Here is a 47930-nt window from a genome sequence, read left to right as displayed (position 1 = left end):
CGGGGGCGGTGGGGGTGGCGGGTTCGGCGGGGCGCTCCGTCGGGGTCTCGGGGGTGACGCTCCCGGGCGCGTCGGGGTCCGGGGTGACGGGGTCGCTGAGGGCGCAGGTGTCGGGGTCGCAGTCGGGGACGGTGTCCGGCTTGCGGTCCTCGTCGCCGTCGCTGCCGGCCTTGCGCTCGATCCAGCTGTCGTCGGCGACGTTCACGATGACCAGGCTGGTGACGACGGCGGTGGTGGGCTTGACGATGATCACGCGGTCGGGGTCGAAGCCGGTCCAGGGGTCGCCGTGGTGGACGGCCCCGGAGACGCTGACGGGCGTGCGGAGCGGGTTGCCGCAGGCGCAGCGGACGCGGGGGGCGCCGTAGGGGTCGACGAGGACGGCGGTGCCGGCCTGGAGGACGGACTGGAAGGGGGCGGCGCGGCCGTCCCGGAAGCCGTGGTTGGTGACGCGGGTGTCGGCGCGCAGCAGCACGGGCGTGAGGTCGCGCAGCCAGTCGGCGACGCCGCCCTCGGGGATGCCGGCGGCCTCGGCGAAGGCCGTGAGCTTGGCGGGTTCGGCGGCGAGGTAGGCGACCTGCTGTTCGATGTCGCAGCTGGCCTCGGCGCGGGTGCCGCCGTAGAGGCCGGGGGTGGAGCCGGTGACCTCGCGGATGCCGGGGGCGCTGACGGGCTGGGCCGCGGGGTCGGGTTCCTGGAGGGCGCGCAGTCCGGCGCCGCGGGCGGTGGAGGCGGTGAAGGGGTCGGGGCCCTGGGCGGCGACCGGCTGGAGGTGCACCTCGTGGGCGGCGCCGAGGGCGGCCCGTCCGGCGGCGCCGCCGGTGTCGGCGGAGGAGCAGCCGGCGAGGAGGAGGGCGGCGGCGCCGAGCGTCGCGGCGAGGGCGGGGCGGCCCTGGTGGCGGGCGGCTCCGGTGGCGGGGCGGACGGCGGCGGGGTTGCTCCGCGTCCGGCGCTGCGTGGGGCGCACGTTGCTTCTCCCGGTCGGCTCGGGTGGGTTCCTCCTGTTCTGTCGCAGCCGGTGACGGGGTGCAAGCGGAGAGCGGCCGACCGGGCGGCGACAGGCCCGGAACCCTCGGACTTGAACACGTTCAAGGGAGGACCTAGGCTCGGTCGCGTCACCGTTGAACGTGTTCAAGTCGGGGGGAGTGGTACGTCGTGTCCGCACTGTCGGCCTTCGTGGTCCCGGTCGTGACGCTCGGGATGCTCTGGGTGGTGCCGACCGGGCTCGGTCTCGTCGAGGGACCCCGGCCGCCCGGCTGGGACCTCCTGCGCCGGGCCTGGCCGCTGCTGGCCCTGCCCGGGGCGGTCTCCCTCTGGCTGCCCCGCTCGGGCACCGCCACGGCGCTCGCGGCCTGCTACGCGCTCGCCACTCTGGCCCTCGCGCTCCAGGCCCCGGCCCGGACCGCCCTGACCCTCCCCCGGCCCGCGACCTGGCGGGCCCTCCTGTCGCTCCCCCCGGGCGAGATCGCCGTCCTCACGGCCCTCGTCTCCCCGTCCGTCGCCGGACTGGCGCTCGTCGCCGAGCGGGCCGCGTACCCGCTCTTCGGCTTCGAGCTCGACCTCCTCGCGCTGACCGTGCCGCACTTCCACTTCGCGGGCTTCGCCGCCGCCCTGGTCGCCGGGCTGCTGTCCCGTACGCCCGACGAGGGCGCCCTGGCCCGGACCGCCGCGCTCAGCGTGCCCGCCGGCACCCTGCTGGTCCTGATCGGCTACTTCGTCGACGACTGGGCGGAACTGGCCGGCGCGGTCGTCCTCACCGCCGGCATGGCCGCCGTCGCGGTCCTCACCCTGCGCGAGCGGCGCGGACTCGCCGCCGACCCCGCCACCCGGGCCCTGCTCGCGGTCTCCGCCCTGGTCCTGGCCGCCACCATGGCGCTCGCGCTCTGGTGGGCGCTGGGCGAGGCGACCGGACTCCCCCACCCCACCCTGACCTGGATGGCCGCCACCCACGGACTCGGCAACGCCCTCGGCTTCGCCGTCTGCTCCCTGCTCGCCCACCGCCGGCTCCAGGCCGCCGGCCACCCCCGCCCCACCCCCCTCCCGCGAACGGAGCTCCCGGCATGACCCGCGTCCTCGGTGACCTGCCCCCGCGCCGCACCCTCACCTACCGCGAGGTCGGCGCCACCCGCACCCCCGGCGCCCTCCCCGCCGGCTACCACCACCTGCGCCACAGCACGCCCGTCGGCCACGGCCCCGCCGCCTTCCGGGCCGCCGCCGAGGCCGTCACCACCTGGCGGATGCACCGGGCCACCGGCGCCCGGGTCCGCTCCTCGGCCGGCCGCGCCGCCCCGGGCGTCACCCTGGAGGTGGCCCTCGGCATCGGCCCGCTCGCCTTCGGCGTCCCCTGCCGGGTGATCTGGGTCCCCGAGGAGGAGCACCGGGCCGGCTTCGCGTACGGCACGCTCACCGGCCACCCCGAGTGCGGCGAGGAGTCCTTCCTGGTGGAGCTGGAGCCCGACGGCACGGTCCGCTTCACCGTCACCGCCTTCAGCCGCCCCGCCGCCTGGTACACCCGGCTCGCCGACCCCGTCGTCCCCCGCCTCCAGCTCGCCTACGCCCGCCGGCTCGGCCGCGTCCTCGCCCGGATCGCCGCCGGGTAGGACGCCGGACCGGCCCCGCCGGGCCGATACTGGAGACGATGGAGTGGTTCACCGCGCCCGAGCTGTGGCTGGGCCGGACCGTCTTCCAGCGCGGCCTGGCCGTGCTGTACTGCGTGGCCTTCCTGTCGGCCGCCCTCCAGTTCCGGGCACTCATCGGCGAGCGCGGCATGCTCCCCGTACCGGAGTTCCTGCGCCGCACCACCCCGCTCCGCTCGCCCTCGCTCTTCCACTGGCGCTACTCGGACCGACTCTTCGCGGCGGTCGCCTGGACCGGCTTCGCCGGGGCCGCGGCGCTGGCCGCCGGGGCCGGCGACGCGGTGCCGCTCGCCGTCTCCATGCTGCTGTGGCTGCTGCTGTGGGGCCTCTACCTGTCGATCGTGAACGTGGGCCAGACCTGGTACGCCTTCGGCTGGGAGTCGCTGCTCCTGGAGACCGGCTTCCTCGCGGTCTTCCTCGGCAACGACGACGTCGCCCCGCCCCTCCTGGTCCTGCTGCTGCTCCGCTGGCTGCTCTTCCGCGTCGAGTTCGGCGCCGGACTCATCAAGATCCGCGGCGACGCGTGCTGGCGGAAGCTCACCTGCCTCTGCCACCACCACGAGACCCAGCCGATGCCGGGCCCGCTGAGCTGGTTCTTCCACCGGCTCCCCCGCCCCCTGCACCGCGTCGAGGCGGCCGCCAACCACGTCGTCCAGCTCGGCGTGCCGTTCCTGCTCTTCGCCCCGCAGCCGGTGGCCACGGTAGCGGCCGCCCTGATGATCGTCACCCAGCTGTGGCTGGTGCTCTCCGGCAACTTCGCCTGGCTCAACTGGCTCACGATCGTCCTCGCGGCCGCCGCCCTCGACCTCTCCTCCCTCACCGGCGACCACCCCCGCCCCGACCCGCCGCTCTGGTACGTGGCCCTGGTCCTCGCCGTCACCGCCCTGGTCCTCGTCCGCAGCGACCGCCCCGTGCGCAACCTGCTCTCCCGCCACCAGTCGATGAACCGCTCCTACGACCCGTTCCACCTGGTCAACACCTACGGCGCCTTCGGCACGGTCGGCCGCGTCCGCGACGAGATCGTCGTCGAGGGGACCAGCGACCCGGAGCCCGGCCCGGACACGGAGTGGCGCGCGTACGCCTTCAAGGGCAAGCCCGGCGACCCCCGCCGCATCCCCCGCCAGTTCGCCCCGTACCACCTGCGTCTCGACTGGCTGATGTGGTTCGCGGCGCTCTCCCCCGGCTACGCGCGCGAGTGGTTCGGGCCCTTCGTGGAGCGGCTGCTCGCCGGGGACCGGGACACCCTGCGGCTGCTCGGGCGCAATCCGTTCCCGGACGCTCCGCCGGTCCACGTCCGCGCCCGGCTCTACCGCTACCGCTTCTCCACCTGGCGCGAGCTGCGCACGACCGGGGCCTGGTGGCAGCGGCGGCTGCTGCGCGAGTACCTGCCGCCGGTCCGGCTGCGGGGCTGAGCCGGACACGGCGGTGCCCCCGGTCCGGGAGGGACCGGGGGCACCGGGGCCGTACGGGCCGCGACGGGGCAGCCGGCGGACGACGCCTCGCGTCGGGCGGCGATCAGTCGATGCCCGGCAGGATGTGGGGCTCGGCGAGGTCGTCCTCGTAGCCCGCGAGGCGGATCGGGGCCGAGCGGGCCCACACTTCGAGGCTGCCCAGCTCGCCGTTGCGCCGCTGCCGTTCGGAGGGTTCCGACGGTCCGGATTCCTGCTTCGTCAGTTCGGGTGTCACCGCGCACTCCTTTGTGTCGCGTCAGAGGGGGAACGTAGGGCCGTTCGGTCGCGGTGGCGCCGGTGTTCGGGCGGGGCCGCGGCCGAGGTGGGTGGCCAGTCCCCTGGCCGGCTGTGGAGCGGGTGTCGCTCCGGTGGCCGACCGTGGGCATCAGAGTAACCAAATGAGCGCACTTGCGCTCTACCGGGCTCCAAAGTGTGACGCGTTCGAGTGACGAAGGCCGAAAGAGCGCCCTTTCCGACGGGAAAGGGCGCTCTTTCGGGGACGAGCCGGGGGGCGAGCCCGCGGAAGCGGGGCTACCACTTGCCGGGGAAGTAGTCCTTCATGAAGACGCCGTACAGGTCCTCGCCGGCCTCGCCGCGCACGACCGGGTCGTAGACGCGGGCGGCGCCGTCGACCAGGTCCAGCGGGGCGTGGAAGCCCGCCTCGGCGAGCCGCAGCTTCTCGAAGTGCGGGCGCTCGTCGGTGATCCAGCCGGTGTCGACCGAGGTCATCAGGATCTTGTCGGTCTCGAACATCTCCTGGGCGCTGGTCCGCGTCACCATGTTCATGGCCGCCTTGGCGGCGTTGGTGTTCGGGTGCCCGGCGCCCTTGTAGCCGCGGGAGAAGACGCCCTCCATGGCGGAGACGTTCACGACGTACGCGCGCCCGCTCGCGGCCTTGGCGGCGGCCTCGGCCATCGACGGGCGCAGGGCGCTGATCAGGATGAACGGCGAGGTGTAGTTGCAGAGCTGGGTCTCCAGGAGCTCCACCGGGGAGATCTGGTCGATGGTCTGCACCCAGGTGTTGGACTCCACCACGTCCGGCAGCAGGCCGCCCGCGTCGATCGCGGTGCCCGCCCGGTACTGCTCCAGGCCGGCGTTGCCCGCGACGAGCGCGAGGTCGGCGACCTTCTGGGCGTCGAGGCCGCTGGTCCCCACGGGCAGCGCGGCGAGGCCGTCGACCGCGCCGGAGTTGAAGGCGCCGATGACGTGGTGGGCGGGCAGCTCGCCGGCCGGGAGCGGCGCGGTCTCGCCGTCGACCAGGGCCGCGTACGCGGAGGGCAGCCGGCGCACGGTCTGCGTGGCGTTGTTGATCAGGATGTCCAGCGGACCGGCGGCGGCGACCTGCTCGGCGAGGGCCACGGCCTGGGCCGGGTCGCGCAGGTCGATGCCGACGACCTCCAGGCGGTGGATCCACTCCGCCGAGTCCTCCATCGCCTTGAACCGGCGGATGGCGTCCTTGGGGAAGCGGGTGGTGATCGTGGTGTGCGCGCCGTCGCGGAGCAGCCGCAGCGCGATGTACATGCCGATCTTGGCCCGGCCGCCGGTGAGCAGGGCGCGCTTGCCGGTGAGGTCGGCGCGGATGTCCCGCTTGGACCGGTTCAGGGCCGCGCAGTCCTGGCAGAGCTGGTGGTAGAAGTAGTCGACCTCGACGTACCGGGTCTTGCAGGTGTAGCAGGACCGGGGGCGCTGGAGTATGCCCGCGATCTTCCCGGCCTCGGTGACCGAGGAGGGCAGGATGCCCTCGGTCTCGTCGTCGATGCGCTGGGCGGAGCCGGTCGCGGTGGCCTCGGTGACCGCGCGGTCGTGCGCGGTCTTGGCGGCCCGGCGCTCCTGGCGGCGACGCTGCTTGACCGTGCGGTAGATGCCGGCGGTGGCGCGGCGGACGGCGATCGCGTCGGGGTGGTCGACCTCGATCTTCTCCAGCTCGTCGAGGACGCTCAGGCAGACGGCCAGGCGCTCGGGGTCGATGCCCGGGCCGTACTCCTGGGGTTCTTCAGTCACCGTCATGGCCGTGGTCGTTCCTCGATCGCTCGCGGGCGGGGTGCCGCCGGGGGGTTTGAAGTGTCAACTTTACGGAGCGGGGGGCCGCCGCTCCAAACCCGTTCCCGGGGCGTGGTCGAACACACAGTCGCCGCACAGGCCGCCGGAGGACGAGCGGTAGTAGAGGCAGCAGGTGGTGCGGCGCAGCGCCGGGCCGCGGACGGTCCGGGCGAGGTCCGGGTGGTCGAGGAGGCCCTGGACGAGGGCGGCGGCCCGGTCGGCCACCCCGGGGCGGCCGTGGGCGCGGGACCAGCGGACGAGCTCGCGCAGGGCGCCGGCGAGCGCCGACCCGGCGTTGCCCCAGAGCAGCCGCGGAGAGATCCGCCCGTCGCGGGCGAAGGCGGCGTGCAGCGGGACGAGATGGGTCTCCTGGACGGCCTCGCGGAGCGCGGCCACGGTGCCGGGGCGGGTGTCGGCGCCGGACCACCACAGGTCGTCCGGGGCGCCGAGGGCCGGGTCCCAGTACAGCTCCGCCGGGTCGAGGGCGGGGAAGCGGCCGTGCAGGGCGGCCGGCCCGAGCGCCGTGGACCAGAGGCGGGCGACGAGCCCGAGCTGGGCGACGGAGGCGCCGACGCGCCGCTCGGGCGCGCCGAGCGCGGCGGCGACCCGGTCCACGCGCGCGTGCAGGGGTGCGTCGCCGGCGGGTTCCTCGTCGCCCGCGTAGAGCCGGGCGAGCGGGCGGTGGTCGCCGCCGGCGGACGGCGGGGCGGTCCGGAGGGCGAAGAAGCCGCCGAGGGCGGGCGTGCTGGCGTCCGGTTCCATCGCTCCCCCGTGGTGGTTCCGCCGGTACGGCTCCGGCGGCGCGGCGCCACCGTATCCCGGTCCGCCCCGCCCCCTGACCGGACCTTCCACGCCTTCCGGATCTTCGGGTCCAAAGTGGACCGGTCGGCGCGGCGACTGGCTCGGGATGTGGATCCCGCGGGCACGGCGGGACGCGGCCGGTACCGCTTCCCGGTCCCGGCCTGAGCCGCTTTCGGCCACGGTGACCTGCGATGACGTACACCTTCCGGTGTACGGGCCCGCCGCGTACTGCGTCGGCGGTACCGAGAAGGCGTTCCCTGGTCTGACGACGGGAACGGTCCGCGGGGGCGATCGTGGAAGGTATGAGTCCCTTACTGCTGTCCGTCGTCCTGTCACTGGTCTCCGCGGTCGCGTACGCCGGTGCGGCGATCGTCCAGGAACGGGTCGCGGCGGACGCCCCCGAGCTGACGTACGCGCCGCTGCGCAACCCGGTCTGGTGGGGCGCCGTGCTGCTCAACGGGCTCGGCGCGGCGCTGCACGTCGTGGCCCTCGCCTACGGCCCGCTCAGCGTGGTGCAGCCGCTCGGTGCCCTCACCATCGTGTTCGCGCTGCCGATGGCCGCCCTGTTCGTCCGGCGGCGGGCGGGGCGGCGGGCCTGGCACGGGGCGCTGATGGCGACGGCCGGTCTGGCCGGTCTGCTGAGCGTGACGGACGGCGGCGAGGGGCGCACGCCGGACGGCCCGGAGCGCTGGCTGCTGGCCGGGGCCACCTTCGCCGGGGTGGCGGCGCTGTTCGTGCTGGCGCGGCTCGCCGGCCGCTCCGCGCTGCGCGGGGTCGCGCTGGCGGCGGCCGCGGGCGTGGCCTTCGGGGTGGCGTCGGTCTTCACCAAGGCGGTCGCGGAGGAGTGGTCGGCGGACGCCCCGCTCGCCGAGTGGGGCTCCGCGCTGGTCCTGTCGGCGCTCGCCGTCACCGGGCTGCTGCTGTCCCAGGCGTCCTACCGGGGCGCCGGGCTCGCCGCCCCTCTCGCCACGGTGACCGTGGTGAACCCGGTGGTGGCGGCCACGGTGGGTCTCACGCTCTTCGGCGAGGGCTTCCGGTACGGGGCGGCGGGCACGGTGGCGGCCCTGGTGTGCGGCGCGGTCGCGGCGGGCGGTCTGGTCGAGCTGACCCTGGACCGGCTGGCCCGCCCCGGCGGGGACGGGCCCTCCGCGTCAGACGCGTCCGACGCGTCCGCTGCGTCAGATGGAGACCCCGCGGGCCCTGAGGTAGGCGAGGGGGTCGATGTCGGAGCCGTACCCGGGACCCGTCCGCACCTCGAAGTGCAGGTGCGGTCCCGAGCTGTTGCCGGTCGACCCTGAGCGCCCGATGCGCTGACCGCCGGTGACCCGCTGTCCCTCGCGGACGGAGACGGCGGAGAGGTGGGCGTACTGGCTGTAGCGGCCGTCGTCGTGGCGGACGACGATCTGGTAGCCGTACGCGCCGCCCCAGCCCGCGGTGACGATCCGGCCGTCGGAGACGGCCCTGACGGTGGTCCCGGTGGGCACGGGGAAGTCGACGCCGGTGTGGTACCCGCTGGACCAGGACGAGCCGGGCTTGCCGTACCGGGTGCCGATGTCGGCGGAGACGGGCGCGGAGTAGCGGTCCTCGCGGGGCTCGCTCCGCGGCTTCGGCTTCGGTTTCGACTGGGGCTGGGACTGGGTCTTCGGCTTGCTCTCGGGCTTCGGCTGCGGCTTGTTCTCCGGCTTCGGGCGGGGCTTGGTCTGCGGCTTCGCGGCCGGCTTGGCCGCCGGTGCCTGGGCCGTCTTCGCCGGGGGCTTCGGCTGCGGTTTCGCGGTGTGCCGGTCGGCGGCGGGCTTGACGGCCGGCGGCTTCGCGGCGGGCGCGGACGTGGCGGGCGGCTTCGGCGCGGGCGTGGCGGGGGCCGGGAGCCTCGGGGGCGTGACGGGCTTGGCGGTGGGGAGCCGCGGGGCCGTCGGGCGGGCGCTCGGCGCGGCCGGTGGACGGGCCGGGGCGGCGATCCTCAGGGTGAGGCGCTGGCCGGGGTGGATGAGGTCGGGGTCGTCCCCGACGACCTTGCGGTTGATCTCGTACAGGCGCTGCCAGCCACCGCGGACCCGTTCGTCGCGGGCGATCTCGGAGAGCGAGTCGCCGGGGGTGACGGTGTACATCTCGCGGACGGTGGGGACGGTCGTCGGACCGGGCTTCTCGGGCGTGGCCTGCGGTAAGGCGCGCTGCGCGGGCAGCGACGCGGTCCGTACGTCGTTCCCGCGGCCCCCGCCGCCGCCGGCGTCCGGCGCGGGCCCGCCGCGGGCGAGTCCGGCGCGGCTGCCGCAGGCGGGCCAGGCGCCGGGCCCCTGGCCCTTGAGGACCCGCTCGGCGACGGCGATCTGCTGGTCCTTGGAGGCCAGGTCGGCGCGGGGCGCGAACTCGCGGCCGCCGTACGCCTCCCAGGTGGACTGGCTGAACTGGAGTCCGCCGAAGTAGCCGTTGCCGGTGTTGATGCGCCAGTTGGAGGAGGACTCGCAGGAGGCGACCTTCTCCCAGACGTCGAGCGAGGCCGCCTCGGCGGCGCCGGCTCCGATGAGCGGCAGCGCGATGCCGGCCCCTCCGACGGTGGCGGTGAGCGAGGCGCGGTTGATCCGGCTCGGCTGGTGGCGGCGGTGACGTCCGCGTACGGCCATGGGCCCCCCTAGAACACAGCGACAGCGGTCCAAGTTACGGGGGTCGCACGCTGTGTGACAAGCCGGTCGCGGAAGTCCGCCGGGACAGTGGAGTCCCGTACGTCACCGGGGCGTTGACGCCCCGGGCGGAGCCGCGCCGGACCGGCCGAGCCCGGCGGGGCCCGGTTGCGGCTGGGGTTCCGGGGGCGGTACGGGCCCGCCGGGCTGCGGCGGCGCGGGCGGAGCCGGGTCGGGCGGGACGGGCACCGGGTTGGGCGGCGGCACCGGCGGGGGCGCCGGCTCCGGCGGCGGGATCGGCGAGGGCGGCAGCGGGTCGGGATACGGATGGGTCATGACGTACCTCCCGGTCGACGGCCCCCCTCACCTCCAGGGTGGCACCGGCGACGCCGTCCCGACCCGCGCGCGCCTCCGTACGGGTCACGCGCGCGGCCGCGGGCGTGGTCCGCGTGGACGCGGAGCGCCCCCGGACTCAGACCCGGGCCGGCACCGCGTGCGGCGGACGCACGGTGTCACTGCCGGGCACGGGCGCCGAGGCGTCGGCACCCAGCTCCACAATGCGGTTCGCCCCGTCGACGTGCACGACACGGGGCACGTACGCCCGTGCCTCGGCGTCGTCCATCTGCGCGTAACTGATGAGGATCACCAGGTCCCCGGGATGCACCAGGTGAGCCGCGGCCCCGTTGATCCCGACGACCCCGGAACCCCGCTCCCCCTCGATGACGTAGGTCTCCAGCCGGGCACCGTTGGTGATGTCGACGATGTGCACCAGCTCACCGGGCAGCAGGTCGGCGGCGTCGAGCAGGTCGGCGTCCACGGTCACGGAACCGACGTAGTGCAGGTCGGCCTGGGTGACGGTGGCACGGTGGATCTTGGACTTGAACAGAGTGCGCAGCACTTGGGACTCCTCCGAGACGGCTCCCTGCCTGCTTTCTGCAGGTCAAGGGCGTCCTCGACTGTACACCGGCACACGCCGGACGATGCTTGTGAGGAACATCGCTCCCGTCGGGCTAGACGGCTTCCTGCCTGGTGTTTCCCTTAGCACCAACGCCTGTTGGGACGATCGCCACGGAACGCGCGGGGACTCATGCTGACCGAATGCTGACTTATCTGATGCGCCATCAGGCATGCAGAAGGTCCCTCCGTGCCCACTGACGTCGTGCGCCCATGCACAGCCGACCTGTCGGGGACTGTCCTCGACCCGGTATACGGAACACGGCCCCTTTGACCATCAGCCAGTCGACGGTCGACCGCTCCAGAAGTCGGCTCGCTGCCTGCCACGCTCGAGAGCCTCGACAGCGTAGAACTCGCGAGCAAGGCGGCGACACTGTGCCGAGACCGTCGGCCTCGACGATCGGAATCATTCCCTTCCTCGTACGGATGTCGCCGTGGCCACGATTGCGGACGCCGCCGCGAGGCCGGCAAGCACTCCGAACAACTCCGGGTAGCCGCCCAGGATTGAGGCGAGAGTGGCTGCAGCGAAGGGCGCGAGAGCGGAGGCTGTCATGGCGGGGGCGCTGAGGAGGGCGGAGAGCCGACCGTAGTGCTGTGTGCCCCAGCGGTCGGTGATGGCGGTGGCCTGGAGGAGGGTGAGGTTGCCGCGGACCATGCCGGCCGCGATCGACACCGCGATCACCAGGCTGCATGGGCCAGGGGTGACGGCGAGGACCGCCGTGGTCACGGCCCGAGTGCGATGTCGACCTGCTGCCCCACGGACTCCGCCGCGAGGGCGAGGTGCAGGTCCTCGGACGTCCCGTCCGGTACTGCAAGGGCGACGCCAGCCTGCGACCCCCCAATATCGAATGACAGTTTCAAACAAGAACATTCATTCGTAACGGATAGTGCATTGTCGGTGACGTGGTGTATATCGATCAGCTATGAGCATTACTCAGGAAGCCGCCAGGCCCGCTGACCGTGCACACCCTCAGTCCGTCGGATCGGAGTCGCCGGACGGCTGTCCACCAGCGAATGCGGTAGCGGAGTCACGGGATGCCGCGCCCGGCAGGGACCGGGATCCCCAGGGTGCAGCAGACGACTACATGACGGTGGAGTTGTTGTGTGCCGCCTTGGCGAGAATCCGGCTCGATCGGCAGTCGGCGGATGGCGGGCACTTCAGGGCTGCTGAAGTGTATGGTCCGTTGCCGCGCGCCTGGCGTGACGCACGGGGGCGGTTGTGGTGGAAGGCGCAGGCGCTGGGGTCGGACTGGCCGGGCAACGACCTCGAGCTGTTCGAGTGGTGCCGTCGCCCGCTGGGGTCCTGGCCCGTTCCGCTCTCCCTCGCCGACGGTGATCTAGAAGCCATCCTGCTGGACGGGGATGAGCTGTCGGAGTTCGCCGAGCAGGCAGCCGATCTGGTCCGTCACGCCGACGTCGAGGCGGAGTTGGTTCAAAACCAGGCCTTCGCGGCACTGATGTCGTGCGCTCGGATGAATGGTGATGGCGAGGAGGCTGTCCAGCGTATCTACTGCCGACTGCGGCGCTTGCTGATCGATCGTCCCGTGCTCAGCGACCGCGACATCCAGGCGTTGGCCCGAGAGTTGCCGAAGGCGGACGCCGACAGCGACTCGTACCTCGCGAAGTTCGTGCGTACCGCGTACGTCCTCCATCCGGTCGAGAGTCCGGGGAAGGTCCGGCTGGGTCGCTGTCGGGAGTGTCACAACCCGGTCGACGACGGGGCGAGCGGCTGCGGGACTCCGGGGTGCGGCGGGAGGCCCGAGCGGTTCGAGGTGGCCTGTCTGGCCGGGTACTGGACCCAGCACAGGGCGACCCGCCAGTTCTTCCACGACCCTGGACTACTCGAAGGGCGGCTGCTGGACCGGCTCGCCGAACTGCCGTCGGATCGGGTTCGGACTGAGCCGTGGCCGTGTCTGGATGCCTGGGACGCGGCGTTGATCTTCGAACCGGTGGACGCCGGCGGGGAACGGGAATGCTGGGCGATCGACGCGAAGGACTGCGCGAGCCCCACTCTCCTCGCCCGGGGGTTCCGCAGCGATCCCCGCGTGCCGGCGCGTCGGCGCATCATCGTCGTCCCCACGCACCGCCTCCAGACACCTGGCTACCTCGCGGATCTGGAGCGCGAGCTGCAAGGCCGGGCCGCCGGAGTCGAGGTCCTTGATGAGAAGGCGTTCTTGCGGCAAGCCGCCGTCCGCGCAAGCAGGGCGGGAGGTGCCCGATGAGGGACACCCGCTCCTGGAGCACCTCGCTGGTGAAGGAGCTGGACGACGAGTGCGTGCGGCCGATGCTCGGCCAGCTCAAGCCATGGGAACTGTGTGCCCTCGAGCTGGGGCTGTCGTTCCTGGTCGATCACATGCCGGGGCGGGGCATCGGCGCTCTGTGGCCCGTGCTCGCTGGATACATGCGGCTGGACTCGGCGCTCGACCCGCAGATCCGGACCCTGCGTGAACTGATGGGCCCGGTTGCCAAGACCGGGACGATGCGGGAGAAGCTCGATCACTACGTGAAGCTCCCTGCCCAGGTACGGGGGTTCGAGCCAGGTGACATGGCGGGGCACAAGGCTGAACTGTCGACGGTGTTCACCCGGCGCCGCTCCCCGTACGCTGCGGCACGCCATGACGTCTACCGGCAGAGGCTTCAGAAAGTCGCCCCTTACAAGGCGGGGAGCGGCTATCGGCCGGCGCCGCCTGGTTCGACGTGCTCTTTCGAGCGAACTGACGGCAGCTGGGAAAAGGTCCGTATCCCCGAGACTTTCGTCCCCGCGCCGGCCCCGCCCGAGCTGCTGGCGACGACCCTCCGAACACGGGAGCCGATTCCTCTCACCATCGAGGATTTCCAGCGGGCTGCCGCCGAGATGGACGAGCTCCTGATCGCTCACCCGGAGATCGAGAACCGGAACTTCGTCAAGCGGCTGGAGCAGATGGAGGCCCTGCTGGCCGACCATGTGGGAGGGCGCCTCCTGGAGCGGCCACAGGAGATGGTCATCGACGGTCTGTGGCACGTGGTGGGCCTGATGAACAGCGGAAAATCCACGTTGCTGGACATGATCGCCTACATCGTTGCCCAGCGCAGCGGCAAGGTGGGTCTCGTGCTCGCCTCCGGTAGCGACATGTACACCAAGGTCAGTTTCCTGCAGGCACTCGGCATCAACGCCGTCCCCATCTTCGGTCGGACCCGGGAGGGAGTCCACAAGGACCGCTATTGGCGCTCGCTCCTGCACGACGGCGCTACCACCTTCCCCACCGGTGCCGACGCCGCGGCGGCGTTCGCCGACGACCAGTGCTACGTGGAGGAGCTGCGCCTGACCAGCAGGAGCGACCGGGTTCCGCTCCCGAGGGAGGAGCGGCCGTGCAGAGGCAAGCTCTCCGTGGACGGCCAGCGCGGGCGCCGGGACTGCCCGATCCTTTCGCGATGCCCTGCCCACGCAGCGACTCGCAATGTGGCCGACGCCCAGGTGTGGGTGACCACTGCGGCCGGCCTGGCTTCCACGATGATGCCGCAGTCCCAGATCGAGGTTCGCGTCGCCGAAGCGGCCCAGCATCACCTGACCGTTCTCCTGATGGACGAGGCCGACACCGTCCAGCAGCAGTTCGACGACCGGTTCTTGCTGCACGAGATTCTCTCCCAACCTGGCAGGGGCTGGAGCCATCGCGTGGGGGACCGGATCGGACAGCGCTTGGAGCACTCGTGGTTCCTTGACCTCCGGGACCCCGAGGTGACGGCGGGCGACAAGCACTTCCGCCGCCACGACCAGGCGTTGACGGAGCTCCACCGGCTGATGATCGACCCGGGTGCCGACCACCTGAGCGCCCTCATCACCGAGGGACCGTTCACCGGGTACAGCCTCCTGCGGCGCCTGGCCCGAAGCCTCCACGGCCTCGGCGAGCGGAACGACTTCGCCCGCAAGGCGGAACTGGAGGAAGCCGCCGACCGGTACTTCGAAGAGCACTTCGAGCCGCTGGTCACCGCCCCCTTCCAGGCGCCCGCAGAGAACTGGGCGGCGCTGATCGAGGCAATGACAGCGTCCCACGACACGCTCATGTCGGCGCAGGAGGCCGCCGAGGCGTGGATCGAGGCCCATCAACCGGTACTCGACGGCATTACGGCCCGGGGCACGCCGGCGGAGCTCGCGCAGCTGTTGCAGGGCGGCTTGTGGGCCGCGCGCATCACGACATCGTTCTTCGAGGTCGCCCAGCGCCTGCCAGCCATCAGCCCGGCACAGATCGGAGACGGCGACGACTTCTGGAGCCGCCAGCCGCCCCGCGACCTGATGTCCTTCGTCCCAGAGCAGGCCGCGGGCAACCTGATGGCTCTCCAGTGGCAGCCCAACCCCGCTGGCGACAGCGGGTCCTTCAGCATCCTGTGGCTGCGCGGTGTGGGCCGGTGGCTGCTGTATCACCTCCATGACCTCCTGGAGGCCGAAGGAATCCAGGGGCCCAACGTCGTCCTCGCCTCCGCCACCAGCTGGATGCCCGCCTCCCCCCGCTTCCACCTCGACGTCACTCCGAACCTGGTCCTGCGCGAACCTGAGAAGGCCAGGGCGGCTCTGCTGGAAAGCAAGATGCTCTTCCGGCCGCCGCGCTACCGCGACGGCCGCCCGGTCTTCACCTCGGGCACCGGAGGTGACCCCACCCTCCACGCGCACGCCCTGTGTACGTCCGCTGACTGGATCTGCAATCCCGCCCCCGGTGCGCGGGAGTCGCTGCTCCAGCAGGCCCGTCAGCGTCTTGCCGATGACCGCCAGCAGGTCCTGTTCACCGTGCAGAGCACCCGGGACGCTCAAACCGTCGCCGATTACATCAACCAGAAGACCCCGTACACGGCCCTCCATGTCATCCGCGACGACGATCCGCCCACCCGCCACAGCATCCCCCGGCGGCGCCTTGCCACCTTCGCCGCCTCCGGTGCCGACATCCTCGTGGCAGCCGAAGGCGCCGTTCAACGCGGCCACAACATCCTCAACGCCCGCCGCGTCGCGGCCCTCGGCGCCGTGTTCTACCTGGCTCGGATCCACCCGCCCGCCGACGACGCCACCTTCCCGCTCTCGCTCCTCAGCCGTGAGGCGATGCGCCGTCTTCGAAATCCTGTCGACGTCACTCTTGACCACGTCGATCCAGTCGACCTCGCGCGCAAGCTCCGCGGCAGCGAGCGTCGCCGTTGGCAGCGACGGGTAGGCGAGCCCGTCCTGTTCACGCGGCTCACCGACCCGGTCGAGCACGCCGCGTTCGTCGGCAACTTCCTCGTTCCCCTCCACCAGACCCTCGGCCGTGGCATCCGCGGCAACGAGCCTGTGCTGGTCTACCTCTGCGACGCGGCCTTCGCCCCCCGTACCGCAAACCTCGACGACTCCGCCCCGGACACCCCCCGTACCAGCGTGATCGTCGCCGCGCAGCAGCTCCTGCACGGCTGGCTCTCCGACCCGGGTCCCGCGGCCACAGTCGCCGAGCGGCTCGACCACGAACTCGCGAAGGCCTGTTGGGGCCTGGCTTCCCATCTTCTCGACAACATCGACTGGGGTCACCGCTGATGCCCGCCTACCGCAGCACCCAAGCCACCGTGCTCACCTTCACGCCGGAAGCCACCTGGCCCGTCACCGGCTACCGCACGACCTGCCCGCCGGGAATGCTCGACCTCCTGGAGAAGGCGTGGGATACCCGGCCCGGCCGTCGTCCCCGCAGCGGGCCCGACTACCTGCCCACGCGCTCTCTGAGGGACCTGCTCACCCTCATCGACCCCGAAATCACCTCCGTACAGACGAATCCCCGCGATCCCGCATGGCTCCGGTCCCGGACCGAGGTCGACCCGGACCTCCTGCTGATCGCTCTGTCGGCATGGGCCTCGGCCCGTGTGGCACCCCACATGCCCGACACCGACTGGTACAGCCAACTCGAAGGCGCCGGCCAACTGGAGTGGATCCCCGAAGACCTCGACCTCACCCGCCACGACCTTCATGCCAACGGCACCGCCAACCCCCCGAACCACGTCTTCAACCTCCTGCCCAGCCTCGTCGCCGAACACCTCACCAGCAGCGGGCTCCATCTCCTGGGACACCACCGCGACCTGCGACTCGGACCCACCCGAGCAGACGGCCGCCGTGCCCTGCACCTCGGCGCACCCGAGACCCTCACCGACGAAGACGGCTCGGCCGGAGCCAGCGTGGACGTCCTGACCTTCCACCTCGAGACAGTGCCCGGTGTCCCCGAAGTCCACCTCCACGTCGACCTGAACATGACCCGCCTCGCGACGCGCCCAGTCGAGTACATCCCCCGCCGCGGATTCAGCGACCCGACCGCCAAGGTGCTCCTCTCCGCCAAGCAAGGATTCGTCCACCGCCGCGAGCGACCCATGCTCCTACAGAGCGGAGTCACCATCCGCCGGCGCGGAGAGAGCAGCACCTGGACCTGGGAGCCGGGCGTCGCCGAGATCCTCGCCCACCTCACCCACCACCAGCCACCCAGCCTCGACCAACTGCGCACCGCCCCCGGCGACGCGGCAGCCCAGCCCTTCGCCGCCCACCTCGTCCACAGCACCGGCATGACCTACCGCTTCCCCGAAAAGGACGGCACACCGCCGGCGCGCTCGGTCCACGATCACCCCGTCGGCCACGGCTATCAGCCCCGCGACCACATGGAGGTCCTCGCCCAGGTCGCCCGCCAGCTGGCGGAGAAGGGTCTGGCTCCGCTCGCGCCCACGCCCAAGGCCCGGACCCGCGCCAAGTCGCTCCTGCCCCTGGAGCTGCCCAACGCCCCTACCTACGAGATCGAGGTATGGGCGTCCTCCGACCGGACCTGGCAGGGCCTGCAGGTCGCTGCCGCCGCAAAGCTCGGCCTGACCCCCTTCCGGTCCACAGCGACTTCGGCCGGCTTCACCGGGCCGCTCAACCTCACGCTCAACCGCTGCAACCCGCAGGACCTGACCGCCGGCCTGCCCCGCTCCACCAACCCCGACAAGGCCGCACGCCGAGCCGAGTACGAAAGGAGTGAGGCCGAGCGCGCCGGGAGGATCGTCGAATCCTTCCCCCGCCTCGCCGCACCCATCGCCTGTATCGTGGAGATGGAAGGGCCCGCCTACTTCTCGCGCACGCGCCAACGCGATCCAAAGAAGCTCTTCAAGAAGACCCTTCCGGCTCTTCGCCGAAACGTTCAGTGCCTTCGCCCTATCACCCCTGCCAACCCCAACCCCAGCAAAGCCGCCCTCGCCAAACGCTTCGCCGACACCGACTTCGCCACGGCCGACATCGAACGCGCTGCCGCCGCCCTCAACGACGCCCTCCGCCAGGCTGGCCACCTGCCCAAGATCGCCGTACCCCAGGGCATCAGCGGCCCCTTCGAACTGACCACGGTCTGGCTCGCCCCCGCGGGCGAACGGATGATCGTGCCCATCCTCATCCGGCAGCACACGCACGAAGGGCCCACCGCACAGCTCATGCCCACACCCGGCAGCCCAAGTGAGCACCCCATGCCGCTGACCACACTTCCCGAGGCGCTGACCGCCGGCCGCGGACGCCTAGCCACCCGCACCTCGCGCGCGGCCCTCGCCGAGTTCATCACCGGCGCCCTGGCCCTCGACTCCACCGCCGACCGGCTCCTGCTCGTACGCCGCGCACGGATGAGCGATCGGGAGATCTGGCCATGGCTGCAGGACGGCCGGATCGCCTTCGACCAGCTAGTCCTGCCAGGTGTCGACATGACCGACCCCGCTGTGACTCCGGCGATCCGAAAGCCCGGCGACCAGCCCGGCCTGCGCATCATCCGGCTCCGGGAACGAAGCGACCGCGACGCGGTCCCCCGGTCCTTCGGAGTCACCGAGGAAATGGTCAGGGCCGGCGAAGAATCGGAAGAGCTGATTCCCGTGACGAAGTACGGGCGGTTCTCCGGGGTCGTCCAGATCGGGGAACGCGCGTTTTGGGGTATCAACCCCCGCTCGGCCCAGAACCAGACCGCGCTCGGCGTCACCAAGCTCGACCCGGCCGAACCGGGCAACCGAACCAAGACCTGCTCCAACCCGACTTCCCTGGAGATCGTCCCCGCGTTCCTCCAAGCCGGAGACAACCCCGCCGACTGGGCCATGTACACCCAGGCCCAACGACGTCTTCACGCCCACACGACGATCGCCACCACCTGGCCAGCCATCGCCCACCTAGCCGGATTGATGGAGGAGTACATCCTGTAATCAGCACGGATCTCATGACGGCGCTCGCGACAGCTCCCGAGCGCCTGAGTGAGCAAGGCCGCCGCAAACCGCATATCTCCGGTCACGATCGCCGCCGCGGCTTCACACCCTCCACTGGCAGTAACCGGGCAGCGGGATGGCGGTAGCGCAGCAGATATGCAGAGCCTTGACGAACTGGAAGAGGTACCCGAGCGCCGAAGCCGACGCCTCATACTGCTCACCGGTGTCTGTCATCGCCCACCCTCTTCGTCAGACCGACGCAGCGATCATTCCACGACGGTGATCGCCCACACATGGCTATGCGTAAAGCAGGCGGCTCCGTTCCACTGCGAACGCCGCGAAGCCGCCGGCGAGCTCGTAGCTGATGGCCCGGCGATGGCAACCGATGGAGGGCAGTTTGGCCTGGCCCGAACCGAGGATCGTGGTGTTGAGGTCGCCCAGCAGGGCGGGCAGCCCGGCGACCACGGGGAGGTTCGCGCCCCGGCGGTACCGGTTCGTCTCCGCGACCTGCTCCCGCACCCGCTCCGCGGCGGCGGTCGGCGCGGACGGAACAAGACCCGGGGTGGCCAGAGAGGATGAGGGAGGAACGGCGCGGCGCTGCCGGCAGCGCCGGCATGGAGCACCCACCATGGCACCTCGCGCAGGGAACTCACCAACAGCGGACGGTCGCCTGCCGCCTTGGCAAGATGGACGATCTTCTTCGGCTTGCCCGCCCACTAGTAGTACGAGGCGGCCCGCGAGGCTTCGCCACTTTCGGGATACAGGTCTCCGAGAAGGCCAGCTGCCTCGGTCTCGTGAGCCCAGCTACCGGTCACTGCACTGTCGGCGAGCCAGCATCGCGTGGAGAGGGCTGCCTCAATGAGGCACAAACAAGGAAAACATGGCCCGCTCCCGTGAAACCCGCACGCGGTCCAATGCGCGGCCACGGCTCGACCCTGTCGAGCGCAACGCCTGTGCCAGACGGTGCTCGTCATCCGATCTACGCAACCAAAGGACCGTCCCGAACGTGCACGGCACGAATGGCGTAGAGCCAGTCGGCTGCCTCTTTGCTGTACTCATCCTTGGCCTGCGGCTCGACGTGGGCGATGGCACCGTCGATGCGAGAGCTCTGCGGCTCCACCAGATCAGGATCCATGGCGATCTGACGCTTGGTAAAGAGGAGAACCAGCAGAGTGGTGGGGCACCGCATCGCCGCGCGCCGCGTTCAGGGCATCGACAAACGCGCCGGAGGCGGCGCCGAGAAGATAGATGACGGCTGGGCGAATGAGGCCTGCATGTCGCAGAATCGCCGTCGCAGGCTCCAGCCCACCGAAGCACCGGGATACGGCTCCATCGGCTCGAAGCCGTGCGCCCGCATCAGCGCGGTGGCCTCGGCCGGATCGGTACGGCGGGCAGCAGCCCGCTGCTCTACGTCATCACCCACCGGGAGTGGAACGCGGTCAAGGTCGGCATCGGCGCCTGCACCGGCTACACCTCCCGGCTCCTGCAGCATGAGCTCCAGGGGTGGGAGCTGTACCGAGCCAGTGACTTCACGACCGGCGCCGCCTACGACGTCGAGCAGGGCGTGTTGGACCGTCTGCGCGGCGCCAAGTTGTGTCCGTTCCTCACCAAGGACGTCATGCCGAACGGTTGGAGCGAGACCTGCTCCACCGACCGCGTCACCGCGGATGAGGTGTGGGCCATGGTCGAGGAGGAGACCCGCCGCGCACCGGACGACTACGCTCCCCGGGCCGGCGCCCGGCCTCGGGCCGCCTTCCTGTTCGACGCGGAAGCTGCTGCCGAGGAGATGCGCGCCCGCGGGTACGAGCCGCTCGTGCCCTACCCGGGCCGTACGAACGCGACCTGGCCCTCACGGTGCACCACGTGCGGGCACGAGGGCCGGCCCACCTTCAACGCCGTACGCAACGGAGGCCAGGGCTGCCGCATCTGCCGCACCAGAGCGGCGCAGGCCAAGCGCGCCACGGCGGCGACCGCCCCCAAGGCGGAGGGGGTGATGCGGGCGGCAGGGTTCGAACCGCTGGAGCCCTACTCCACCAGTCAGACTCCTTGGCGCCGCCGCTGCACCGCCTGCGGTCGCGAGAGCACCCCCACCTACTCCAACGTCCGCAACGGAGGAACCCGCTGCCGCTTCTGCTCCTCCAAGTCATCGAACGCCGAGCAAGCCGAGACCGAGATGCACGCGGCTGGTTTCGAACCGTTGGAACCCTATCCCGGCCGGACCACGGACCCATGGCACTGCCGCTGCTCCTGCGGGAACGAGGTCATGACGCGTCTGTCCTTCGTCCGGTCAGGAACGACGGGATGTAAGAAGTGCCCTCGGACCGGCGGCCGAACTGATCCGGCAAAGGCTGCTGCCGAGGTCCGCCAGGCCGGGTTCGATCCCCTGGAGACCTACCCTGGCAAAACCACCGACCGGTGGCGCTGCCGCTGTGCGTGCGGGACCAAAGTCACGGTGACCTTGACTGGCATCAGGCGAGGCCGAACCAGGTGCGGGACATGTTCCAAAGACCACACCGACTGATTGGCACGTACCGCAGCGTCCCCCTGAGGGTGCCCGCTCCCCGCCAGGCATACGAGTCACCGGTGTCTGGAGAAACCTGCCGCACTGCAAGAGGACACGTGTTCACCGCCTTGCTCGCCCAGGCCGACGCCGAAGGCGACCTCAACTGGATCGTCTCGGTCGACTCCACGATCGTCCGGGCTCATCAGCACGCCGCCGGGGCCCTTCAAAAGGGGCCCCTACCGGCTAGCCGGACGACCATGCCCTCGGCCGATCCCTCGGTGGACTGACCACCAGGTTCCACCTCGCCGCGCACAGCCTATGCCGGCCACTGGCGTTCGTCCGAACCCCAGGACAGGCCGGTGACGCGCCCGCGTTTCCCGAGGTCATGGTCCGTTTACGGGTGCCGCGGCCGATCCGCCGACCCAGGACCACCCCGGATGTGGTCCTGGCCGACAAGGCCTACTCGTCCCGCGCAATCCGAACCCCTCTGCGTCGGGCCGGGATTCTGGCGGTGATCCCACAGCCCTCCGACCAGGCCGCGAACTGCAAACGCCGCGGCAGCCGGGGCGGCCGCCCACCGGCCTTCGACCGCGACGCCTACAAACAGCGCAACACCGTCGAGCGGTGCATCAACAAGCTCAAGCAGTGGCGCGGCCTCCCCACCCGCTACGACAAGACCGCCACCATCTACATCGCCGGACCCCACATCGCCGCCATCTTCATCTGGTCGGCAAGATGATCCGAGAGAAACGCCCTAGCCCTGCTCCTCGCCGGAGCGCTGCCCCGTCGCCTTACCCGTGACAGGCCCGAGGAATGTGCTGCCTCGGAAGTCAATATGGTCACCACCGTAGGTGGCTTCGGTAGCACGGCCTCTAGATGGTCCCCCCTCAGGGTTGGAACTGCTTCCGCGGGGCTGCTGTCGGCGCAGGATGGCCATCGCCACCGCGGCCGCCTGGTCAGCGGCCCGCTGCTGGGATCCCGAAGCGTCCGCCTCGTGCTTGTCAGAGTTGGCTCGGTCACTGATCCCCCGGATGACGAGGGAGTCCTGGCCGTTGAGATGGGCAGCGTGGGCGGCGCCGGACCCTTCCATCTCGATGGCGTAAGCATCGTTGTAGTTCACTCGGATGTACTCGGCGAACTCGGACTTGTCGTCAGCTAGGACAACATCACCACATGCGATCGGCTTGAAATGGCAGCGGACGCCCTCCAGATCCCGCAGCGCCGCACGGGCCGTTTGCAGCAACCGGTGCGAACCATTCCACGCTTCGGGCCGGGCGAGGAATCCTTGTGGGGTCTGCTTGCCACCGTGAACGGCGTACACCTTCGTCCCGACCACAACGTCACCGATCGCAACGTCATCTTTGAGGCCGCCCGCGACCCCGATGAACAGGAGCACCTGCGGGCGAAGCCAGCCGACAACCTGTGTGGTGAGCGCGGCGGCGTTGAGGGCTCCCACGCCCAGCTCAGCGATCGCCACGCTCCAGGGCGCTCCCTCGAATCGGCCCTGCTCGACCCGGGTCCCGTCGCCGTGTACGAGCTCCTTGGCGTCCCTCAAATGTTCTCGAACGGCCTCGTACTCCACAGGAAGCGCGGTGAGGATCACGGCTGTGGGCTGGGTATCAAGCATGGACCTATGATATTGCCGCATCAGTGCCAGACACGTGGCGTTGGGCAGGAGGGGTGGGGCTGTGTCGGAACCGGCAGGGGGCATCAGTGTTGGGCAGCTGCTGCTAGTTGAGTACCAGAGCGTCAAGGACGAACAGAAGACGCGTATCGGGTTTCGCGACAACCTGCTCTACGTGACGCTCGCCGTGTCCGCCGCGATCATTGCGGCGGTGGCACAGGCCAAGCAGACGTCCATGCTGCTTGCACTGCCGCCTGTCTGCATCGTTCTGGGATGGACGTACCTGGTCAACGACGAAAAGATCTCGGCGATCGGACGCTACGTACGCAAGGAGCTGGGCCCTCGTCTGACGCAACTATCGGGGTCCAACGGTGAATTTGCCGCCTTCGGATGGGAGGAAGCCCATCGAGGCGATGCGCGCCGTCGTTCCCGGAAGGCGTTCCAGTGCCTGGTGGACCTGACAGCGTTCTGTGTGCTGCCGCTGGCAGGGCTGCTCGTGTTCTGGACCGACCAGCCGAGCGGCGTTCTGCTCATCGCCCTATCAGCGCTTGAGGCAGTGGCGGTGATAGGCCTCGGCATTCAGATCGTGTTGTACGCCAAGGCATCACGCCGCGCGATGTGAACCTCTACCGTTGACCTACCACTCCAAGTGGACGGTTGCGCAGGAGAGAGAAGCGGTAGATGAACGAGACGTTGCCGCCGGCATTGCTGGCGGCTCTGTCCGAAGGGGCCGCCGGGGAAGCCGGACGTCAACTGGTCGACGAACTGGCACGGGCGCTGACACAGGATCAGAACGCCAACCCAAGTGCGCTGGTTGAGGCAGCAGCACACCCCGCACGGCGGGAGGAAACCCGGGCCTGGGTCGGACGTGTGGTGGACCTGCTTTCCACCGACCTCGGCATCGCGCGAACCGTGGCGGAGGCCATGCAGCGGCATACTCCGGGCAGTGTGGGGGCCTGGTATCAAGGGGATCACATCGACTTCCGCGGTTCTGTCTTTCTAGGCGATGTGGTCGGCACCCAGGTCGTGCTCCAGCAGAATGGGAACGCGGGGCCAAGCCCGTGGATGAAACCCGACGACTACCTCCGCGAGGCGAACAAAGGCTCGGTGTACAGCCACCGCTGGCGGCTCGTCGGACGCACGGAGACGATGGACCGCCTCGTGCCGTTTGCCAGGAGTGCGCACGGAGCCATCGCGCTTCTCGTTGGCCGGGGCGGGGTCGGGAAGACCAAGATCGTGACGGCTCTGTGCCAGACGCTGAGCGAAGCTGAGCCCGCCGTCGAAGTACGGGTGCTCGGTGCCAACTCCGACATCAGCTCCGGGATGTTCGGGGACCTGCCGAACGAAGGCAGTCTGCTGGTCGTCATCGACGACGCGCACAACGACACCCTCCCCTTGGAGAAGATCGTCTCCGGCGTTCGGAGCGCCAACCCATCGGCCAATGTGCTGCTGTGTCTCCGCCCTTACGGCCTAGCCCACGCCCGGCGGGCTCTGTCCTGTGCAGGGACCCACATGAGCGACACCACTCAGGTTGAGATCGGTGACCTGGAGTTCGAAGACGCCGTCTCCCTAGCTGGCGAGATCCTGAAAGAAGAGGTACGACTCCACGCGCCCCGACTTGCTACATCGGCACGGGATTGTCCACTGTTGATCGTCACGGGCGCGGCGCTGATCAACAATGGAGAGCTGGATCCCCGAAGGTTCGAAGGCGACGAACAACTCCACCGAGAACTTACCGACCGGCTCGCCGAAGCGCTGACGACCGCTCCGTCAGCCGGACAGGTGCCACGAGAGCTGCTGTCCGCTCTCGCCGCGTTCCAGCCGGTCCGCCTCGCGGAACCAGAAGTCCAAGGTTCGCTGGAGGCGCTGACCGGGTTGCCGTACGACGTCTCAGCTCCGCACTTGGAGGCATTAGAAGAGGCGGGGGTGATCCTCCGGCATGGCACCACCATACGTCTGGTCCCCGACCTGTTGGGGGACGCCTTGCTAGTCAAGGCAGCCCTCCATCGCAGCACAGGGCTGCCCACAGGCTACCTCGCCAAAGCCATGGAAGCCGCTGAGGGCAGCGCCTTGGCCAACCTAGTGGTGAACACCGGTCGCGTGGACTGGCAACAAGGACAGGGCGCCGGCGCCGGCGTGCTGATCGAACCGCTGTGGCAGGGCATCACTGCGGCGTTCCATTCTGCAGACGCACGCGGTCGAGTGAGCTTGCTGGAGATGGTGAAGGAGGTTGCCTTCTATCAGCCCCAGCGGACTATCGACCTGGCTAATTGGGCGGTGGAGAATCCTAGCGACTCCGTCACCGGGGACGTCGGCTTCGGGATGATGCACACCTGGACCAACACAGCCGTACATCACGCCCTCGCCGACGTCCTCCAAGCCGCCGCGCGCTCGCTGGAGTCCCTGCCACAAGCAGCCACGCTTCTTTGGCGCCTAGGATGCGACGACCAGCGTCCCCTCAACCAGTACCCCTCGCATCCTTTGCGCATTCTGGAGAAACTGGCCGGCTATACCCGCTGGGGCCCCACCAAGTACCAACATGCCCTCGTCAGCCAGGTCGAACGGTGGCTCGCCCGCTCACCCGATACCGCCACTATTCATCAGCCGTTGAGCGTGCTGAGCCCTCTGCTGGAGACCGAGGGTTATGACGAATTGTGGACACCAGCTACCTGGTCTCTGACCTTCCGTCCCTACGTACTGGCCCCAACCAGCGGGGTCCTGAACCTGCGCGGCCTCGTGCTCGACCTGGCGTTCGAAGAATTGGGGCACCCGCAGCTCGTACGCGCCTCGGCAGCCAGCTCCCTGATCGGCAAGGCCTTCCGCCTGCCACATGGCACCTTCAACCTGTCGGTCACCGACGCGATGCGTCAGCCGTGGTTCCCACACCTCGGCAGCACCATCGAACGTCTACATCAGTTCATCCTCCAGCGCACCCTGCCACCATCAATTCTGGTCACCGTGCGCACAGAGGTCCATTGGCTCGCGAGATATGGGCCCGACGATCTGCGCCAGCATGCCCAGGACCTCCTGAGCTCGATCCCTACCTCACCGGACAACGAGCTCGCGCGGGCGTTGCATGGCGGACCGGCCGACCCAACTGTCCATCCAAACCGATCAGACTGGCACGCGGCGCAAGACTCGCTGTTCCAAGATGTGATGGCCACACTGTCCGACTGGACAGACGATCAGATCGCCACTCGTGTCAATGTCTTGCTGAGCGAGAACGAAGTGGTATTCGGTCCGGACACGGGCAAGTCCCGACGGTTCATCTGGATACTCGTCATCAATCGTCCGGCCGTCGGTGAAGCTATCTGTGAGCAGGCCATGGCTGCGCCCGATCATGTGCCGGCATCGCTTGTGGAAGTTGCTCTGGCTGCGATGGGGCGCGCCGCCGGCGACCGCGCGGTCCACTGGGGCCGCACACTCATGGGCTCAAAGAACACGGGACTAACACGGTCGGTGGCACTGGCCTTTGGTGTCCAGCGTGGTCGCGACGAACTGCTGGGTGGCGAGGGTGAGCTGCTCCGGGCACTCGCCGCCCACGAAGACACAGTTGTGCGCAGGGCGACCGTTGGCGCCGTGCACCTCATCGCTACGCAGCACAAGGACCTGGCCATCGAACTGCTCACCGCTTCACCCGTAGTCGAGACAGCGGACCTCGACGCGTTCGCTATGGCCATCTCGGGCCCTCCGTTCAGCGCGCTGTCCTGGTCCGATCTCTCTCAGGACCAGCAGAAGGCCTTTCTCACAGCGCTCGCCACGGCATCGTCCATCGACAGCCACGAAGTCGGTCGCTTCCTTGCAGAGCTCGTCAACACTGAGCCTCTCACCGTCATCGAACTACTCGAAGCCAGAATCGATTCCTCGCCATGCCAGGGCCGGGGCTACTCCCCCCTGCCCTTTCAGTGGAATGACACACCGCCGTTTCGCGGGCACGACGACTTCCCGGCCCTACTGCGACAGGTCCGCGACTGGATCGCAGCCGATCCGGACTCAACGTACCGACGCTGCCTGGGAGCTGACCTCTTTGAGCTTGTCGCCGGGCCTTACGACGCCCAGGTCACCGAGGTAATCGAGGAGTACTTCCACGACGGTGACCTGGTGAAGGTCACGATCGCTGCGGACATACTGTCTAAGGCTGACAGGACGATTGTCTGGGACATTGACTTCGTACGCCGCTGTCTGCGGGCTGCGGACCGACACGGAGACGCCAGCCTGGAGAGAGTGAGAGGCGCCTTGCACGCAGCCGCCATCACCGGAATGCGTTCCGGAACGCCTGGACAGCCCTACCCCGAGGATGTCGAGCAGCACGCGAAGGCCACGGAGCTGGCCGACAGCTCTGCTGGGGGTAGCGTCGAGGAGCAGTTCTATCGCGACCTCGCAGCCTCCGCCCTGCGCCTTATGCAGCGGGATACGGATGATCTACCTCCGGACGGCCGTGCCTGGTGAGGGCCAGGGCTATGCCGTCATTTCTCACACCGCAGCAAAGGTGAGACGAGAATGAAGGCTACGTCGTAGGACTGACGGTTACGACGTAGCGGTGTCCGCGCCACGCTACCGCTTGAGGCGGGTGAAACATTGTTCCATCCGCTCGGCTGCCACGCCGGACCAGCTTAGGCCGTGTATCGAAAGTGGATCTTGGCCTGTGAATGATCACGGGTCATGGGGCGGGGAGATCTCACGGACGAGCAGTGGGCGGTGCTGGAGCCGTTGTTGCCGAAGGGGGCCAGGGCGGGGCGACCGCCCGTCTGGCCTCGGCGTCAGCTGATCGATGGCATACGGTTCCGGGTCCGGACCGGTGTGCCGTGGCGGGACGTGCCCGTCGAGTACGGGCCGTGGGTCGGGTCTATGACCTGTTCCGCCGGTGGCAGCGGAACGGCACCTGGCAGAAGATCCTCACTCGGCTCCAGTCCCTGGCTGACGCGAAGGGTTCGATCGTTTGGGATCTGAGCGTGGACTCCACGGTGTGCCGAGCCCATCAGCATGCGGCCGGGGCCCGCAAGCAGGGTGACCTGCAGAAGGAACCACCGGGAGGTGTGTTCACCGAGCCCGGTGATCACGGGCTGGGACGCTCGCGCGGCGGGTTCACCACCAAGCTGCACCTGGCCGTCGAGCAGGGCCAGAAGCCCATGTCGATCGTGGTGACAGCCGGGCAGCGAGGGGACTCGCCGCAGTTCGAAGTCGTCCTGGAAAAGGTTCGAGTGCCCCGCATCGGGCCAGGCGGGCCACGCGTCCGTCCCGATCGAGTGCGCGCGGACAAGGCGTACGCCTCCCGTAAGAACCGTGCCTACCTGCGTCGACGCGGGATTCGCTGCACCATCCCCGACAAGGCCGACCAGGCGCGTAACCGCCAGAAGCTCGGCTCTCGCGGCGGCCGGCCGCCGCACTTCGACCCGGACGACTACCGCAAGCGACACGCGGTCGAGTGCGGGATCAACCACCTCAAGAGACACCGGGCCGTCGCCACCCGGTATGACAAACTCGCCGTCCGCTACGAAACGACCGTGCTGGTTGCAGCCATCAACGAATGGTTGCAACCAGCACGGGCGCGACAGGGCTAGAGCAGGGGCGCGTCAAACAGGTCGAGTTCGGCCTGCGTCGGCTCCTCGAACTGCCCCTGGCAGTTCCTGAGAAGTTCGGCCGTCAGCACGACCGCGCCAGGTGCATGGTTCCGCAGAGCGATACGCCTTTCCAGCTCTTCGAGCGGCACCCGGAGGTAGCGCAGTTCGACGGCAGTACCCATCGAGCGGGCCATGAGCCGCTTCTCGTCACGCTCCGCCCGCTCCCAGAAACCGTTCTCCAGAATCACGACGGCACCGGAGGCCAACAGCGCCTGGGCGTGCTGCCACAAACATCGCTTGACCCGCTCACGAGCCTCACTGTCGAAGACATCGAGGCCCAGGCACATGAGCCACTCGTCCGGGCAAAGCCGGACAGCGGACAGCTCGCGTTCCAGCTTCTTGGCCACCGTGGTCTTTCCAGCACCGGGCAGCCCACACAGGAGAACCAGCCTCGGTCGCCGGTTGATCATGACCACCTCCCTCGTTAAGCCCCGGTAGAGATCGTCGCGCATGGCAGCACAGAGAGGAAACGAGAATTTCCTGCAGAACAGGACAGCCGAAGATCGACTTCCGATACACGGCCTAGGGGCAGAGTCGGCCCTGAGGGATGGTATAGCAGCGAAAGCCTACTGACAGCATGGTCCTGCTCGCCAAATAGCGCCGCCTGCCCGGCGAGCCAAGCGAGACTTCCCTAACGGACCCGGGTACCGAGGAGACCTCGCCGTGCTAGGACGAGGTCGGTGCGCTGGTTCACCTCGTCGGCCGGGCCGACGAGGTGAACCAGTCGATCTGAACACGGGAGGCTGAACTCTCCTGCGGCCGCCATCAAGCGCCAGTCCGCCAGGACCGGTGCAGCCCCGCCCGCGCGGGGCTGCACCGGTCCTGGCCCTCGCCAGCCCCAGCCTGCCACCTCACCCGTCCGGTCCCGATCACGCTCACGCTCATTCTCTTCCACCACCGCCGAAGCATGACCCGATCCGGCACCTTCACACCAAGATCCGGAGCATTTCCGGATCAGACTCGGTCACAGGGTTCCGCGAACAACCATTTTACCTGGTCAGCATAGGTGTAGGTGCTGTACCACCAGCACTCGAAGAACCTGCTGTTCCCTGAAAACGGGAAAATCAGGCGGCTTCCCAGAGGCCTGCGTCCAGGATCCGGGCGGCTTTGGTGATGCTGCCCGGCATCAGGTGCCGGTAGGTGCGGTACGTCTCTTCGATGGACTTGTGGCCCATCCACTCCGCGACGTCGGTGATGGGGATGCCGTTCCCGAGTGCGTTCGATGCGAAGTAGTGCCGGAAGCCGTACATCCCGACGCCCTCCTCTGGCGGAAGGTCTGCGAAGAGCTTCCTCACCCGGCGTCGCTCCATGCCCTCGGTGAAGTAGCCACCCGGCCCACGCAGCAGATAGCCGCCCTTCACGGTGCCGTGCTTCTCCTCGTACCGCTCAATCGCCTCCCGTACCAACCGCGGTAGCGGAACCTCCCGGAACTCCCCCGCCTTGCGGTGCTTCAGCTTCGCCGGCCTCAGCGTGTTCGAGTGGATCTGCTCCCGTACCCGGTACACGTCCTGCGCCACGACATTGTGGACGTTCACCGCCCGCGCCTCGCCGTTTCGCAGGCCGCATCCCGCCATCATGACGATCTCCAGCGCCAAGTCCTCGTCGGCGACGGCCAGTGCCTTCGTCACGTAGGCGAGGGACGGGATGGCCACCTGCTCGCGCACGTACTCCGGCTCCTGGACACCCTTCACCGGGTCGTCTGCGATCGCCCCCTTGGCATACGCGTCCCGAAGGATCGTCTTCAGGACCCGGAAGATGTTCACCTGGTTCCCCCGGCCGACCCCGTCGCTCTCCATCTCGTCCAGGAACCGCTCGACCACCATCGGGGTGACCGAGTTCAGTTTCCGCGCTCCCAGCCGCGGGACGATGTGCACGTTGATCGAGCTGTCGACGTGCTCTCCCGTGGAGTAGTCCGTCATCCTGCGCTGCCGGGGCCTCCACTGCTTCGCGTAATCCTCGACCGTCAGCTGGCCCAGTTCTCGGCGGGCTGCCGCCACGGACGGTGCCGTGGTCTTCTTCTCCGCGTAGAGCTGCGTGAGGCGTTCGATCGCGTCGTCCTGCGTGTCGTATCCGGATTCCTCGCGCTGTTTGCCGAGCGCGTCGCGGAAGCGGATCGAGTACGGGTGGGGGCAGCGGGTGGGCTTGGCGCAGTCGCAGTCCTTGAAGAAGGACCCCATGCCGCGGGCGAGCTGTCGGGCCGTGTGTCGCACCATCCGTTCCAGCCCAAGAACCTGCTCAGGCGCCGCACTGTCGGTCGAAGGTCAGCAAGCGGGGACACGTCGGGGACGCATGCTGACCGTTTGCTGACCTGAGGGGGGGCACATGATGCCCCTGACCTGCGGCGACGCCAAATAGTCAGATCTTGGACTTGAACAGAGTGCGCAGCACTGTGGACTCCTCCGAGACGGCTCCCTGCCTGCTTTGTGCAGGTCAAGGGCGTCCTCGACTGTACACCGGCACACGCCGGACGATGCTTGTGAGGAACGTCGCTCCGCCCAGGTGATACGGCCCCCGCCCCGGCTTTCACGCGTCGCAGGCGGCCGTCGGCTGGTCCGGGGCCGACCCTTGGCGACCCGCTCGGCAGATGACGACCGCGGCCCCGTGCCTCGTGAGCTCAGCCCGGAGCGATCGTCACGATGTCAGGCGCGATGTCCAGTACCAGGAGCGCCGCCGCCACGTGGGTCGGGTTCTCCTCCACCTTGACGGCCGAGAGCTCGTTGGCCCGTGAGACGCGCCGTTCGACGGTGTTGCGGTGCGCGTAGAGGTCGGCGGCCGCCCGGGTGGTGCTGAAGCCGCACTGCACGTAGGTGAGCAGTGCCTGCCGCAGGGCCGTGTCGGCTTCGGCCAACGGCCCGAGGGTGTTGACGACGAACCGACGCGCGCCGGGCCGGTCCTTGGTGAGCGCGTCGATCAGCTCGACGTCGGCGTAGGCGGTGAACCGCCGGCCGGAACCCAGCCGGATCACGAGCGCCTGCGCCGCGAGGGCGTCCTGGTGGCTGGAGCGGAATCCTTCGAGTCCGCGTCCCGGCCTTCCCACCGCCGCGCGGACCGCGTCGGTCGCCGCGAGGGCCTTCTCCGCGTGGTGCAGGTCCGGGACGGTTTCCCCCGAAAGCCAGATCCACCGCGACGTGGCGCTGGCGCGCGCCACCAGGGCGCTCCGGCCTCCGGCGGAGGAGCGCACGGCGGCGATCGCCTCGTCCAAGGCACCGGCCTGCTGGGGATCGTCGACCCAGAGGACGAGGCCCACGTGCCACCGCGCCATCCGGTAGCGCAGGCGTCCTTCGGCGAGGTCCTCCGCCATCGGTGCCCCACTGGCGATCAGCTGGATCATCGCGATTCCCTCGGCGTCCGTGTTCCCCATCGCCGCGGCGAGGCCGGCCTGCCGCAGGGCCGCGACGGAGTCGAGGGCGTACTGCACCAGCGACTGCGCCGTCACGTCCAGGACCCCCACGAGGAGATCGGGGTCCGCGCAGTCCGCCACGCATTCCTCCAGCCATCGCCGCCAGCCGATCCCCAGGGCCACACGCCAGGCGACGGCGAAGTCGGGCGCGATGCCCCGGGAGACGAGGTCGTTGATGTACGCCGTGGTCCTCGGACTGACGTAGGGCTCCACCCTCCGCCCCGGTTGCTGAACGTTCGCGGTCAACCACTGGACCACCTCAGAGCGGTTGAGCGCGCGGTCCTCCTCGACCAGCGACGCGTCCGCGAGGAGAGCGGGATCGTTCTGGGCGACGAGAGAGGGCCTTGCGAAGGCGTCGATCAGGGCGTCCGTTTCCGTCAGCAGGCGCTGGCACAGGGACCTGATCGCATCGGCGACCTCACGCGAGGGCGGGGGCCACAGCTCTTCCATGTTCTCAGTGTCCCTCTGCTCTCGGGGAGCCGAGGCTCCCGACATGCCGTGTCCCAGCCCGGTGAAGGGCTTGTCGGCGGCCTGGCCGACGGCGAAGGCGTCGCCCTCCGCCGCTGTTTACTCCCACTAAACGGCGGCAGATTTACCACGCTCTCGTCGGCACCACAAGGGGTTCGGCACCATCGCCCTCTCCCCCTCCGCAGGGGCGCACCGGCCGCCCCTGGAACGCATGCCTTAGCCTCGTGCCACGGAGAGGACTCGTCCGGGTCGGCCTGTCACCTGACGGGCACACGACCTCGGCCTCGGGACGGGCGGTGAGCACACCATGTCCATCGGTGACGGCGGGACAGCAGACGGAGCGGAACGGGGCGCCGCCGCCCTCGAAGCGTCCACCGGCGCGCAGCTGCGGAGGATCAGGCTCGACCGCGGCCTGTCGTTGACGGAGGTCGCGCACCGGGCAGAGGTCACCAAGGGCTTTCTGAGCCAGTTGGAGCGTGGGCTCACCAGCGTGTCCGTCCCCACGTTGCTGCGCGTCTGCGAGGTGCTGCGGATCGGGGTCGGGGAGCTGTTCGCGTACCCCGACGAGCAGGTCGTGGACGGCGGAAGCCGGATCGGCATGGGCGGTGAGGGCGTGGCCGAGTACCTGCTCACGCCCGCCGGCGCCACGGCGTTCCAGGTCTTCCGTTCCGTGATCGAGCCGGGCGGGGGCACCGGAGGCCCCTATCGGCTCGACACTGCCACGATCTTCGCGATGGGGCTGAGCGGTTCGACCCGTCTGATCGTCGGGGGCGAGACCCGGATGCTGTCGGAAGGGGCGTCCACGTCGTTCTCCGGCCGGACGCTTCACCAGTTCGACAATCCGGGTACGACGGTGAGCGAGGTCCTCTGGGTCCTGTCGCCTCCCCTGCCGCGCGCCGCGCGAGGGCCCGCCTAGATCCTGTCGTCGCATGCCGGGCCCGCGTCAGGAGTGGTGCGGGGGCGGCGGCTGTCTCGCAGGACCCGGCGGTCTCGTCGTAGCGGGTGGCGCTCTCACCCCGCGTCGTCACGGAGCAGCCGTCGCCCGGCCCTCAGGAACCCCCGCGCCTGCCACGACGGAGCGCCCGCCGGGCCCGTGTCCTGCTGCCGTTGAAGAAGTCGTTGAACCGGTCCAGCCCCCAGACGGCCCGGAGGACGAACGGCTGCAGCAACAGCGACATCGACGGCGAGTACTTCGGGGCGTCCGACCAGATGCCGGCGAGGTCCTCCGGCATCTCGCCGTCGACGATGTAGTCGGCGAGCTGATGGGTCACGTACGGCACCTGGCAGAGGCCGTGGCCGTTGCAGGCCATCGCGTAGAAGACGTTGTCACCCACCTGCCCGGCGACCGACAGCCAGTCCGGGCTGATGCCGATCCAACCGCCCCAGGCCCGCTCGATGGCCACGTCGGACAGCGACGGGAACCGGTTGGCCAGATCCTTCCCCATGTCCCGCACGACAGCGGGGTCCGGGACCCGGTCCGGGAGCGGGTAGGTCTGGCCTCGCTGCGCTGTGCGGACCCCGCAGACGATGGTGTTGCGCTCGGTGAGCCGGTAGTGGGTCATCAACTGGTGCTGGGTGATGATGCCGGACCGGCTGGTCCAGTCCAGCGCGGCGAGCCGCTCCGGCGCGATGGGTTCCGACTCGATCTCGATGACGTACAGCGGCGTCGCGAGGTTCTTGGGCGTGATGTCCCACTCGCCGCCGTAGACGCTGGTCGCGAGCAGCACCTTGTCGGCCCGCACCGTGCCGTGCGGTGTCGTGATCTCGACGATGCCGCCCGTGCGCCGGACATCGCTCACCCGCGTCCGCTCGAAGACCCTGGCCGAGGAGGCGAGCAGTGCGCGGCGCACACCACGGGCGAGCTTGCCCGGGTTCAGCATCCCGCCGATGGATTCCCGCATCCCGCCCACGAAGCCGGCGGGGAGGCCGAGCTCCTCTCTGCTGCCGACGGTCCCGCCCCCACCGAAGGCGCGCAGGATGGCCGCCTGGGTACGCACCCTGAGCATCATGAGGGGTGAGACCGCACCCCACACCAGGCCGTTCGCCACGTAGTCGCAGTCGATGTCGTGCCTCTTGATGAGGTCTTCCACGTAGCGGCCCGCGTGCTCCGCCAGTCTGGCCATGACCGGCATCTTCTTCGGGGACTGGAGGCTGAGCATCCGCAGGTCGCCGCCCGGCGCCCCGGCGATCTGCCCGCCGTTGCGCGAGGCCGAGCCGTAGCCGCAGAACTCGGCCTCCAGCAGGACGACGTCCTGGTCGCGCTCCGCGAGGCGCAGCGCAGCCGCCATGCCACCCATGCCGCCGCCGATGACGGCGATGTCGCAGGTCAGGTCGCCGTCCAGCGCGGGCTGCACGTCGGCCGGCGGGTCGATCCAGCCGGTGAAGCTGCTGTACTTCGTGTTGTCGGTCCTCATGCTGTCCCGCTCTCCTTCCAGGTGGGGCGTCCGCCCCACGTCGTGCTCTCTCGGTCCCGAGAATGCGTGGCCCCGAGCGAGGCCCGGCCCGCTCGCCGCTCTCCCTTGGCCGCGACCGAGCGCGCGGGCAGGTCCCCCATCGACAGGAGACCGGGACGCGCCTCGACGACCGCGGCGGAGGCGTTGACCGCCGCCGCGACGGTGCTGAGGAAGGAGTCGAAGCCCACGGAGGAACGGAGGCCGACGACCTGCTCCTCTCCGACGATCCGGTAGTCGTCGCCCGCGGCCGTCTCGTCGGCCGGCTCGAAGAACCCGAACGTGATCTCCAGATCGATCACCACGTCGCCCTTGAGCACGCCCCGGGCGGCGTGCGTGACCGCCGCGATCTGTCCCGGTTCGATACGCATGTGGTCCCCGACGCGCGGCGAAGTCGTCACGACGGCGGGTTCGACCTCTCCCACGTCCACCGAGTCGAGATCCCATCCGAGCCCTGCCGCGAGCGCCCCGATGGCCTGCTCGAAGCCGTGGTGGCCGACGACCTCGCCACGGCTGCGAGCCGTCGCGAACTCGCGCGGGGTCAGACCGAGGCCGAACTTCGCCAGGATCGCGCCGTAGCGTGACATGTCGGTCCGCCGGCGGATCCGCACGCTCTCCACACGCTGGGTCAGTGCGGTCAGGAGGAGGGGAAGGGTGTCCATCAGGACGCCCGGGTTCGCCCCGCTGCCCAGGACGGTCACGCCGTGTGCCTTCGCCGTGTCGTCGAGCCGCCGGGCCAGATCGGGGTGGCTCCGCCATGGATGGGCCAGCTCTTCGCAGATGCTCAGGACGTTGTACGAACGCTCCAGCAGCGGCAGCAGGACGTCGGCCGCCCTGTGCAGATCCGAGACGGTCGCCACGATCGCGAGGTCGGCGGCGGGCAGCTCGGCCGGGTCGCTCACGACGACGACACCGTTCGCGACGCCGCCGAGGAGCACTCCGAGGTCCTGACCGACCACGCGGGGGTCCCGGTCCGCCGCTCCCACGATCTCCACGTCCGCGCGTCGCAGCAGGGAGGAGGCGATGGCCCGGCCGGTGGCGCCGAGCCCCACCACGACAGTCCGAATCTTCAACGTCACTCCCTCGGGCGCCTCGGTCGGCCCGCCCACGACACGGTGCTCGGCGAAACCTGACTTCGCCGGTGGCGGTTGCCTGGTACCCCACCGTCACAGGCCACGGCCGTGGTGAGAACGACACCGGGCACCGGCTTCCTCCGAGGGCGGTGCACGGTGCACAGACCGGCCGCGCCCTTGCGCTCATGAGCTGACCGGCACGTCGCTCAGAGTCGCTCGTAGACAGCCGGTCGGCGCGCGCGCAGGACGAGGGCCTGCACCGCGCCGGCCACGGCCGAGAGGGCGACGAGGCCGCCGATCACCCAGGCACCGGTGGTGGTGCCGACGAGGAGCGGGAAGTTGGCGACCATCAGGCAGACCACGCAGGCCAGGCCGAGGAAGGCGACGGCCGGGGCCGCGACCGTCCGCCACACCGACTGCCGCCCGTCGGCGCGACGGAAGAAGCCGATGACGGCGAGGCTGGTGGCCGCCATCAGCAGGACGATGCCGAGGGTGGCGGCACCGGAGAACCAGGCGTAGAGGTCCCCGATCGGGTCGAGGCCGAGCGAGGCGACGACGAGCGTGGTGACGAACGCGACCGCCGAGGCGACGGCCGAGGACGCCGACGGCGCGCGGTGCCGGGGGTGGACGACGCTCAGCGACGCCGGAAGCGCGCCGGCCCGGGCCAGCGCGAACTGGTAGCGCGTCACGACGTTGTGAAAGGCCAGTACGCAAGCGAACTGGCTGGTGATCAGCAGGAGTTGCATGGCGTCGGCCCAGACGGACCCCACGTAGCTCCGCGTCAGCGTGAGGACCAGGCCCTCGGGGTCGGCCTGCGCGGCTCCGACCACGGCGTCGACGCCGGAACCCACCACGATCGCCCACACGGTGAACGAGTAGAAGGCTCCGATCACCAGGATCGCGACGTACGTCGCCCGCGGGACCGTGACGTCGGGGTCCTTCGCCTCGTTGCGGAACACCGCCGTCGCCTCGAAGCCGATGAACCCGAAGAGGGCGAACATGACGCCGAGGCCCAGGGAGCCGGTGCCCACGATCGAGGGCGACACCGGCTCGGCCGTCAGGCCGTGGGCGCCGCCGTGGCCCACGATGCCGAGGTCCAGGACCAGGAGCAGCAGGGACTCCAGCACCAGCACGGCACCGAGCACCTTGGCGCTCAACTCGATGTCGCGGTAGCCGAGGAAGGCGATGACGCCGAGCGAGACGAGCGCCCAGGCCCACCACGGGGAGCCGACGTCGGCGTACCGCTCGATGACGTTGCTCGTCGCGACCCCAACATAGGCGTTCACCCCGACGAGAAGCAGCGTGTAGGAGAAGAGCGCGAGGGTCGCCGCCGAGAGACCGGGGATCCGGCCCAGCCCCGCCTGGACGTAGGCGTAGAAGGCCCCCGCGTCGCGTACCCGTCCGGCCATCAGCGTGAAGCCGACCGCGAAGACCAGCAGCAGCACGGTGGACAGCGCGAAGTACAGCGGCATTCCCGGGCTGCCGCTCACGGCGAAGGCGAGCGGCACCCCGCCGGCCACGAGGCCGAGCGGTGCCGCCGCCGCGACGACCATGAACACGATCTGCGACACGCCGAGCCCGCGGTGGAGCGGGTTGCCCGATCCCGCTGCACCGCCGGGTGCTTCGGCGTGCCCTGTCTTGGAGAGGTCGGTCATCGCGATCACCTTTCGGCTCACGGGCCGGTACCGGCTCGTCATGGGTGGGTGAAGGAGTGCGTGGAGCGGTGCGCCTGCGCGCACGAACGGGTGCGGCTTCCTCACGGTGGCTGGGCCGGAGCGGCGGGAGGCGGCTCCTGCCGCCCGAGAAGACGTGGCCCCGTGCGGGTTCCGGGTCGTCGGCCGCTTCCGCTCGGCCGCGATCACGGGAGCGACGGCGGCGATTCCCCTGCGGCTCGACACAACCGGGGGGGGCGCGACGCGCAGCGAGGTCGTGACGACAGCGGGTACGTCCTCTGCGCACGACCACGACGAGACGTTTAGTACCACTAAACGCCGGGAGTAAACCTCTACCGCGCCGGTCCTGCTTCCGTCATGGCTGCGGCACGACCGTCCGCCGGGCGGCGGGATCCGGCCGCCCTGCTCCCGGAAGGGCCGGGCCGCAGGCGCGGCCGGGGCCCCCGCCCGAACGTCGGACACCGTACGGGCGCAGCGGCCCGGTCCGCCTGTGCATCGTGCACCGAGCCCCGGCGAAGGAGGTGCCCGCTGTCGTTCTCGCAGGCGGTCGCGGCTCGCGACAGTGAGGTAACCGCCACAGGAACAGCGAGGAAACGCCATGACAGCTGAGGTGTTGGACGCCGTCGAGGAGTTCGACGTGGTGATCATCGGAGCCGGGATCTCCGGGATCGGCGCGGCCACCTATTTCAGCCGGGAACTGCCCGACAAGTCGCTCGCCGTACTGGAAGCGCGCGACGACATCGGAGGCACGTGGGACCTGTTCCGCTATCCCGGCATCCGCTCGGACTCCGACCTCCACACGTTCGGATACGCGTTCAAGCCCTGGCGCCACGAAGCAGCGATCGCCGACGCTCCCCTCATCAAGGAGTACCTCCACGAGACCGTCGAGGAGAACGGCCTGGAGCGCGTCCTCAGGCTCGGCCACCGGGTCGTCCGCGCGGAGTGGTCCACGGCGGACTCACGGTGGACCCTCACCGTCCAGACGTCGGACCCCGCCACGGGAGCGACCCGGACCAGGACGATCCACGCGGGATGGGTCTTCGCCGCCACCGGCTACTACCGGTACGACGAGGGGTTCTCCCCGGAGTTCCAGGGACGGGAGGACTTCGAGGGCCGGATCGTCCATCCGCAGCACTGGCCCGAGGGACTCGACTACAGCGACAAGAAGGTCGTCGTCATCGGCAGCGGCGCGACCGCGATCACGCTGGTGCCGGCCATGACCACCGGGGCGGGCGCCGCCCGGCACGTGACGATGCTGCAGCGCACCCCCACCTACGTCATGGCGCTCCCCCGCGTCGACAAGGTCGCCCTGGCGCTCACGAAGCTGCTCGGGGAAGAACGCGGGTACGCCGTGACGCGGTTCAAGAACATCTGGACCGAACACGCCGTCGTGAAGGGGCTGCGGACCTTCCCCAAGGCAGGACGGGCCTTCATCCGGCGCGAGAACGTCAAGCGCCTTCCCAGGGGATTCGACGTCGACAAGCACTTCAACCCGCCGTACGACCCGTGGGACCAGCGGGTGTGCGTGGCACCGAACGGCGACTTCTTCGACGCGATCAAGGACGGAAGGGCCTCCGTCGTCACCGACGCCGTGGCGCGGTTCAGCAAGCGCGGCATCGTGCTGGCGTCGGGTGAGGAGCTGGAAGCCGACATCATCGTCACCGCGACGGGGCTGAACCTGCGGCTCTTCGACGGCATGCCCATCGTGGTCGACGGGCACCAGATCGACATCGCGGACGCGCTCTGTTACCGCGGCATGCTGCTGAGCGGGATGCCGAACTGGGCGATGGCGATCGGCTACACCACCTCGTCCTGGACGCTCAAGGTGAGCCTGATGTGCCGCTACTTCATCGACCTGGTCAGGCACATGGACGCCCGCGGATACGACACGGTGGTTCCGGTCGCACCGCCGGGAACGAACCGCAGGCCCGTCATGGACCTCCAGGCCGGGTACGCCAAGCGCGGCGAGAAGCTCCTGCCCAAGCAGGGCCCCGAGAAGCCCTGGCGGATGGCGATGTCCTACCCCGAGGACGCCAGGGCGCTGCGCGGCCCGGTGGCCGACGAGAACCTCCGGTTCGGCGCCCGCCGGGCGGCCGCGCCGGCGCCCGGCGGGAGGCGAGCCACCCGTGCCTGAGACGAGCGCCGTCGAGAGCGGCGACCGGTACGCGACCCTGCCGTCCGGGATGACGATCTGCTTCCGGGACCACGGCGACGAGGACGACCCCGCGATGCTGCTCATCGCGGGACTGGGCGAAGACCTCACCTTCTGGTCCGACTCGTTCGTCGGCTCCCTCGTCGCCCGCGGTTTCCGGGTCGTCGCGATCGACAACCGCGACGCCGGCCAGTCGACGTTCGTCGCCTCGCCCCCTCCCGGGCTCTTGCGTCAGATCGCCGCGCGTCCGCGCGGCGACGCGTACACGCTGGCCGACATGGCCCAGGACGCCGTCGGCGTACTCGACCATCTCGGGATCGCGCGGGTGCACCTGGTCGGGCGGTCGATGGGCGGGATGATCGCGCAGACGATCGCGGCCACGGCGCCCGAGCGGGTCCTGTCGCTGGCCTCCCTCTACTCCACCACCGGGGCGCGCAAGGTCGGGCAGCCGGCGCTGTCGACGATCCGGCTCCTCGCCGCCCCGCCGGCGAGGAACAGAACCGCGGCGGTCCGTGCCCATCTGAGGCTCACCCGTCACATCGCGGGAACGGAACATCCCATCGACGACGCGGCCGAGGCGGCCATCGCGGCGCGCGGCTGGGACCGCAGCGGCGGCGACCCGGCGGCCGGCACGGCGCGCCAGATCCAGGCGATCCAGCGCTCCGGGGACCGGACGGCCCAGCTGAGCCGGATCACCGCCCCGACGCTGGTCATCCACGGCGACCGGGACCCCCTGGTGAACCCGAGCGGCGGCGTCGCGACGGTCGAGGCGATCCGCTCGGCCCAGCACGTGGTCATTCCCGGCATGGGCCATCACCTCCCCGAGTCCCTCGTCGACCCCCTCACGACCTACATCGCGCAGCACGCGACCCGCGTGGGTGAAGGAGGCAGCCATGTCCGGATCTCGTGAGCCACGCTCCGGGAGCACCACGGTCGACGTCGTGGTCGTCGGTGCCGGTTTCGCCGGTCTGAGCGCGGCGGAGCGGCTGGTGAGCACGGGGCGGTCCGTCCTGGTCGTGGAAGGCCGCGACCGGGTCGGAGGCCGCTCGCTCTCCGGCGAGGTGGCCGGCGTGAAGGTCGACCTCGGGGCGACGTGGGTGGCCCGGCGCCACACCGCCGTCCGGGACCTCGCGAGCCGGGTGGGGTGCACCACCACCGACCAGTTCGCCCAGGGCCGCAACGTGCTGTGGATGGCGGGCCGGCGCCGCACCTACAGCGGCACCATTCCGAAGGTCTCCCCCGCGGCCCTGGTGGACATGGCGCGCATGCAGGCGGCGGTGAACAAGCTGGTCGCGACCGTCGACGTGGACGCGGCGTGGGAGACGCCGGGGGCCGGCCGGCTCGACGCCGTCTCGTTCGGCGAGTGGCTCGACCGGAAGAACGCACTGCCCGGCACCCGTGCGCTGATGACCGTCATCAGCAAGGTGCAGTGGGGCTGCACCCCGGGAGACGTCTCCCTGCTGCACGCACTGCGCTACATCCGCTCGGCGGGCGGACTCGACCACATGCTGGACGTCGAGGGCGGCCAGCAGCAGGACCGGATCGTCGAGACCACCCAGGAGATCGCGAAGCGGGTGGCGGAGCGGCTCGGCGACCGCGTGCGCCTGGAGACACCGGTGCGCCGCATCGCACAGGACGACGACGGCGTCACCGTCCGCACCGACTCAGGCGAGATCCGCGCCCGGTACGCGATCGTCACGGCCTCGCCGGCGCACCGCGCCGCCATCACCTTCGAGCCCGCCCTGTCCGAACGGGGCGAAGGGCTCACGCGGACCTGGCGCATGGGCGTGCTGAGCAAGGCGTTCGTGGCCTACGAGAGGCCGTTCTGGCGGACCGACGGCTGTTCCGGCGAGGCGGTGACCGACACCGGAACCGTGTTCATCACCTTCGACGTGTCCCCCGCCCCCGGCGGACCGGGCGTCCTGATGGCCTTCTGCGATCCGCGCGTCTTCGACGGCTTCGGCCCCGGGACCCGGCGCGACCGGGTGGTCCGGCAGCTCGCCGACCTCTACGGTCCGCAGGCGCTCACCCCGATCGACTACGTGGACCACTGCTGGGGAGCGGAGCCCTTCGCCCCGGGCGGCCCCAATCCCGCCGTCGCCCCTTACGCGACCACGAGCTTCGGCAAGGCGCTGAGCGAGCCCCACGGGCGCGTCCACTGGGCGGGCTCCGAAACCGCCGGCGAATGGGCCGGAACCATGAACGGCGCGGTCCTGACGGGCCAGCGCACCGCCGAGAGCGTCCTCACCCTGCTGACCCGCGACGTCCGAGAGGGGGCGTCCCGATGAAGGAGACGCTGTTCCTGCTGGCCGACCTGTGGATGATCTTCGCCGGTTACTTCTACGGCTGGAAGTTCATCCGCCGCTACGGCAACTACCTCCTGGGCCTCGAATGGATGGTCGTCGCCACGTCGGGCACCAACTTCCTGCTCTGGTCGCTGCTCGGGGCCGAGAGCGACAGCGTCCTGTACGACCTGGCGTACTTCTTCGACGCGTTCTCCAGGTCGGTCGGCATCACGCTCATCCTGGTCCTGGGCCTGATGAAGGTCACCCATCGCTACAAGCCGAGCCGCGGCGTCGACGTCGCCGTGTTCGGGGTCGCGATCGTGGCCGCCCTGTTCCTCCGCCCCTTCCACGGCGCGGATCTCGACACCGACCGCGGTGCGTTCTGGGTCTCCGTGTTCTACGTCGTCGTCAACCTCCTCACGGCCGCGTTCCTCTGCTACTTCGTCAAACGGCTCTGGAGCGCGGGCGCGCGGTGGCCGGCGGTCTGGACCGGACTGGTCACGGCCGCCGGGACCACCATCGCGATCACGTACGACTTCTTCCCCCTGCCGTTCGACGACGCGAACCGCACGATCTTCTACACCGCCGCGCTGGCGACCTGGGGCACCCAGGGATTCGTCTACTTCCGCGCCTACCGCGCGCTGTACGACCGCGACGCGGCTCTGGACCCGTACCCGGCCCGCACGGCCGGGGCCCCCGCATGAACCCGAATCACGACGAAGGAGTCAGCATGGCGAAGCGGCACGTGTACGCGGTGGTGGACCCCGCCACCGGCAAGCTGGTCAAGGAGTACCCCACCGCGACGGACGAGACCGTAGACGCGGCGCTCGACGCGGCGGCGGGGGCCTACGCGCACTGGTCGAGGCAGACCTCCGTGGCACAGCGCGCCCGGCTGTTGCACACCGTCGCCACCCTCCACGACGAGCGCAGCCGGCAGCTCGCCGAGATCATCCACCGGGAGATGGGCAAGCCGGTGGAGGAGGCCGTCGGGGAGGTCGAGTTCAGCGCCTCGATCTACCGGTACTACGCCGAGAACGCGGAGAGGTTCCTCACCGACGAACCGATCGAGCTCCTGGAGGGAGAGGGCACCGCCTTCGTCCGCCGCCAGCCGGTCGGCGTGCTCCTTGGAATCATGCCCTGGAACTACCCGTACTACCAGGTGGCCCGGTTCGCCGCGCCCAACCTCGCGCTGGGCAACACCATCGTGCTCAAGCACGCGTCGCAGTGTCCGGAGTCGTCCGCGGCCCTCCAGCAGCTGTTCACGGACGCGGGCCTCCCCCAGGGCTGCTACGTCAACGTCCACGCCACCGGCGAGCAGATCGGCCGCGCCATCGCCGACCCCCGCGTGCAGGGCGTCTCCTTCACCGGTTCGGAGCGGGCCGGCGCGGAGGTCGCCGAGAAGGCCGGGCGCAGCCTCAAGAAGGTGGTGCTCGAACTGGGCGGCTCGGACCCGTTCATCGTGCTGTCGACCGACGACCTCGACGCCACGGTCCAGGCGGCGGTCGAGGCGCGGTTCGAGAACGCCGGGCAGGCGTGCAACGCCGGGAAGCGCTTCATCGTCGCCGATGACGTCTACGACGCCTTCCTCGACAGGTTCACCGAGAAGGTGCTCGCGCTGACCGACGGACTGGCGCCGCTCTCCTCGGTCGCCGCCGCCGAGTACGTCGAGGAGCAGGTCGGGCGCGCCGTCGCCGAGGGGGCGACCTTCGTCTCCGCACGGCAGCGCGAGGGGGCGTACTTCCCGCCCGGCGTGCTGACGGGCCTCTCCCCGGCGTCGCCGTCGGCCACCGAGGAGCTCTTCGGCCCGGTCGCGACCGTCTACCGGGTCGGTTCCGAGGACGAGGCCGTCGAGCTGGCGAACGACACCCCGTACGGGCTGGGCTCCTACGTGTTCACGACGGACGCCGAGCAGGCGCTGCGGGTCGCCGACCGGATCGAGGCCGGCATGGTCTTCATCAACGGCGTCGGCCTCGATGGCGCGGAACTGCCCTTCGGTGGCGTCAAGTTGTCCGGTTTCGGCCGCGAGCTGGGACGGGCGGGCATCGACGAGTTCGCCAACAAGAAGCTCATCCGTACCGCTCGGACGTGACCGCCCCCCACACGGAAGGAAGACTTTCATGACGATCGAGTTCGACGCCGCCGTCTTCAGGACGCCGAACGAACCGCTGACCATCGAGCGGGTGACGCTCCCCTCGACGCCTCCGCCCGGCGAGGTGCTCGTGCGGCTTCAGGCGAGCGGGGTGTGCCACAGCGACCTCCACGTCCTCCTGGGCGAATGGCAGGTTCCTACGCCGATGATCCTCGGCCATGAGGGAGCCGGGATCGTCGAGAGCGTCGGCGAGGGCGTCACGACGCTGAAGAAGGGCGACCACGTCGTGCTGTCCTGGACGCCCTCGTGTCGCCGCTGCCGCTACTGCATCAGCGGCAGGCCCGTCCTCTGCGACATGGTGAGCGAGCACTCGGCGAACCACCTGTCGTTCGACGGCCGGTCCCGGATCACGTCCGCCGGCGGGGACGACGTCCTCAGCTTCGCGGGCCTCGGAACGTTCGGCGAGTACGCCCTGGTGCCCGAGTCGGGTGCGATCGCCGTCCGGGACGACGCCCCGTTCCCGCAGGCGGCTCTGGTCGGGTGCGCCGTCACGACCGGTGTCGGCGCGGCCGTCAACACCGCCGGCGTGCGGCCGAGCGACACCGTGCTGGTCCTCGGCTGCGGCGGCGTCGGCCTGAACGCGATCCAGGGGGCCCGGCTCGCCGGCGCGCGGAGGATCATCGCCGCGGACATCTCCGACGAGAAGCTGGAGCAGGCGCGCATCTTCGGTGCGACCGACCTGATCAACAACGGCCGCGAGGACTTCGCGGACCGGGTGCGGCAGCTCACCGACGGACGCGGTGTGGAGATCGCCATCGAGGCCATCGGGCTGCCCCGCACCATCGAGGCGGCCTACGAGGTCCTGGCCCGGGGCGGCACGGCGGTGGTCGCCGGGCAGGTGGCGGACGGCCTGAAGGTCTCCATCGACCCCTTCGTCATGTCCGATCAGGAGCTCTCGCTCATCGGCTCGAACTACGGCTCCAGCAAGCCCGCTTCCGACTTCCCGCTGCTGATCGACCACTACATGAACGACCGCATCGATCTCGACTCCCTGGTGACGAGCGTGATCGGTCTGCAGGACGTCAACGAGGCGTTCGACCAGATGAAGCGCGGCATCGGCATCCGCTCGGTGATCACGTACTGAAAGGCAGGGGCGATCTCATGGCCCTGGAATCATCCCGCTCGGCCTTCGAGCGAGCCCGCCGCAGCGTCGGCGGGGGTGTGGGGTCGGGCCTGCGCGCCGCGATGCCACCCCATCCGCTCTTCGTGCGCGAGGCGCGGGGCGCACACGTCTGGGACCTGGACGGCGACCGGTACGTCGACTACGTGATGGCCTGGGGGCCGCTCGTCCTCGGTCACGGTGACCCGCGCGTCCTGTCGGCGGTGTCCGAGGTCGCGACGAGGATGCAGGTCGTCGGCACCGGGCATCCGCTGGAGTACCTCGCGGCGGAAGCGGTCCTCGAGGCCGTGCCGCACGGCGAGCGGCTGCTGTGGAGCAACACGGGGACCGAGGCGGTGCAGGTGGCGCTGCGCCTCGCGCGCGCCGCCACCGGACGGCGCCGCGTCCTCAAGTTCGCGAAGAGCTACCACGGCTGGCACGACACCGTGTACGCCGGGATGTCCGAGGACGACTGCGATCGCCCCGCCACCCCCGGTGGGGCGGGACAGTCGGCCAGCGTCCTCGACGACCTGGTCGTGGCGCGCTTCAACGACGTACAGCTGGCCGAGCGCCTGCTGGGCGAGGCCGTCGAGCGCGACATCGCGGCCGTGCTCGTCGACCCGGTGATGAGCAACGCGGGCGTCGAAGCGCCTTCGCCGCAGTTCCTGTCGACGCTGCGGACCCTCTGCGACCGGCACGGTGTCGTCCTCGTCTTCGACGAGGTGATCGCCGGGTTCCGGATCGCCCGGGGCGGGGCGGCCGAGAAGTACGGAGTCCTTCCCGACCTGTCCGTCTTCGGGAAGGCGATGGCCGGCGGCTTCACCCAGAGCGCCGTCGTCGGCCGGTCCGATCTGATCGACCAGGTGACGTCCGGGGTCGTGCACGCCGGAACCTTCAACGCCAACCCGGTCGCACTGGCGGCCGTCGCGGCGACGATGCGCGTCCTGGCCGACCCCGAGGTCCACGCGCAACTCGAAGGGATCTCCTCCGAGTTCGAAGCCCTCGTCGGCGCCGTTCTCGGTTCGTCGCCCGACTTCGGCAGCCTCAACCGGGTCGGCTCGCTCCTCCAGTACGTCCCCGCCGGGGGCGCCACGGGGCTGCACGGAACGAGCGGGCTCTGGGCGGTGATCCTCGAAGGGATGCTGCGGCAGGGCTTCCTCTTCATGCCGTCCGGCAAGGTCTTCCTCAGCACGGCGCACACCACCGCCGACGTCGAGGCGACGGCCGAGGCCCTCGACCGGCTCCTGCGGAGGTTGTGACACCCGCATCGAGCCACGCGTCACCCCCACCCGCCCCGAGCCAGGCCGCGTGTTCTGTTCCTCCGCGGCCTGGCCCGGTCCACCTTTCGGAAATGGCACCATGCTGAACCTCTCGGTCCTGCTCGAGGACTCCGCCCGCACGCACCCGGACCGGGACGCCGTCGTCCTCGGCACGACGCGTCTCACCTACGCCCAGATCGACGCCGCCGCCAACCAGGTCGCCAACCTCCTGGTCGACCGCGGCATATGGCCCGGCGACAAGGTCGCGCTCAGTTGTCCGAACGTGCCCTGGTTCCCGATCGTCTACTACGGGATCCTCAAGGCCGGCGCCGTCGTCGTCCCGCTCAACGTCCTGCTCAAGGGCCGGGAGGTCGCCTACCACCTCTCCGACTCGGAGGCGAAGGCGTACTTCTGCTTCGAGGGCGGCGAGGGCCTGCCGATGGGGGCGGAGGGGCACGCCGGGTTCAGCGAGACCCCGGCCTGCGAGCACTTCTTCCTCATCACCGCCGATCCCGCGGCGGAGAGCCGGATCGAGGGCGTCGAGACCCTGGGCGCCGCGCTGCGGGGCACCGCGGCGACGTTCGACAGCATCGGGACGTCGGGGGACGACCCGGCCGTGCTGCTCTACACGAGCGGTACGACGGGGCAGGCGAAGGGCGCCGAACTCAGCCACGCCAACCTGACGCTCAACGCCCTGGCGGTCAACCAGCTGTTGGAGAACCGGCCGGCGCTGGACACCCATCTGGTCGTGCTGCCGCTGTTCCACTCCTTCGGCGCGACCGTGCAGTTGAACGCCGGCTTCTCCACGGCGAGCACGCTGGTGCTGCTGCCGCGGTTCGACGCCCGGCAGGCGGTGTCCCTGATGCAGCGGGAGGACATCACCGTCTTCGCGGGTGTCCCCACCATGTGGTGGGGCCTGTTGCAGACGCTCACCGAGGACGTCGACGTCGAGAGGATCGCGCGGAACCTGCGCGTCGGCGTCTCCGGCGGCGCCGCGCTCCCCGCGGAACTCGTCAAGCAGGTCAGGGAGCGACTGGGCGTCCAGGTCCTGGAGGGCTACGGCCTCTCCGAGACCTCGCCGGTGGTGACCTTCAGCGATCCGGCGCGGGAGCCCCGCCCCGGGTCGATCGGCGTGCCGATCTGGGGCGTCGAGGTCAAGCTCGTCGACGCGGACTGGTCGGAGGTCGAGGACGACGGCACGGGCAGCGCCGTCGGCGAGATCGCGGTCAGGGGCCACAACGTGATGAAGGGCTACCACGGCCGCCCCGAGGCCACCGCCGAAGCCGTCCGGGACGGCTGGTTCCGCACCGGCGACCTGGCCCGCAGGGACAAGGACGGCTTCTACTACATCGTCGACCGGGCGAAGGACCTGATCATCCGCGGTGGCTTCAACGTGTACCCGCGCGAGATCGAGGAGGTCCTGATGACGCACCCGGCGATCAGCCTGGCCGCGGTCGTCGGCGTGCCGCACGACAGTCACGGCGAGGAGATCAAGGCGTTCGTGA

General features: G+C 70.1%; 38 protein-coding genes (1 of these 38 only partly in view). 22 read left to right on the top strand and 16 right to left on the bottom strand.

Annotated elements, in window-relative coordinates:
- Nucleotides 1-964: DUF6777 domain-containing protein (locus IF73_RS0106345; RefSeq protein WP_051716569.1), on the bottom strand; the 964-nt coding region annotated here is incomplete at its 3' end.
- A gap of 197 nt (nt 965-1161) precedes the next feature.
- Between IF73_RS0106345 and IF73_RS0106340 the strand changes: the two genes are divergently transcribed.
- From IF73_RS0106340 to IF73_RS0106330, 3 genes are read left to right on the top strand one after another with little or no spacing between them, the layout of a single operon-like run.
- Nucleotides 1162-2061 (top strand): YndJ family protein, encoded by a 900-nt coding sequence (locus tag IF73_RS0106340; protein WP_051716575.1) that lies wholly within the window; start codon nt 1162-1164, stop codon nt 2059-2061.
- Nucleotides 2058-2597 (top strand): DUF1990 family protein, encoded by a 540-nt coding sequence (locus IF73_RS0106335; RefSeq protein ID WP_031004341.1) that lies wholly within the window; start codon nt 2058-2060, stop codon nt 2595-2597. The genes IF73_RS0106340 and IF73_RS0106335 overlap by 4 nt, the downstream gene beginning before the upstream one ends.
- 38 nt (nt 2598-2635) lie before the next feature.
- Complete coding sequence (locus tag IF73_RS0106330; RefSeq protein WP_031004339.1) at nt 2636-4045, top strand: lipase maturation factor family protein; 1410 nt, start codon at nt 2636-2638, stop codon at nt 4043-4045.
- A 103-nt stretch (nt 4046-4148) separates the two neighbouring features.
- Here IF73_RS0106330 and IF73_RS41390 read toward each other — a convergent pair whose 3' ends face one another.
- The 3 genes from IF73_RS41390 to IF73_RS0106315 form a co-directional block, all read right to left on the bottom strand.
- On the bottom strand, nt 4149-4319 hold the full coding sequence (locus IF73_RS41390; protein WP_199806618.1) for a hypothetical protein: 171 nt from the start codon (nt 4317-4319) through the stop codon (nt 4149-4151).
- A gap of 296 nt (nt 4320-4615) precedes the next feature.
- Entirely contained in the window at nt 4616-6091 is a 1476-nt protein-coding gene (locus IF73_RS0106320) for an SDR family NAD(P)-dependent oxidoreductase (protein WP_031004337.1), read from the bottom strand.
- A gap of 63 nt (nt 6092-6154) precedes the next feature.
- Nucleotides 6155-6886, bottom strand: a complete 732-nt coding sequence (locus IF73_RS0106315) for an IucA/IucC family C-terminal-domain containing protein (RefSeq protein WP_031004335.1) — start codon at nt 6884-6886, stop codon at nt 6155-6157.
- Nucleotides 6887-7227: 341 nt separating this feature from the next.
- On the opposite strand from IF73_RS0106315, the gene IF73_RS40305 reads away from it, so the two are divergent.
- On the top strand, nt 7228-8223 hold the full coding sequence (locus IF73_RS40305) for a DMT family transporter (RefSeq protein WP_031004333.1): 996 nt from the start codon (nt 7228-7230) through the stop codon (nt 8221-8223).
- On the opposite strand, the gene IF73_RS38555 is transcribed toward IF73_RS40305, so the two are convergent.
- From IF73_RS38555 to IF73_RS0106295, 3 genes are all read right to left on the bottom strand, one after another.
- Nucleotides 8104-9546: a transglycosylase family protein gene (locus IF73_RS38555; protein ID WP_051716568.1), complete on the bottom strand. Its 1443-nt coding sequence runs from the start codon at nt 9544-9546 to the stop codon at nt 8104-8106. The two genes, IF73_RS40305 and IF73_RS38555, sit on opposite strands and share 120 nt — an antisense overlap.
- 469 nt (nt 9547-10015) lie before the next feature.
- Nucleotides 10016-10441 (bottom strand): aspartate 1-decarboxylase, encoded by a 426-nt coding sequence (gene panD, locus IF73_RS0106300; RefSeq protein ID WP_031004329.1) that lies wholly within the window; start codon nt 10439-10441, stop codon nt 10016-10018.
- A 462-nt stretch (nt 10442-10903) separates the two neighbouring features.
- On the bottom strand, nt 10904-11224 hold the full coding sequence (locus IF73_RS0106295; protein ID WP_031004327.1) for a hypothetical protein: 321 nt from the start codon (nt 11222-11224) through the stop codon (nt 10904-10906).
- A gap of 358 nt (nt 11225-11582) precedes the next feature.
- Here IF73_RS0106295 and IF73_RS0106285 point away from each other — a divergent pair, with 358 nt between their 5' ends.
- The 3 genes from IF73_RS0106285 to IF73_RS0106275 are packed head-to-tail and all read left to right on the top strand — an operon-like array spanning nt 11583 to nt 18669.
- Nucleotides 11583-12719, top strand: a complete 1137-nt coding sequence (locus IF73_RS0106285; RefSeq protein ID WP_031004325.1) for a hypothetical protein — start codon at nt 11583-11585, stop codon at nt 12717-12719.
- Nucleotides 12716-16024, top strand: coding sequence for a hypothetical protein (locus IF73_RS0106280; protein WP_031004323.1), 3309 nt, complete (start codon nt 12716-12718; stop codon nt 16022-16024). Before IF73_RS0106285 ends, IF73_RS0106280 begins: the two co-directional genes overlap by 4 nt.
- The gene (locus tag IF73_RS0106275; protein WP_031004322.1) at nt 16024-18669 is read left to right on the top strand and encodes a pPIWI_RE module domain-containing protein; all 2646 of its coding nucleotides are present in this window, start codon (nt 16024-16026) and stop codon (nt 18667-18669) included. The genes IF73_RS0106280 and IF73_RS0106275 overlap by 1 nt, the downstream gene beginning before the upstream one ends.
- A 297-nt stretch (nt 18670-18966) precedes the next feature.
- On the opposite strand, the gene IF73_RS0106265 is transcribed toward IF73_RS0106275, so the two are convergent.
- Nucleotides 18967-19188 carry a hypothetical protein gene (locus tag IF73_RS0106265; RefSeq protein ID WP_031004321.1) on the bottom strand — a complete coding sequence of 74 codons (222 nt, stop codon included), beginning with the start codon at nt 19186-19188 and terminating at the stop codon, nt 18967-18969.
- 460 nt (nt 19189-19648) lie between these two features.
- A complete protein-coding gene (locus IF73_RS0106260) occupies nt 19649-19804 on the bottom strand; it encodes a hypothetical protein (protein ID WP_158821934.1) in 156 nt (51 codons plus the stop codon).
- A gap of 210 nt (nt 19805-20014) precedes the next feature.
- Here IF73_RS0106260 and IF73_RS38550 point away from each other — a divergent pair, with 210 nt between their 5' ends.
- The 3 genes from IF73_RS38550 to IF73_RS0106245 all read left to right on the top strand — a co-directional run bounded on the left by IF73_RS38550 (nt 20015) and on the right by IF73_RS0106245 (nt 21911).
- The gene (locus tag IF73_RS38550; RefSeq protein WP_051716567.1) at nt 20015-21190 is read left to right on the top strand and encodes a hypothetical protein; all 1176 of its coding nucleotides are present in this window, start codon (nt 20015-20017) and stop codon (nt 21188-21190) included.
- Between the two features lie 98 nt (nt 21191-21288).
- Nucleotides 21289-21459 carry a hypothetical protein gene (locus IF73_RS40910; RefSeq protein ID WP_158821932.1) on the top strand — a complete coding sequence of 57 codons (171 nt, stop codon included), beginning with the start codon at nt 21289-21291 and terminating at the stop codon, nt 21457-21459.
- On the top strand, nt 21456-21911 hold the full coding sequence (locus IF73_RS0106245; RefSeq protein WP_078867957.1) for an IS5 family transposase: 456 nt from the start codon (nt 21456-21458) through the stop codon (nt 21909-21911). Before IF73_RS40910 ends, IF73_RS0106245 begins: the two co-directional genes overlap by 4 nt.
- Nucleotides 21912-21926: 15 nt before the next feature.
- Here the strand turns inward: IF73_RS0106245 and mtnN are convergent, their stop codons facing one another.
- Entirely contained in the window at nt 21927-22799 is an 873-nt protein-coding gene (gene mtnN / locus IF73_RS0106240; RefSeq protein WP_031004316.1) for a 5'-methylthioadenosine/S-adenosylhomocysteine nucleosidase, read from the bottom strand.
- A gap of 61 nt (nt 22800-22860) precedes the next feature.
- Here mtnN and IF73_RS0106235 point away from each other — a divergent pair, with 61 nt between their 5' ends.
- The 3 genes from IF73_RS0106235 to IF73_RS37505 all read left to right on the top strand — a co-directional run bounded on the left by IF73_RS0106235 (nt 22861) and on the right by IF73_RS37505 (nt 28357).
- Nucleotides 22861-23418, top strand: a complete 558-nt coding sequence (locus IF73_RS0106235) for a hypothetical protein (protein ID WP_031004315.1) — start codon at nt 22861-22863, stop codon at nt 23416-23418.
- Between the two features lie 59 nt (nt 23419-23477).
- Nucleotides 23478-27245: a hypothetical protein gene (locus IF73_RS0106230; RefSeq protein ID WP_158821930.1), complete on the top strand. Its 3768-nt coding sequence runs from the start codon at nt 23478-23480 to the stop codon at nt 27243-27245.
- Between the two features lie 213 nt (nt 27246-27458).
- Nucleotides 27459-28357 (top strand): IS5 family transposase gene (locus tag IF73_RS37505; RefSeq protein WP_107049202.1). Its coding sequence is split into 2 segments (ribosomal slippage): nt 27459-27636 and nt 27636-28357, totalling 900 coding nucleotides; the frame shifts between segments, so codons are not numbered across the junction.
- Here the strand turns inward: IF73_RS37505 and IF73_RS0106220 are convergent.
- The 3 genes from IF73_RS0106220 to IF73_RS0106210 form a co-directional block, all read right to left on the bottom strand.
- A complete protein-coding gene (locus IF73_RS0106220) occupies nt 28354-28869 on the bottom strand; it encodes an AAA family ATPase (RefSeq protein ID WP_234338170.1) in 516 nt (171 codons plus the stop codon). The two genes, IF73_RS37505 and IF73_RS0106220, sit on opposite strands and share 4 nt — an antisense overlap.
- A gap of 612 nt (nt 28870-29481) precedes the next feature.
- A complete protein-coding gene (locus tag IF73_RS0106215; RefSeq protein ID WP_234338169.1) occupies nt 29482-30630 on the bottom strand; it encodes a tyrosine-type recombinase/integrase in 1149 nt (382 codons plus the stop codon).
- A 401-nt stretch (nt 30631-31031) separates the two neighbouring features.
- A complete protein-coding gene (locus tag IF73_RS0106210; protein WP_031004310.1) occupies nt 31032-32267 on the bottom strand; it encodes a PucR family transcriptional regulator in 1236 nt (411 codons plus the stop codon).
- A 325-nt stretch (nt 32268-32592) separates the two neighbouring features.
- Here IF73_RS0106210 and IF73_RS0106205 point away from each other — a divergent pair, with 325 nt between their 5' ends.
- Nucleotides 32593-33201 (top strand): helix-turn-helix domain-containing protein, encoded by a 609-nt coding sequence (locus IF73_RS0106205; RefSeq protein WP_031004308.1) that lies wholly within the window; start codon nt 32593-32595, stop codon nt 33199-33201.
- 133 nt (nt 33202-33334) lie between these two features.
- Here the strand turns inward: IF73_RS0106205 and IF73_RS0106200 are convergent, their stop codons facing one another.
- The 3 genes from IF73_RS0106200 to IF73_RS0106190 all read right to left on the bottom strand — a co-directional run bounded on the left by IF73_RS0106200 (nt 33335) and on the right by IF73_RS0106190 (nt 37463).
- Complete coding sequence (locus IF73_RS0106200) at nt 33335-34699, bottom strand: NAD(P)/FAD-dependent oxidoreductase (protein WP_031004306.1); 1365 nt, start codon at nt 34697-34699, stop codon at nt 33335-33337.
- Nucleotides 34696-35808 (bottom strand): Gfo/Idh/MocA family oxidoreductase, encoded by a 1113-nt coding sequence (locus tag IF73_RS0106195; protein ID WP_234338168.1) that lies wholly within the window; start codon nt 35806-35808, stop codon nt 34696-34698. Before IF73_RS0106195 ends, IF73_RS0106200 begins: the two co-directional genes overlap by 4 nt.
- A 206-nt stretch (nt 35809-36014) precedes the next feature.
- Nucleotides 36015-37463 carry an APC family permease gene (locus IF73_RS0106190; RefSeq protein WP_031004302.1) on the bottom strand — a complete coding sequence of 483 codons (1449 nt, stop codon included), beginning with the start codon at nt 37461-37463 and terminating at the stop codon, nt 36015-36017.
- 616 nt (nt 37464-38079) lie between these two features.
- Here IF73_RS0106190 and IF73_RS0106180 point away from each other — a divergent pair.
- From IF73_RS0106180 to IF73_RS0106145, 8 genes are all read left to right on the top strand, one after another.
- Nucleotides 38080-39615, top strand: coding sequence for a flavin-containing monooxygenase (locus IF73_RS0106180; protein WP_031004299.1), 1536 nt, complete (start codon nt 38080-38082; stop codon nt 39613-39615).
- The gene (locus IF73_RS0106175; protein WP_031004297.1) at nt 39608-40543 is read left to right on the top strand and encodes an alpha/beta fold hydrolase; all 936 of its coding nucleotides are present in this window, start codon (nt 39608-39610) and stop codon (nt 40541-40543) included. The genes IF73_RS0106180 and IF73_RS0106175 overlap by 8 nt, the downstream gene beginning before the upstream one ends.
- The gene (locus IF73_RS0106170) at nt 40527-41921 is read left to right on the top strand and encodes a flavin monoamine oxidase family protein (RefSeq protein ID WP_031004295.1); all 1395 of its coding nucleotides are present in this window, start codon (nt 40527-40529) and stop codon (nt 41919-41921) included. The genes IF73_RS0106175 and IF73_RS0106170 overlap by 17 nt, the downstream gene beginning before the upstream one ends.
- Nucleotides 41918-42622 (top strand): hypothetical protein, encoded by a 705-nt coding sequence (locus IF73_RS0106165; protein WP_037878362.1) that lies wholly within the window; start codon nt 41918-41920, stop codon nt 42620-42622. Before IF73_RS0106170 ends, IF73_RS0106165 begins: the two co-directional genes overlap by 4 nt.
- 26 nt (nt 42623-42648) lie before the next feature.
- Nucleotides 42649-44007, top strand: coding sequence for an NAD-dependent succinate-semialdehyde dehydrogenase (locus tag IF73_RS0106160; protein WP_031004291.1), 1359 nt, complete (start codon nt 42649-42651; stop codon nt 44005-44007).
- Between the two features lie 28 nt (nt 44008-44035).
- On the top strand, nt 44036-45151 hold the full coding sequence (locus IF73_RS0106155) for a Zn-dependent alcohol dehydrogenase (protein WP_031004289.1): 1116 nt from the start codon (nt 44036-44038) through the stop codon (nt 45149-45151).
- A 17-nt stretch (nt 45152-45168) separates the two neighbouring features.
- Entirely contained in the window at nt 45169-46425 is a 1257-nt protein-coding gene (locus tag IF73_RS0106150) for an aspartate aminotransferase family protein (RefSeq protein WP_031004287.1), read from the top strand.
- Nucleotides 46426-46525: 100 nt separating this feature from the next.
- Nucleotides 46526-47930 carry the 5' portion of a long-chain-fatty-acid--CoA ligase gene (locus IF73_RS0106145; protein ID WP_031004285.1) on the top strand. The gene runs 152 nt beyond the window's last position, so only the first 1405 of its 1557 coding nucleotides appear in the window; the start codon lies at nt 46526-46528; its stop codon lies off the right edge, out of view.

The organism is Streptomyces sp. NRRL F-5727, assembly GCF_000719555.1.
Taxonomy (GTDB): domain Bacteria; phylum Actinomycetota; class Actinomycetes; order Streptomycetales; family Streptomycetaceae; genus Streptomyces.
The sequence above is the reverse complement of the archived record's forward strand: the minus strand, read 5'-3'. Positions and strand labels throughout refer to the sequence as shown.

What these genes read in the sequence shown, in the direction of transcription:
- IF73_RS0106335 (WP_031004341.1), top strand. Translation starts at nt 2,058, where the DNA reads ATGACCCGCGTCCTCGGTGACCTGCCCCCGCGCCGCACCCTCACCTAC.
- IF73_RS0106330 (WP_031004339.1), top strand. Translation starts at nt 2,636, where the DNA reads ATGGAGTGGTTCACCGCGCCCGAGCTGTGGCTGGGCCGGACCGTCTTC.
- IF73_RS0106320 (WP_031004337.1), bottom strand. Translation starts at nt 6,091, where the DNA reads ATGACGGTGACTGAAGAACCCCAGGAGTACGGCCCGGGCATCGACCCC.
- IF73_RS0106315 (WP_031004335.1), bottom strand. Translation starts at nt 6,886, where the DNA reads ATGGAACCGGACGCCAGCACGCCCGCCCTCGGCGGCTTCTTCGCCCTC.
- IF73_RS40305 (WP_031004333.1), top strand. Translation starts at nt 7,228, where the DNA reads ATGAGTCCCTTACTGCTGTCCGTCGTCCTGTCACTGGTCTCCGCGGTC.
- IF73_RS38555 (WP_051716568.1), bottom strand. Translation starts at nt 9,546, where the DNA reads ATGGCCGTACGCGGACGTCACCGCCGCCACCAGCCGAGCCGGATCAAC.
- IF73_RS0106285 (WP_031004325.1), top strand. Translation starts at nt 11,583, where the DNA reads ATGACGGTGGAGTTGTTGTGTGCCGCCTTGGCGAGAATCCGGCTCGAT.
- IF73_RS0106280 (WP_031004323.1), top strand. Translation starts at nt 12,716, where the DNA reads ATGAGGGACACCCGCTCCTGGAGCACCTCGCTGGTGAAGGAGCTGGAC.
- IF73_RS0106275 (WP_031004322.1), top strand. Translation starts at nt 16,024, where the DNA reads ATGCCCGCCTACCGCAGCACCCAAGCCACCGTGCTCACCTTCACGCCG.
- IF73_RS0106260 (WP_158821934.1), bottom strand. Translation starts at nt 19,804, where the DNA reads ATGGATCCTGATCTGGTGGAGCCGCAGAGCTCTCGCATCGACGGTGCC.
- mtnN (WP_031004316.1), bottom strand. Translation starts at nt 22,799, where the DNA reads ATGCTTGATACCCAGCCCACAGCCGTGATCCTCACCGCGCTTCCTGTG.
- IF73_RS0106230 (WP_158821930.1), top strand. Translation starts at nt 23,478, where the DNA reads ATGAACGAGACGTTGCCGCCGGCATTGCTGGCGGCTCTGTCCGAAGGG.
- IF73_RS0106220 (WP_234338170.1), bottom strand. Translation starts at nt 28,869, where the DNA reads ATGCGCGACGATCTCTACCGGGGCTTAACGAGGGAGGTGGTCATGATC.
- IF73_RS0106215 (WP_234338169.1), bottom strand. Translation starts at nt 30,630, where the DNA reads ATGGTGCGACACACGGCCCGACAGCTCGCCCGCGGCATGGGGTCCTTC.
- IF73_RS0106210 (WP_031004310.1), bottom strand. Translation starts at nt 32,267, where the DNA reads ATGGAAGAGCTGTGGCCCCCGCCCTCGCGTGAGGTCGCCGATGCGATC.
- IF73_RS0106205 (WP_031004308.1), top strand. Translation starts at nt 32,593, where the DNA reads ATGTCCATCGGTGACGGCGGGACAGCAGACGGAGCGGAACGGGGCGCC.
- IF73_RS0106200 (WP_031004306.1), bottom strand. Translation starts at nt 34,699, where the DNA reads ATGAGGACCGACAACACGAAGTACAGCAGCTTCACCGGCTGGATCGAC.
- IF73_RS0106190 (WP_031004302.1), bottom strand. Translation starts at nt 37,463, where the DNA reads ATGACCGACCTCTCCAAGACAGGGCACGCCGAAGCACCCGGCGGTGCA.
- IF73_RS0106180 (WP_031004299.1), top strand. Translation starts at nt 38,080, where the DNA reads ATGACAGCTGAGGTGTTGGACGCCGTCGAGGAGTTCGACGTGGTGATC.
- IF73_RS0106170 (WP_031004295.1), top strand. Translation starts at nt 40,527, where the DNA reads ATGTCCGGATCTCGTGAGCCACGCTCCGGGAGCACCACGGTCGACGTC.
- IF73_RS0106165 (WP_037878362.1), top strand. Translation starts at nt 41,918, where the DNA reads ATGAAGGAGACGCTGTTCCTGCTGGCCGACCTGTGGATGATCTTCGCC.
- IF73_RS0106160 (WP_031004291.1), top strand. Translation starts at nt 42,649, where the DNA reads ATGGCGAAGCGGCACGTGTACGCGGTGGTGGACCCCGCCACCGGCAAG.
- IF73_RS0106155 (WP_031004289.1), top strand. Translation starts at nt 44,036, where the DNA reads ATGACGATCGAGTTCGACGCCGCCGTCTTCAGGACGCCGAACGAACCG.
- IF73_RS0106150 (WP_031004287.1), top strand. Translation starts at nt 45,169, where the DNA reads ATGGCCCTGGAATCATCCCGCTCGGCCTTCGAGCGAGCCCGCCGCAGC.